Source organism: Streptomyces sp. NBC_01013 (assembly GCF_045162765.1).
Lineage (GTDB): Bacteria > Actinomycetota > Actinomycetes > Streptomycetales > Streptomycetaceae > Streptomyces.
In genome coordinates, this window is record NZ_CP108687.1 from 4,302,065 (window position 1) to 4,359,297 (window position 57,233).

General features: G+C 72.2%; 52 protein-coding genes (2 of these 52 running past the window's edge). 27 read left to right on the top strand and 25 right to left on the bottom strand.

Annotated features, from left to right (window positions below):
* From OG538_RS18640 to OG538_RS18650, 3 genes are all read right to left on the bottom strand, one after another.
* Positions 1-1,160 carry the start of a DNA repair ATPase gene (locus OG538_RS18640; protein WP_406094995.1) on the bottom strand. 3,802 nt of this gene lie to the left of the window's left edge, so only the first 1,160 of its 4,962 coding nucleotides appear in the window; its start codon is at positions 1,158-1,160; its stop codon lies off the left edge, out of view.
* 236 nt (positions 1,161-1,396) lie between these two features.
* Positions 1,397-3,496 carry a flotillin family protein gene (locus OG538_RS18645; protein WP_406094997.1) on the bottom strand — a complete coding sequence of 700 codons (2,100 nt, stop codon included), beginning with the start codon at positions 3,494-3,496 and terminating at the stop codon, positions 1,397-1,399.
* A gap of 105 nt (positions 3,497-3,601) precedes the next feature.
* Complete coding sequence (locus OG538_RS18650) at positions 3,602-4,267, bottom strand: hypothetical protein (RefSeq protein ID WP_406094999.1); 666 nt, start codon at positions 4,265-4,267, stop codon at positions 3,602-3,604.
* Positions 4,268-4,571: 304 nt separating this feature from the next.
* Between OG538_RS18650 and OG538_RS18655 the strand changes: the two genes are divergently transcribed.
* Both OG538_RS18655 and OG538_RS18660 read left to right on the top strand, forming a co-directional pair.
* Entirely contained in the window at positions 4,572-5,633 is a 1,062-nt protein-coding gene (locus OG538_RS18655) for a PucR family transcriptional regulator (protein ID WP_406095001.1), read from the top strand.
* Between the two features lie 185 nt (positions 5,634-5,818).
* Positions 5,819-7,363, top strand: a complete 1,545-nt coding sequence (locus tag OG538_RS18660; RefSeq protein ID WP_406095003.1) for an MFS transporter — start codon at positions 5,819-5,821, stop codon at positions 7,361-7,363.
* A 23-nt stretch (positions 7,364-7,386) separates the two neighbouring features.
* Here OG538_RS18660 and OG538_RS18665 read toward each other — a convergent pair whose 3' ends face one another.
* Positions 7,387-7,905, bottom strand: coding sequence for a nitroreductase family deazaflavin-dependent oxidoreductase (locus OG538_RS18665; RefSeq protein WP_406095005.1), 519 nt, complete (start codon positions 7,903-7,905; stop codon positions 7,387-7,389).
* 156 nt (positions 7,906-8,061) lie between these two features.
* Here OG538_RS18665 and OG538_RS18670 point away from each other — a divergent pair, with 156 nt between their 5' ends.
* Both OG538_RS18670 and OG538_RS18675 read left to right on the top strand, forming a co-directional pair.
* A complete protein-coding gene (locus OG538_RS18670; RefSeq protein WP_406095007.1) occupies positions 8,062-8,709 on the top strand; it encodes a class I SAM-dependent methyltransferase in 648 nt (215 codons plus the stop codon).
* Between the two features lie 58 nt (positions 8,710-8,767).
* Entirely contained in the window at positions 8,768-9,319 is a 552-nt protein-coding gene (locus tag OG538_RS18675; protein ID WP_406095009.1) for a MarR family winged helix-turn-helix transcriptional regulator, read from the top strand.
* Between the two features lie 15 nt (positions 9,320-9,334).
* Here the strand turns inward: OG538_RS18675 and OG538_RS18680 are convergent, their stop codons facing one another.
* The 5 genes from OG538_RS18680 to OG538_RS18700 form a co-directional block, all read right to left on the bottom strand.
* Positions 9,335-10,582 (bottom strand): cation:proton antiporter, encoded by a 1,248-nt coding sequence (locus OG538_RS18680; protein WP_406095011.1) that lies wholly within the window; start codon positions 10,580-10,582, stop codon positions 9,335-9,337.
* Positions 10,583-10,584: 2 nt separating this feature from the next.
* Positions 10,585-11,055 (bottom strand): cation:proton antiporter regulatory subunit, encoded by a 471-nt coding sequence (locus tag OG538_RS18685; RefSeq protein ID WP_406095013.1) that lies wholly within the window; start codon positions 11,053-11,055, stop codon positions 10,585-10,587.
* A 174-nt stretch (positions 11,056-11,229) separates the two neighbouring features.
* Positions 11,230-12,672 carry a flotillin family protein gene (locus OG538_RS18690; protein WP_406095015.1) on the bottom strand — a complete coding sequence of 481 codons (1,443 nt, stop codon included), beginning with the start codon at positions 12,670-12,672 and terminating at the stop codon, positions 11,230-11,232.
* A gap of 74 nt (positions 12,673-12,746) precedes the next feature.
* Positions 12,747-13,256, bottom strand: coding sequence for a hypothetical protein (locus OG538_RS18695; RefSeq protein ID WP_406095017.1), 510 nt, complete (start codon positions 13,254-13,256; stop codon positions 12,747-12,749).
* 105 nt (positions 13,257-13,361) lie between these two features.
* Positions 13,362-13,847 carry a peroxiredoxin gene (locus tag OG538_RS18700; RefSeq protein WP_406095019.1) on the bottom strand — a complete coding sequence of 162 codons (486 nt, stop codon included), beginning with the start codon at positions 13,845-13,847 and terminating at the stop codon, positions 13,362-13,364.
* A gap of 111 nt (positions 13,848-13,958) precedes the next feature.
* Here OG538_RS18700 and OG538_RS18705 point away from each other — a divergent pair, with 111 nt between their 5' ends.
* On the top strand, positions 13,959-14,666 hold the full coding sequence (locus OG538_RS18705) for an alpha/beta hydrolase (protein ID WP_406095021.1): 708 nt from the start codon (positions 13,959-13,961) through the stop codon (positions 14,664-14,666).
* Positions 14,667-14,700: 34 nt separating this feature from the next.
* On the opposite strand, the gene OG538_RS18710 is transcribed toward OG538_RS18705, so the two are convergent.
* On the bottom strand, positions 14,701-15,348 hold the full coding sequence (locus OG538_RS18710; RefSeq protein WP_406095023.1) for a TetR/AcrR family transcriptional regulator: 648 nt from the start codon (positions 15,346-15,348) through the stop codon (positions 14,701-14,703).
* A gap of 68 nt (positions 15,349-15,416) precedes the next feature.
* Here OG538_RS18710 and OG538_RS18715 point away from each other — a divergent pair, with 68 nt between their 5' ends.
* Both OG538_RS18715 and OG538_RS18720 read left to right on the top strand, forming a co-directional pair.
* Entirely contained in the window at positions 15,417-16,910 is a 1,494-nt protein-coding gene (locus OG538_RS18715; protein WP_406095024.1) for an MFS transporter, read from the top strand.
* A gap of 105 nt (positions 16,911-17,015) precedes the next feature.
* The gene (locus tag OG538_RS18720) at positions 17,016-18,734 is read left to right on the top strand and encodes a SpoIIE family protein phosphatase (RefSeq protein WP_406095026.1); all 1,719 of its coding nucleotides are present in this window, start codon (positions 17,016-17,018) and stop codon (positions 18,732-18,734) included.
* Between the two features lie 154 nt (positions 18,735-18,888).
* Here OG538_RS18720 and OG538_RS18725 read toward each other — a convergent pair whose 3' ends face one another.
* Positions 18,889-19,737: a GNAT family N-acetyltransferase gene (locus OG538_RS18725; RefSeq protein ID WP_406095028.1), complete on the bottom strand. Its 849-nt coding sequence runs from the start codon at positions 19,735-19,737 to the stop codon at positions 18,889-18,891.
* A 48-nt stretch (positions 19,738-19,785) separates the two neighbouring features.
* Complete coding sequence (locus tag OG538_RS18730) at positions 19,786-21,180, bottom strand: hypothetical protein (RefSeq protein ID WP_406095030.1); 1,395 nt, start codon at positions 21,178-21,180, stop codon at positions 19,786-19,788.
* Between the two features lie 223 nt (positions 21,181-21,403).
* Between OG538_RS18730 and OG538_RS18735 the strand changes: the two genes are divergently transcribed.
* The gene (locus OG538_RS18735) at positions 21,404-22,648 is read left to right on the top strand and encodes a molybdopterin-dependent oxidoreductase (protein WP_406100204.1); all 1,245 of its coding nucleotides are present in this window, start codon (positions 21,404-21,406) and stop codon (positions 22,646-22,648) included.
* A gap of 331 nt (positions 22,649-22,979) precedes the next feature.
* Here the strand turns inward: OG538_RS18735 and OG538_RS18740 are convergent, their stop codons facing one another.
* The 3 genes from OG538_RS18740 to OG538_RS18750 are packed head-to-tail and all read right to left on the bottom strand — an operon-like array spanning position 22,980 to position 25,275.
* Positions 22,980-23,876, bottom strand: coding sequence for a class I SAM-dependent methyltransferase (locus OG538_RS18740; RefSeq protein ID WP_406095032.1), 897 nt, complete (start codon positions 23,874-23,876; stop codon positions 22,980-22,982).
* The gene (locus tag OG538_RS18745) at positions 23,873-24,532 is read right to left on the bottom strand and encodes a DUF2064 domain-containing protein (protein ID WP_406095034.1); all 660 of its coding nucleotides are present in this window, start codon (positions 24,530-24,532) and stop codon (positions 23,873-23,875) included. The genes OG538_RS18740 and OG538_RS18745 overlap by 4 nt, the downstream gene beginning before the upstream one ends.
* Complete coding sequence (locus OG538_RS18750) at positions 24,529-25,275, bottom strand: glycosyltransferase family 2 protein (RefSeq protein ID WP_406095036.1); 747 nt, start codon at positions 25,273-25,275, stop codon at positions 24,529-24,531. Before OG538_RS18750 ends, OG538_RS18745 begins: the two co-directional genes overlap by 4 nt.
* 123 nt (positions 25,276-25,398) lie before the next feature.
* Between OG538_RS18750 and OG538_RS18755 the strand changes: the two genes are divergently transcribed.
* The gene (locus OG538_RS18755; protein WP_406095038.1) at positions 25,399-26,244 is read left to right on the top strand and encodes a response regulator transcription factor; all 846 of its coding nucleotides are present in this window, start codon (positions 25,399-25,401) and stop codon (positions 26,242-26,244) included.
* Positions 26,245-26,252: 8 nt separating this feature from the next.
* Positions 26,253-27,359, top strand: a complete 1,107-nt coding sequence (locus tag OG538_RS18760; RefSeq protein WP_406095040.1) for a sensor histidine kinase — start codon at positions 26,253-26,255, stop codon at positions 27,357-27,359.
* Here OG538_RS18760 and OG538_RS18765 read toward each other — a convergent pair.
* The 5 genes from OG538_RS18765 to OG538_RS18785 form a co-directional block, all read right to left on the bottom strand.
* Positions 27,340-28,425 (bottom strand): NAD-dependent epimerase/dehydratase family protein, encoded by a 1,086-nt coding sequence (locus OG538_RS18765; RefSeq protein ID WP_406095042.1) that lies wholly within the window; start codon positions 28,423-28,425, stop codon positions 27,340-27,342. The genes OG538_RS18760 and OG538_RS18765 overlap by 20 nt on opposite strands.
* A 174-nt stretch (positions 28,426-28,599) precedes the next feature.
* Positions 28,600-29,193, bottom strand: a complete 594-nt coding sequence (locus OG538_RS18770) for a hypothetical protein (protein WP_406095044.1) — start codon at positions 29,191-29,193, stop codon at positions 28,600-28,602.
* Positions 29,190-30,449: an MAB_1171c family putative transporter gene (locus OG538_RS18775; RefSeq protein ID WP_406095046.1), complete on the bottom strand. Its 1,260-nt coding sequence runs from the start codon at positions 30,447-30,449 to the stop codon at positions 29,190-29,192. The genes OG538_RS18770 and OG538_RS18775 overlap by 4 nt, the downstream gene beginning before the upstream one ends.
* A gap of 51 nt (positions 30,450-30,500) precedes the next feature.
* Positions 30,501-31,061 carry a toxin gene (locus OG538_RS18780; RefSeq protein ID WP_406095048.1) on the bottom strand — a complete coding sequence of 187 codons (561 nt, stop codon included), beginning with the start codon at positions 31,059-31,061 and terminating at the stop codon, positions 30,501-30,503.
* Between the two features lie 2 nt (positions 31,062-31,063).
* Positions 31,064-31,510: a hypothetical protein gene (locus OG538_RS18785; RefSeq protein WP_406095050.1), complete on the bottom strand. Its 447-nt coding sequence runs from the start codon at positions 31,508-31,510 to the stop codon at positions 31,064-31,066.
* Between the two features lie 645 nt (positions 31,511-32,155).
* Between OG538_RS18785 and OG538_RS18790 the strand changes: the two genes are divergently transcribed.
* Positions 32,156-32,494: a MerR family transcriptional regulator gene (locus OG538_RS18790; protein ID WP_406095052.1), complete on the top strand. Its 339-nt coding sequence runs from the start codon at positions 32,156-32,158 to the stop codon at positions 32,492-32,494.
* Positions 32,495-32,515: 21 nt separating this feature from the next.
* On the opposite strand, the gene OG538_RS18795 is transcribed toward OG538_RS18790, so the two are convergent.
* On the bottom strand, positions 32,516-33,550 hold the full coding sequence (locus tag OG538_RS18795) for a LacI family DNA-binding transcriptional regulator (RefSeq protein WP_406100206.1): 1,035 nt from the start codon (positions 33,548-33,550) through the stop codon (positions 32,516-32,518).
* A gap of 410 nt (positions 33,551-33,960) precedes the next feature.
* On the opposite strand from OG538_RS18795, the gene OG538_RS18800 reads away from it, so the two are divergent.
* From OG538_RS18800 to OG538_RS18840, 9 genes are all read left to right on the top strand, one after another.
* On the top strand, positions 33,961-35,247 hold the full coding sequence (locus tag OG538_RS18800) for an ABC transporter substrate-binding protein (RefSeq protein WP_406095054.1): 1,287 nt from the start codon (positions 33,961-33,963) through the stop codon (positions 35,245-35,247).
* A 305-nt stretch (positions 35,248-35,552) separates the two neighbouring features.
* Positions 35,553-36,422, top strand: a complete 870-nt coding sequence (locus OG538_RS18805) for a carbohydrate ABC transporter permease (protein WP_406100207.1) — start codon at positions 35,553-35,555, stop codon at positions 36,420-36,422.
* On the top strand, positions 36,419-37,279 hold the full coding sequence (locus OG538_RS18810; protein WP_406095056.1) for a carbohydrate ABC transporter permease: 861 nt from the start codon (positions 36,419-36,421) through the stop codon (positions 37,277-37,279). The genes OG538_RS18805 and OG538_RS18810 overlap by 4 nt, the downstream gene beginning before the upstream one ends.
* A gap of 45 nt (positions 37,280-37,324) precedes the next feature.
* Entirely contained in the window at positions 37,325-38,578 is a 1,254-nt protein-coding gene (locus OG538_RS18815) for a glycosyl hydrolase (RefSeq protein WP_406095058.1), read from the top strand.
* A 67-nt stretch (positions 38,579-38,645) separates the two neighbouring features.
* Complete coding sequence (locus tag OG538_RS18820) at positions 38,646-40,715, top strand: endo-beta-N-acetylglucosaminidase (RefSeq protein WP_406095060.1); 2,070 nt, start codon at positions 38,646-38,648, stop codon at positions 40,713-40,715.
* Between the two features lie 51 nt (positions 40,716-40,766).
* Complete coding sequence (locus tag OG538_RS18825; RefSeq protein ID WP_406095062.1) at positions 40,767-43,796, top strand: alpha-mannosidase; 3,030 nt, start codon at positions 40,767-40,769, stop codon at positions 43,794-43,796.
* A 364-nt stretch (positions 43,797-44,160) separates the two neighbouring features.
* On the top strand, positions 44,161-44,364 hold the full coding sequence (locus tag OG538_RS18830; protein WP_015609674.1) for a cold-shock protein: 204 nt from the start codon (positions 44,161-44,163) through the stop codon (positions 44,362-44,364).
* 422 nt (positions 44,365-44,786) lie between these two features.
* Positions 44,787-46,364, top strand: a complete 1,578-nt coding sequence (locus OG538_RS18835; RefSeq protein ID WP_406095065.1) for a DEAD/DEAH box helicase — start codon at positions 44,787-44,789, stop codon at positions 46,362-46,364.
* Between the two features lie 49 nt (positions 46,365-46,413).
* Entirely contained in the window at positions 46,414-46,725 is a 312-nt protein-coding gene (locus tag OG538_RS18840) for an SCO5918 family protein (protein WP_406095067.1), read from the top strand.
* Between the two features lie 69 nt (positions 46,726-46,794).
* Here the strand turns inward: OG538_RS18840 and crcB (OG538_RS18845) are convergent, their stop codons facing one another.
* The 3 genes from crcB (OG538_RS18845) to crcB (OG538_RS18855) are packed head-to-tail and all read right to left on the bottom strand — an operon-like array spanning position 46,795 to position 47,923.
* The gene (gene crcB, locus OG538_RS18845) at positions 46,795-47,169 is read right to left on the bottom strand and encodes a fluoride efflux transporter CrcB (protein WP_406095069.1); all 375 of its coding nucleotides are present in this window, start codon (positions 47,167-47,169) and stop codon (positions 46,795-46,797) included.
* A complete protein-coding gene (locus tag OG538_RS18850) occupies positions 47,166-47,519 on the bottom strand; it encodes a DUF190 domain-containing protein (RefSeq protein ID WP_406095071.1) in 354 nt (117 codons plus the stop codon). Before OG538_RS18850 ends, crcB (OG538_RS18845) begins: the two co-directional genes overlap by 4 nt.
* Positions 47,516-47,923 (bottom strand): fluoride efflux transporter CrcB, encoded by a 408-nt coding sequence (gene crcB / locus OG538_RS18855; protein WP_406100209.1) that lies wholly within the window; start codon positions 47,921-47,923, stop codon positions 47,516-47,518. The genes OG538_RS18850 and crcB (OG538_RS18855) overlap by 4 nt, the downstream gene beginning before the upstream one ends.
* A gap of 294 nt (positions 47,924-48,217) precedes the next feature.
* Between crcB (OG538_RS18855) and OG538_RS18860 the strand changes: the two genes are divergently transcribed.
* The 7 genes from OG538_RS18860 (at position 48,218) to OG538_RS18890 (ending at position 57,042) form a co-directional block, all read left to right on the top strand.
* A complete protein-coding gene (locus OG538_RS18860; protein WP_406100211.1) occupies positions 48,218-49,516 on the top strand; it encodes an IS4 family transposase in 1,299 nt (432 codons plus the stop codon).
* Positions 49,517-49,675: 159 nt separating this feature from the next.
* Positions 49,676-51,223, top strand: a complete 1,548-nt coding sequence (locus OG538_RS18865) for a hypothetical protein (protein ID WP_406100212.1) — start codon at positions 49,676-49,678, stop codon at positions 51,221-51,223.
* 196 nt (positions 51,224-51,419) lie between these two features.
* Positions 51,420-52,184, top strand: coding sequence for a peptidoglycan recognition protein (locus OG538_RS18870; RefSeq protein WP_406095073.1), 765 nt, complete (start codon positions 51,420-51,422; stop codon positions 52,182-52,184).
* A gap of 57 nt (positions 52,185-52,241) precedes the next feature.
* Entirely contained in the window at positions 52,242-52,835 is a 594-nt protein-coding gene (locus tag OG538_RS18875) for a GNAT family N-acetyltransferase (RefSeq protein ID WP_406095075.1), read from the top strand.
* A 142-nt stretch (positions 52,836-52,977) separates the two neighbouring features.
* Positions 52,978-55,200, top strand: coding sequence for an MMPL family transporter (locus OG538_RS18880; protein WP_406095077.1), 2,223 nt, complete (start codon positions 52,978-52,980; stop codon positions 55,198-55,200).
* A gap of 5 nt (positions 55,201-55,205) precedes the next feature.
* On the top strand, positions 55,206-56,393 hold the full coding sequence (locus tag OG538_RS18885; RefSeq protein WP_406095079.1) for a sensor histidine kinase: 1,188 nt from the start codon (positions 55,206-55,208) through the stop codon (positions 56,391-56,393).
* A 1-nt stretch (position 56,394) separates the two neighbouring features.
* Positions 56,395-57,042 carry a response regulator gene (locus OG538_RS18890; protein WP_406095081.1) on the top strand — a complete coding sequence of 216 codons (648 nt, stop codon included), beginning with the start codon at positions 56,395-56,397 and terminating at the stop codon, positions 57,040-57,042.
* 45 nt (positions 57,043-57,087) lie between these two features.
* On the opposite strand, the gene OG538_RS18895 is transcribed toward OG538_RS18890, so the two are convergent.
* Positions 57,088-57,233, bottom strand: partial view of a PHB depolymerase family esterase gene (locus tag OG538_RS18895; protein ID WP_406095083.1) — the 3' portion only. Its footprint extends 1,162 nt past the window's final position; 146 of the gene's 1,308 nt are visible here — the last part of the coding sequence; the start codon falls outside the window, past its right edge; its stop codon occupies positions 57,088-57,090.

Sequence of the window (57,233 nt, forward strand, 5' to 3'; positions counted from 1 at the left end):
GCGTGACCGCGGCCCTGGAGCGGGGTGGCGACCTCCTGCCGGATCACGTTGTACGGGAGCAGCAGACTGCGTCCGTCGTCCCGCGAACGGAACGCGTACAGCACGTCCTCGCCGTTGGGGGAACGCACGGCACCCTCGAAGACGGGGGCGGCGAGCGGCTGGGCGATGTCGAAGGTCTTGGCGGTGCCGGAGGTCAGGTAGTAGCCGCCGGGGAAGATGATCCCCTGGTCCTCGGGGAGCCGGTGGCAGGCGGGACCGATCCCGTCCAGCCGCTGCACGGTGCCCAGGAGCCGGTTGAGGACGAGATGGCGCCACCCCTCCTCCTTGTACGGCCGTACGCGGAGCAGGAGGAGCGGGCCGGACTCCGCGTATTCGACCTCGGCGTCGGCGAGCGACTGAAGGGGTTCGGTGACCGGCTCGCGGTAGATCCCGTCGGGAGTCTCCGTGTCGTCGCTGGTCTTGAGCGTGAGATGTCCGCCCAGCGTGGAGACGAAGAGCGGCGCACGCCCGGCGCCGGCGGTGCCGCTCGCGCCGACGGCGATGTGCGGGTGCCGGCCGGCGATGTGTGCCTCGCGGCCCGCCACGGTCCAGGTGAAGTCGTGCGACGGCGGGAACACGTGGTCGCGCTCGCCGCGGGCGTCGAGGAACGCGCCGGGCGAACCGCCGGCGTCGAGCGCCCAGCGCAGGACGCGGACGTCCTCGGCGCTCTCGCCGGTACCGAACACGGCGAGGAGCCGCCCGTCGGTCCGGCGCAGCCGCAGGAGGCGGGCGTCGCGGTAGTAGCGGTGGAGGCCGCGGAACTCGCGTACGAAGGCCTCGTCGGTGAGGGGGGCTCCGGTGACGGGTCGCAACTCGGAGCTGTACAGCGCGAGTACGTCGTCGACGGCCGGGTCGTCGGTCCGGCCGGGGCCGCGCTCGAATCCGAACAGGAGCCGTCCGCCGATCGCGACGAGGTCGCGGGGGATGGACGGCTGCGCCGTCCCGACCTGCTCGCTGCCGAGCAGCCGCAGTCCGGTGGAGCCGAACTCCTCGGTCCGGCGGGCGTTGAGCACCTCGGCGCGGCGGGCGAGCTCCGCGGCGTGGGTGCGGAGCCGCCGCCGCAGCACGTCGTAGGCCCCGTCCTCGGGGCCGTCCGGGGGCGGCGGGGTGGCGGTGTCCATGCGGCTCCTTACGGGGCGGGGGGTGGGGCCTGCGGCCGGTGCTCGTCCTCAGCCGCCGGACGGGTGCGGAATCCGGCCCGGGCTCCGGGCGGCGTGCGGGCTCTCCGGGTGTGCTGTCCGTCCTCCGTCGCCGGGCGGGCTTGATGCGGCCGCTGCCGTCGTGAGGCAGCGGGCCCCTTCAAGCCCGCCCCGGGCTTCTTCGGCCCGTCCGGCGATCGAGGGCGACGAGGGACGGGTCACGCCACCGGCGTGCCGTTGCGGGACGGGGACGGGACCGTGCTCACCGGTACGTCCGCCAGGCCCAGGGACCGTGCGTGGTCGAGGAGTTCACGGACCTGGTCCGCGCCCGCACCGGCTTCCGGGGCAGCCATCATCCGCATCAGCAGCGCCGACACCGTCAGGTTCTGTACGTCGCCCGACGAGACCGAACCCAGCACCCGTGTCACGTCGTCCGTGAACGACGACGTGCCGTTCAGCCACGCCCCGCCGAGCGCCTTCGCCGTTTCCGAGTTCTCGACGAAGCCGTCGAGGCTCTTGCCCATGGAGATGGAGGAGACCAGCCGGTCGAAGAAGACCGACTCCCCGCCGACGATGTCGATGTCGGCGTTCTCCAGGCCCGTGGCCAGCACCGTCGCCTGGGCCTCGGCGACCTGGCGCTGGACCTCCAGCCCCGCGAGCCGGATCTCCTTCTCCGCGGCCAGTCGCAGCCGGTACTCCTCGTGCCCGCGCGACGCGTCGTCCAGTGCCGCCATCGCGGCCGCCTTGTCCGTGAGCCCCGCCGCCTCGGCCTTCAGCTTCTCGCCGATCATGGCCGCGTCGGCCGTCGCCTGGGCCTGGGTGCCCTCGGCCGCCGCGAGCGCCTTGAGCCGGGAACCCTCCGCCTCGGCCCTGAGCCGGGCGGAGGTCGCCTCGGCCTCGGCCAGGCCCGTCTTCTCGATGACCTCGGCGGCTGCGTCCCGCACCTGCACGTCCGCCAGTCCGGGAGCCGCCGACTCCGCCTGGACCCCCTCGGCCAGCCGCAGCTTCGCCCGCGCGTCCAGGTCCGCGGTCTTCAGCCGGGCCTCGGCGAGCGTCAGCTGCTCGGCGGCGCGGTGGGTGGCCGCGGCCTCCGCGGCCTCCGCGGCCTTGATGTCCTTGACCAGTTGCTCCTGCGCCTCCGCCTCCGCGGCGATGATCACGGACTTGCGGGTGCGCTCGGACTCCTCGACGGACCGCAGGGTCTTGATGGACTCCTCCTGCTCGGCGACCGTACGGTCCACCGCGATGCGTTCGCGGATCACGTCGGCGACCTCGCGGCGCTCCGCCTCGACCTCCTTCGTCGCGGCGATGCGGTTGAGTTCGGTCTGCCGCTCGCGCCCGATGACCTCGATCAGCCGGTCCTTCTCGATGCGCTCGTTCTCCACGGCGATGACCCGCTCGCGGTTCTTCTGCGCCACCGCGATCTCCCGGGCCTGGTTCTCCCGCTGGATGCCGAGCTGCTCCTCCGTCTTGATGAACGCGGTCTGGGCGCCGAGGCGTTCCTCCTCCTGCACCCGGGCCGTGACGGCCTCCTCGCGGGCCCGCAGCGTCTCCACCTCGCGGCGCTGCTTGATCTCGGCCTCGGCCTGCCGGCGCTCCAGCTCCAGGATGGTCTCCCGGGCGTCGACGTCCTGCCGGGTGATCTCCTTCTGCTCGGTGCGCTGGAACTCGTTGGTCCGCACGTGCTCGATCGCGGTCAGCTCGGTGATCTTCCGGATGCCCTGGGCGTCGAGGATGTTGGCGCCGTCCAGCTGCACCATCGGGGTCTGTTCGAGGAAGTCGATCGCCGCGTCGTCGAGGTGGTAGCCGTTGAGGTCCGTGCCGATGACCCGGATGATCCGGTCCCGGAACTCCTCGCGCTTGGTGTAGAGATCGACGAAGTCCAACTGCTTGCCGACGGTCTTGAGCGCCTCGGAGAACTTCGCGGCGAAGAAGTCCTGGATGGCCACCTTGTCGCTGGCCCGTTCCGTACCGATGGCCTGGGCGACCTTGATGACGTCCTCGACGGTCTTGTTGACCCGGACGAAGAACGTGATGTGGATATCGGCGCGGATGTTGTCCTGACAGATCAGGCCCTCGCGCCCGGTGCGGCGGATCTCGATCGTCTTCACCGAGATGTCCATGGACTCGGCCTTGTGCAGCACCGGCAGGACGACGGCACCGGTGAAGGTCACGTCGACCTTCTTGGTCTTGGAGATGATCAGGGCCTTGCCCTGCTCCACCTTGCGGAAGAGCCGGGTGACGATCAGGAGCAGGGCGATCGCGATGAGCAGGACCACGGCGACGAGCAGGCCGAGGCCCAAGGAGATGGCTTCCATGACAGTCCTTGGCGGCTGGTGGTGCGGAACAAGGGAGAAGTGAGCGGGCCGGGTGGCCCGGGGCAGCACGGCGCGCCGCGTGAGGCGCGGGTTCGGGCGCGGGGATCAGGCGGTGCGGCGGCCGGGCTGCGCGCGGCGGTGCGGACGCGGCAGGGCCGTGGGCGGTCCCGGGTCGAGTGCGCGGTCGTACGGGGAGACCCAGAAGAACTCGCCCGCGTCGTCGTACGCGTACAGCAGCCCCGGGCTCCCCGCCGTGAAGGCGGTGTCGGCCGGTTCCAGCTGACGTACCTGCACGATCGCGGTGGAGCCGTCGGTCGCGGTGACCTCGGCCTGCCCGAAGTCCCTGCCGACCGAGCCCGTACGGATCGTGCAGACCCGGCCCAGGAAGTCCTGGCGCGATGGGGGAGGCTGGTCGGCGAAGAAGCGGCGGAAGTGCCGTACCAGGAGACGCACCACGGCCCAGGCGACCAGCAGTGCTCCGGCGAGGACGCCGAAGGCGAGCGCGGCCCGCACGGTTCCCGTGGTGTCGCTGCGGTGCAGCAGGACCGAACCGGTCAGCGCGGTGAACCAGCCGACGGCCACCACCAAGGAGACCGAGACGGTGACGGGCACGCCGCCGATCCCCGCGAGATCCGTGTCGAGGTCGGCGTCGAAGGAGTGGTGGTCGGCCGCGCCGGCCAGGACGAGCAGCCAGAAGGCGATGACGACGACCAGCGCCGCGGAGAAGAGCATGGCCGGGAAGGACAGCGCCGCGGTCACGAACTCGTGCATCGGTCCCCCCTGCCCGCTGTGCCGGCGGTTCCGCCGGTGCGTGTTGTCGCGGGGTTCGGTGGTGACCCCGCAGCCGCGGTGCCGTCCCAACGGCACCGCGGCAGCCGGGCCTTCCCCCGTCCCCCTGCACCCCCGTGTTTCCCCCGTGGTCCCCCGGTCGGTGCTGACAGGATCGTGTCATCCGCGGCCGGTTGGCCGCATTGCCGGAATACGGCAATCTTTCTCCGTGCTCGATGCCGGGCACCGGCATGCGCGCGTATGCGTTGTGTCAATGGCAGCGACGCGTGAGAAGCGGAGGCGGGGCGTGGCAGAACCGGTGATTCCCGACAGTTTCCTGGAGGGCTACGCCCAGATACTGGACGAGGTCGCCCTGTCCGGCCGCAGGCTCACCCGGGCGGAGCTCGACGCCCGCCGCAGCCTCGGCAGGCAGGCCGCCGAGGCCGGATACCAGCTGCGCGCGCTGGTGCGGATGCATCTGTCCGCGACCCGCACCACCTGGCCGGCCGCCGCCGCCGTGTCCACCGAGAGCGTGCTGGCCGCGGTGGAGCAGACGGTCGACGCGTTCGCCGAGGGTTTCGAGCGGGCCCAGCGCCTCACTGTCCGGCGGGAGGAGGCGGCCCGCCGGGAGTTCATCGACGACCTTCTCTACGGACGCAGCGACCTGGGGCGTCTCGCCGAGCGCGCCACCCGGTTCGGGCTACGGCTCTCCCGGGCCCACGCCGTCGCGGTGGCGACGGGCCCGGAGGCGTACACCGAGACCGACATCGTGCCGCGGCAGGTGGAGTCGGCGCTGCTGGCCCGGTTCAGCGGCCGCAAGATCCTGCTCACGACGAAGGACGGGCGGCTGATCTGCATCGCACCCGGCAGCCAGCCCGATGTCCTGCGGTACTTCGCCAAGCAGTCACACGCGGCGACGGACGGCGGGCGGGTGGCGGTCGGCCGTGCGCACCGGGGGCCCGGCGGCGTGGTCCAGTCGTACGACGAGGCGCTGGACGCGCTCGACCTGGCGGAGCGGATGGGTCTCGACGACCCCGTGCTGTACGCCGCGGATCTGCTGGTCTACCCCGTGCTGACCCGTGACCGGCAGGCGATGGCCGATCTGGTGCGCAGCGAGCTCGGCCCGCTCCAGCAGGCGCGGGGCGGCGCGGAGCCGCTGCTGAAGACGCTCTCCGTGTACTTCGACGCCGGCTGTGTCGCGGCCGAGACCGCCCGGCGGCTGGCGCTGAGCGTGCGGGCGCTCACGTACCGGCTGGAGCGGATCCACCAGCTCACCGGTTCCGATCCGTCCGACCCGATGCACCGCTACACCCTGCAGACCGCGGTGATCGGGGCCCGGCTGCTGGACTGGCCGGCCAAGGAGATCTGAGCCCGGCCTGCCGGACAGCGGCGGCCGGACCGCGTGCCACCGCCTCCCCGCTGCCGGGACGCGGCAGTCTCCGCCGCCCGCGGTGCTCCCCGCATGCGACGACGCCGAGCTCCGTCTAGCGTGATCAGCCGGGGGGTTGCCGGTGTCGGATCACCGGTTCGTGTGCAGCGAGGGAGATCCGCACCATGGCCCGTCATGCGCGTCAGCCAGGGGAACCGGCCGAGGACGGACAGCGCGGGAGGGTGGCCACCGACCCGGCGCCCCCGCCCGCACCCGGCGGGGAACGCGGGCCCTCCCACCGGTGGTGGGTGCTGGGGGTGATCGGGCTGGCGCAGCTGATGGTGGTCCTCGACGCGACGATCGTGAACATCGCGCTGCCCTCCGCCCAGCAGGACCTCGGCTTCACCGACGGGAACCGTCAGTGGATCGTGACGGCCTACGCGCTCGCCTTCGGCTCGCTGCTGCTGCTCGGCGGACGCATCGCCGACCTGGTCGGCCGCCGGGTGGTGTTCCTGACCGGTCTGGTCGGCTTCGCGGTCGCCTCCGCCATCGGCGGCGCAGCCCCGAGCTTCGAGATCCTGGTGCTGGCCCGCGCCCTGCAGGGCATGTTCGGAGCACTCCTCGCCCCGGCCGCGCTCTCGCTCCTCACCACGACGTTCACCGTGCCAAAGGAGCGGGCGAAGGCGTTCGGGATCTACGGCGCCATCGCGGGTGCGGGCGGCGCGGTGGGGCTGCTGCTCGGCGGGGTGCTCACCGAGTACCTGAACTGGCGCTGGTGCCTGTACGTGAACCTGCTCTTCGCCTTCGTCGCCTTCGTCGGCGGCTGGCGGCTGCTCACCGCCGGTGCGCCCGCGGACCGACCGAAACTCGACATCCCCGGGACCCTGCTGGTGTCCGCCGGGCTCTTCTGCATCGTGTTCGGGTTCTCCAACGCCGAGACACATCCGTGGAGTTCGGTGCAGACCTGGGGGTTCCTGCTGGCCGGTGCGGCGCTCCTCGCCGCCTTCGCGTGGTGGCAGACCAGGGCCGTGCATCCGCTCCTGCCGATGCGGGTGGTGCTGGACCGGGACCGCGGGGCGTCCTTCCTCGCGATGTTCATCTCCGGCGGCGGCATGTTCGGTGTGTTCCTGTTCCTCACGTACTACCTGCAGAAGAGCCTGTTCTACTCGCCGGTCTCCACCGGTCTGGCCTTCCTGCCGATGGTCGCCGTCATGATCGTGACGTCCGTGACGACGACGAACGTGCTGGTGCCGCGGTTCGGGGCCAAACCGATCGTGCCGCTCGGCATGGGCATCTCGGCGGCCGCGATGATGTGGCTGACCACGTTGAACCTGAGCAGCAGCTATCTCGCCCATGTGCTGCCACCGCTGATCTGCCTCGGGCTGGGGCTCGGCATGATCTTCGCCACTGCGATGAACCTGGCCACCGCCGGGGTGGGGGCGCGGGACGCCGGGGTTGCCTCCGCGATGGTCAACACCAGCCAGCAGGTGGGCGGTTCCATCGGTACGGCGCTGCTCAACACCCTGGCCACCAGTGCCGCCACCGACTACCTGGTGGGCCGCAGGCCGACCCCGTCCGCCGTCGCCCAGGCCCAGCTGGAGAGCTACTCGACGGCCTACTGGTGGTCGGCGGGCTTCTTCGCCCTCGGCCTGCTCGTCACGGTGATCCTCTACCGCCGGGGCGCGCCCCGCCCCCACCTGGTGGCGGAGGCCGAGCCCGCGCGGGCCTGACGCACGCACCGGACCGCGGGGGCTCAGCGGCCGGGCCCGGTTCCCTCCACCAGCCGTACGAACGGGATCGACTCGCCGACCCGCCGGTAGTCCGCCGCGCTGCCGTCGACCGTGAACCCCATGAACGCGGCGAGCCGGCGGGCGGTCCGCGGGTGGCGGGGCGCGTACCGGGCCATCAGCCCGCCGCCGTCCTCGGCCGGCAGGGCGTGGGCCGTCACCGCGTGGAATCCGCGTCCTGCCTGCACGGTGGCGTGCGGTGTGCGGAGCAGGTTGCGGTACCAGTCCGCGCCCGGGCCGAAACCGGAGGCGACCGTCCAGGTCCGCCGGCCGTCCACGGTCGCGGACTCGACGACCTCGATCACCGTGCGCCGGGGGAGGCCGGTGGTGCGGCCGGTGTGGACGAGGAGCAGCAGACGGCCACGGAACAGCGGCCCGAGACCTGCGCGGAACATATGGACGGGCAGCCGGACGGCAGCGCGTCGCAGTCCGGTCGGCAAGGGCGGGCGCTGCGGTTCGGGCAGGGGTGAGGGTTCAGGTGTCACTGTGCAAACGTTGCACAGTCCAAAGGTGCGTGTCATGGTCTTGCGCCATGGATTCGGGATCGGTTCGACGCCGTTCCGGCCCCGGCGGGTCTTCCGAGCGCCGGGCGAGGCTTGCCGGGAAGCCCTGAGGGCCGTCCAGCCCTTAGTGTCGCGGGCATGGTCGAACACGACGCCCTCGCAGTCACCCGCGTGGCCTACGACGCCGCCGCCCGCACCTACGCGGAGTTGTTCGGCGACGAGTTGCGGAACAGGCCCCTGGACCGCGCGATGCTGGCAGCCTTCGCCGAGCTCGTGCGCGCGCACGGGGAGGGCCGGGTCGCCGATCTGGGGTGCGGGCCCGGCCACATCACCGCCCATCTGGACACGCTGGGCCTCTCGGCGTTCGGCGTCGACGCGTCGTCCGGGATGATCGAATCGGCTCGGCACGCCCATCCTGGCCTGCGGTTCGACGTGGGCTCCATGACCGCGCTCGACATCGACGACGGTGCGCTGGGCGGCGTTCTCTCGCGGTGGTCCGTCATCCACACCCCACCGCCGGAACTTCCCGTCTTCCTGGCCGAGTTCCACCGCGTGTTGGCACCCGGGGGCCACCTTCTGATCGGCTTCTCCGCCAGTGAGGATGCCGCGCACCCGACGCAGGTCTTCGACCACGCGGTCGCGCCTGCCTATCGGTGGTGGCCCGATCACCTCGCCGCGCTGCTGCGTACGGCCGGCCTGGCCGAGGTGGCCCGGATGGTGCGCGAGCCGCAGCCGGACGACCGACGTCAGTTCCGGGAGATCCACCTGCTCGCCCGCAAGGGCTGAGGCCCTCAGGGGCACGTGCCGGATTCGAGTACGACCGTCGCGCACGGTACAAAGAGGCATGGCCGCGCAGGAACAGTCATCCGAGGACCGACCGTCCGCCCCGGGCAGGGACGACGTCGACGCGGTGACGCGCGCGGTGCTCACGGCGTCGCGCCTGCTTGTGGCGGTGTCCGCCCGTTCGCTGGCGACGGTCGAGGACCGGGTGACGCTGCCCCAGTTCCGGCTGCTCGTGGTGCTCGCCACGCACGGGGACGCCAAACTGGTCTCGCTGGCCGAGCGGCTCGGCGTGAACCCGTCGACCGCGATGCGCATGGTGGACCGGCTGATCGCCGCCGGTCTGGCGGAGCGGCAGGTCAACCCGGCCAACCGCCGGGAGACCTCGCTGCGGGTGACCCCCGAGGGGTTCCGGCTGGTGGAGGACGTCACGTCCGCCCGCCGCCGGGAGGTCGAGGCCATCGTCGAGCGCCTCGCGCCCGAGCAGTGCACCGCGCTGATCGAGGCGCTGACGGCGTTCACCGCGGCGGGCGGGGAGCCGACCGTGCCCGGGGACGGCGCCGACGCCTACCCCCTGGGCTGGGCGCCCGACCTCCCCGCCCCCCACGACGGCTGACGGCACCGCGGGAGGTCACTCCGCGGACGCGGTCAGCTCCTCCTTCGGGGCGGCTGTCGCCTGCGCCGGGGGGACGGGGCCGGGCAGGCCGGCCGGGCCGTCGTCCTTGCCGCGCCACTTCTGGATCAGCTCGACCGCCGGCTGGGTCCAGCGCGCGGTGAGCGGTCCGACGATGACGAGGATGAGGACGTACGCGGTGGCGATGGGTCCGATCCGGGGCTCGGTCGCCACGGCCAGACCGGCGATGACGATGGAGAACTCGCCGCGGGCCACGAGCGTGCCGCCCGCCCGCCAGCGTCCGCGCGATCCGATGCCGGCCCGGCGGGCCGCGTACCAGCCGGTGGCGATCTTGGTGAAGACGGTGACGACGGCCAGCAGCGCGGCCGGCAGCAGTACCGGCGGGATCTCCGCGGGGTTGGTGGAGAGCCCGAAGAACACGAAGAACACGGCGGCGAAGAGGTCCCGCAGCGGGGTCAGCAGCTTGCGGGCACCCTCGGCGACCTCTCCGGACAGGGCGATGCCGACGAGGAACGCCCCGACGGCCGCCGACACCTGCAACTGCTGGGCCACACCGGCGACCAGGACGGTCAGCCCGAGCACGACGAGCAGCAGCATCTCCGGATTGTCGGAGGACACGGCCCGGCTGATCAGCCGGCCGTGGCGCAGCGCGAGGTAGAGCACGAACCCGACGGTGCCGAGCGCGATGAGCAGCGCGATGCTGCCTCCGGCGAGACCGACGCCCGCGAGCATCGCGGTGAGCAACGGCAGATAGACGGCCATCGACAGGTCCTCGATGACCAGCACGCCGAGGATGACGGGCGTCTCCCGGTTGCCGAGGCGCCCCAGGTCCGCGAGGACCTTGGCGATCACCCCGGACGAGGAGATCCAGGTGACGCCGGCCAGGGCCACGGCCCCCACCGGCCCCCAGCCGAGCAGCAGGGCAGCGACGGCGCCCGGGGTCGCGTTGAGCACGAAGTCCACGGCGCCGGACGGGTACTGCGTCTTGAGACTGGTGACGAGTTCGGAGGCGCTGTATTCGAGGCCGAGCAGGAGCAGCAGCAGGATGACGCCGATCTCGGCGCCGACGGCGGTGAACTCCTCGCTCGCCCCGAGGGGCAGCAGGCCGCCCTCGCCGAAGGCGAGCCCGGCCAGCAGGTACAGCGGGATGGGGGAGAGGCCTATGCGGCCGGCGAACCGGCCGATGATGCCCAGTCCCAGGATGACGGAGCCGAGCTCCACCAGCAGTGCGGTCGTGTCATGCACGGTCAGCCCTCCGCAATGATCTCGGAGAGCGTGTCGACGCCCTCCCTCGTACCGACGACGACGAGCGTGTCCCCGATGGCGAGCCGGAAGTCGGGCCCGGGCGACGGGTGCGCGCTGTGGGTCCGCAGCACCGCCACGATCGAGGCCCCTGTCCGGGTCCGCGCTCGGGTGTCCCCGAGCAGCCGGCCACCGTACGGGGAACGCGTCCCGAGCGGGATGTGCTCGGTGACCAGGTCGATGCCCTCGGTCCGCACGGCGTCGATCGGCGCCGCGTCGATGAGGTGGGCGAGACCGGTGGCCTCCTGTGGAGTCAGGGGCACGGAGAGTTTGCAGGAATCAGGGTCGTCCTGGTCGTAGAAGCCGATGAACCGCCGGCCGTCGTGGTGGACGACGACCGAGATGTGCTGTCCCGACTCGGTGGTGTAGTCGTACTGCACGCCGACTCCGGGCAGCGTGGTGCGGTGGGTTCCCATGGCTTCCTCCCGAGGAGCGCGGTGTGCTCTGACGTACTTGGCGATCTCTTTAGCTCCGCATTACCTTATCCGGAGGCTTCCGCCGCCTGTCGGGCGACCAGTACCCGCCCCGGACACACACGTGCCCGGCCGGTGATGCGGTACCGGCCGGGCACGTGGGGGCGGGGGCCCGGATCAGTCGCCGATCTCGATCCTGCCGTTCGGCGCCGCGGCGGCGGTGTCCTGCTGGGCGGGGACCTCCGGCTTCGCGTTAGCACCCTTGAGGTTCTGCAGCAGTGCGGCGAGGTCGACGCCCGTGGTGGAGCTGAGGAGCTCCATGCCCTGGGCGACGTTGTCCGCGACGGTGCGCGACAGCTGGCCGGCGCCGTCCGTCGAGATGACGGTCAGCTTGTCGATGGCGCTCAGCGGCTCGGAGGCCCTGGCGACGACCTGCGGGAGCACCTCGACGAGCATCTGGAGCACGGCCGCGTCGCCGTACTGCGCGAAGGCGTCCGCCTTCTTCTGCATGGCCTCGGCCTCGGCGGAACCCCGGGCGGCGATCGCGGCGGCCTCGGCCTCGCCCTCGATGCGCACGGCGTCGGCGAGCGCCGAGCGGTGCAGCTTCTCACCCTGACCGGTCAGGCGCGAGCGCTCGGCGTCCGCCTCGGCCTCCTTGACCTGGGCGATACGGCGGGCCTCCGCCTCCTGCTCGGCCTGGTAGCGCGCGGCGTCGGCGGGCTTGCGGACCTTGGTGTCGAGCTCACGGTCGGTCAGGGCGGCCTGGCGCTGGGCGACCTTCTCCTGCTCCTGGAGGACCTCCTGCTGGCGCGCGGCCTCGGCGAGCGGACCCGCGGCGTTCGCCCTCGCGACCGCCGCCTCCGTCTCGGCCTTGATCTCGGCCTGCTTCAGGTTGAAGGTCCGCTCGGCGATGGCGATCTCCTCGGCGGCCTTCAGCCGGGCCTGCTCCGAGGCGCGGCGGGCGTTCGCCTCGGCGATGTCCGCCTCCTGCTTGGCGCGGGCGGCCTCGGGGCGACCGAGGTCCTCCAGGTAGGAGCCCTCGGTGGTGATGTCCTGGATCTGGAACGCGTCCAGGATCAGGCCCTGACCGGACAGGCTGGCCTCGGCCTCCTCCGCCACCTGACCGGCGAAGGCGGCCCGGTCGCGAATGATGTCCTCGACCGACATCCGGCCGACGATGGCGCGCAGCGCACCGGAGAGGACTTCCTGGGTGAAGCCGACGATGCCGTCCTGCTGCCGAAGGAAGCGCTGGGCGGCGGCCCGGATGGCGTCCTCGCTGCCGCCGACCTTGACGATCGCGACGCCTTCGAGGTGGGACTTCACCCCACGCAGGGTGACGGCGCCCCGCACGGCGACGGGGATGTGCCGGCTGGACAGGTCGAGGGTGAACTTCTGCTGGACGAACGGCACGACGAACACGCCGCCGCCGACGACGACCTTCTGGCCGCTGTTGTCGATGCTGGACCGGCCGGTCACCGGGTCCACGGACTTCTTGCCACGGCGGCCGGTGATGATGAACGCCTGGCTGGGTCCCGCGACCTTGTAGCGGGTGATGACGGCGAGGGTGAGCAGGAAGAGGAGTACGACGACTCCGGCGATGGCGATCAGGACTGGACTCATGAAGGTGTCCCCCTCTGCCTCCCGACGGGGACGGCAGTTGTGGCGAGCGGTGGCGTGCCGGCCGGCGTGCCGGCTCAGCGTTCGACGGGACGGACCGATACCGAGGTGGTCGAGAGCGTGGCCTCGACCCAGATCTCGGTGCCGCGTGCGACCGGCACCGGGCTCTTCGCCGAGAGCTTGACGGGCTGGCCCCCCAGCCGCAGCAGCACCTCCCCGTAGCCATCGGCCGGAATGGCCGTGACCACGGACCCCGACGTGCCGACGAGATCCTCGTCCCGCGGGGTGGCATGGGTCTGATCTCGCATCAGGGCCTGACTGAACTTCCAGGTCAGCCAGGCCGCGACCAGCCCGGCGAGCACCCCGGCAGCGGTGGCGGCGACCGTGCCGACCCCGGTCGTGCCGAGCACGATGGCGCCGCCGAAACCGAGCATCGAGACGAAACCGGCGATCACCGGAAGGGAGACCAGCCCGCTGAAGAGGCCTTCCAGAAAGCTCCCGAAGAGTCCTTCGAGGATTCCGTCGAAGATCAGTGACAGGGCGAGCAGGACGACTCCCGCAATGCCGAGACCGAGAAACAAGGTCACGTGATCACCCCTCCCGGCTGCGGAATCCCCCGAAGATTTCCGTCGAACTGGCTGGATGGTCCCATACATCCCTGACGGCCGGCACTGCCGTGTCCCGGCAGTGTTCTAGCCGTTACCCATGCCGGACAACTGCTGCGCCAGCGTGTCCAGGGACTGGAACGTGGCACCCAGCAGTGCCACGTGCTTCCAGCGGAGCACCCCGTCGGCGTCGAGCAGGAACACCGAGCGGCGCACCCCGATACCGGGCGCCGCCACCCCGAGCGCCCGGGCCGTGACGCGGCCCGGGTCCGCGAGCAGCGGCATGCGCAGTCCATGGCCGCGGGCGAACGCCTCGTGGCTGTCCACATCCTGTGGACTGATTCCCCAGACCTCGGCGTCGAGCCCTTCGAAGGTCTCCATGCCCGAGGAGTACGAGCAGAGCTGCTTGGTGCACACGGCCGTGTTGTCGCCGGGGTAGAAGGCGAGGACGAGAGCCCGGCCGCGCGCGGCGGAGAGCGTGTAGTCGCGGCGTTCGAAGGAGTCCCCCTCCAGGACGCCTCCCGCGAGCGTGAAGTCCGGTACCTGCTGGCCGATTTGGGGCGACGATCCCATGTGATGTCCTTTGACGGTCCGGCAATTGGGGGCGCGGCGCGGTGCGATGGTGCCGCCCGTGCCCGTACAGCATGCTCGGTACGGCTTCGATCACCGCACCCGGAGGTACGTATGACGCCACCACGCCGGCCGGCCGCCGCGGTGCTCCTGCTGCACGGGGGCCGGGAGACCGGTCTCGGGGGGCCGCCGCCCGGCCCGCTCAACCTGCCCTCGGTGCGGATGCGGCCGTTCGCCCGCGGCCTGCGGGCCGCGCTGCCCGGGGACGTGCTGCTGTCGGCGGTCCGGTACGGGCACCGGGGCTGGAACGGGGACAGGGCGGACCCGCTGCACGACGCCGTACGCGCCCTGGACGAGCTGCGGCGTACGGCGGGCGAGGTCCCGGTCGTGCTGCTCGGGCACTCGATGGGCGGACGCGCCGCCCTGGCCGCCGCCGGGCACCCACTGGTCCGGGGCGTGGTCGGCCTTGCACCGTGGTGCCCCCAGGGCGACCCGGTGGCCCAGCTCGCCGGACGGAACGTCGTCCTGGTGCACGGCACCCGCGACCGCGTCACGCATCCGGCGGACTCCCGTGCGCTCACCCAACGGGCCAGGAAGGACGGCGCCAGGACCTGTCTGGTGACCGTGGACGGCGGGGACCACGCGATGCTCCGGCGCGCGACGGCCTGGCACCGTCTGACGACCGCTCTGGTCGCCGGGCTGCTGGACCGCGGGCCGCTTCCGGGACCGGTCGCCGAGGCGCTGCGGCTGCCGCCGGGGGCCACGGCCGACGAGGGGACGGTGGACCTGGACCGGCTGCTAGCGGCCGGCGGGCCGGGGTGATCAGCCGCCGGCGTCCGGCACCACGCCCGGCCTCCTACGCGTCGGGGGCCACGGGCGGGGCGTAGTGGCCCAGGAACATGTCCACCCCGTGGGTGATCAGCCGGTCGGTGGCGTCGTCGTCGATCGTCGTGCCGTACGAGCCGAAGACCAGGTGCGGGAAGACCAGCAGGGCGTACAGCTGGACGATCGCCGTATCCAGGTCGGGGATGACCAGCCGGCCGCGGCCGGCCAGTTCGCGCAGGGCGTCGGCGACGGCGGGGTGGTGGCCCTCGGGGCCGTGGCCCTGCCAGGCCTGCGCGATCTCCGGGAAGCGGTGCAGCTCCGCGGCCACCAGATTGCGCAGGGCGATGACCTCGTCGTTGCCGCGGACGGCCGCGACCCAGGCGCGGGCCGCGTCGACGAACGCGGCCCGCAGGTCGGGGGCGTCGGCGAGGGCGGCGAGCGCCGTCGTGGACGTACCGCCGAGCGGTTCGTCGAGCGCGCCCGCGATCACGGCGGTGAACAGCGCTTCCTTGCTGCCGAAGTGGTTGTAGACGGTCACTTTCGAGACGCCCGCCCCGGCGGCGATGGCATCCATGCCGACGCCGAACCCGTCCCGGAGGAACGCCTCGCGGGCCGCCTTCACGATGGCCTGCCGCTTGGCCTCGGCGCGAGGTCCCGCAGGGCGGGGCTTGATGTCCATGGGTCGATGCTAACAGCGACCTGAACTGAACGGTTGAGTTCATCTGTACTGGACCGTACAGTTCAAGTATGACTCATGACGCTGACTCGAAGACCACCGCACACGGCGCATCGAAGATCACCGCACACGGCGACGTCCGGGGTGACGGCCGTGGTGAGAGCCCTCCCCAGGGACGGCACCGTCCGCCCGGGGTGATGCTCGCGCTCCTGTGCACGGCCCAGTTCATGCTGGTGCTCGACGTCACCGTGGTGAACGTCGCGCTGCCCGACATGGCCGCCGACCTGCACCTCGACCGCACCGCGCTGACCTGGGTGGTCACCGCGTACACCCTCTGCTTCGGCGGGCTGATGCTGCTCGGCGGGCGCCTCGCCGACGCCTTCGGGGCGCGGCGCACCCTCCTCGCGGGCCTGGCCGTCTTCACCGCCGCCTCGCTGGTCTCCGGCCTCGCCGGAAGCGCCGCGACGCTGATCGGCGGCCGGATCGCCCAGGGCGTGGGCGCCGCCCTGCTGTCACCCGCGGCGCTGTCGCTCGTCACCACCTCGTTCCACGGCGCCGCCCGCAACAAGGCGCTCGGGGTGTGGGCCGCGATCGGCGGCACCGGATCGGCCATCGGCGTACTGGTGGGCGGCGCGCTGGCCGGCGGCCCCGGATGGAGCTGGGTGTTCTACGTCAACGTGCCGGTCGGCCTGGCCCTGCTGGCCGCCCTCCCCGCCGTCGTGCCGCCGCGCGCACCACAGGCCTCGACCCGGCTCGACGTGCCCGGCGCGCTGCTCGTCACGGCCGGCACCGGGGCGCTGATCTACGGACTGGTCGAGGCCGGGGACGGCGGCTGGGGCGCGCCCGCCGCCTTGCTGCCGCTCGCTGCCGCCCTCGTCCTGTACGCCGGGTTCGCGGTGGCCGAGCGGGTGTCCCGGGAGCCGCTGATGGACCTGCGGATGTTCACCCGGCGCCCGGTGCTCGCCGGGGCGTTCCTGATGCTGATCGCCACCGGACTGCTGATCGCGTTCTTCTTCCTCGGCTCTGTCTACCTCCAGCACGGCCGCGGCTTCGGGGCGATGCGGACCGGGCTCGTCTTCCTGCCCGTGGCGGTTGCCGTCGGCGCCGGCGCGCACCTGGGCTCGCGGCTCGTCACATCGGTGGGGAGCCGGGCCACCGCGGTCGGCGGGATGGTGATCGCCACCGCCGCCTGCGCCCCGCTGGCCCGGCTCGACGCGGACAGCAGTGTGTACGGGGTGCTGCTGCCGGGTCTCTCGGTGGCCGCCTTCGGCCTCGGGGCCGTGTTCGTCACCGCCACCACGACGGCGCTGGGCATGGTCGCGCACGAGGAGGCGGGGCTCGCGTCCGGAGTGGTGAACACCTTCCACGAGGTGGGCGGTTCGATCGGGGTCGCGGTCGTGTCCACGGTGGCCGCCGCGGGAATCGGCGGCGCCGCGGGCGCGGTGACCGGCTTCGCGGACGCGTTCCGGGTGTGCGCGGTGGCCGCGGGCGGCTGCGCGGCGGTGTCCGCCCTGCTGGTGCCCCGGGGGAAGCCGGAGACCGGGGGCGCCATGCCGGTGCACTGAACCGAGCGGTGCGGCGGATGGTGTGCGGATGCGGGGGCGGGGCGGTCGTCCGACGATGAGGGGCCGGGCGGTCGGGTGGCCCGCGCCCTGCCCCAGGAGGTTGTCTTGCCGGCCGATGCGCACGCCGACGTCCCGTCACCGCTCGACATCGTCGCGCTCGCGGCCGTCCTCGACGGGACCACGGCCGGGGTGGGCGTCATGGACACCCACCTGCGCTATGCGTACGTGAACCCGGCCCTCGAACGGCTCAACGGCCTGCCGGCCGCCGCGCACCTGGGCCGTACGGTCTCCGAGGTGCTTCCCGAGGTCGACGCCCGCGAGGACCTGATGCGCGCGGTCCTCGCCGACGGCCGGGCCCGCGAGATCGCCTCCAGTGGGCGGACCCCCGCCGCGTCCGGCACCGCCATGCGCTACTGGCACGGGGCCTACCACCGGCTGGAGGTGGCCGGCCGGGTCGTGGGTGTCGCCGGGGTCGTGATGGAGGTCATGGCATCCGACGACGACCAGCGCCGGCTCGCCCAGGCGCAGCGCCACCTGAGTCTCCTGGACAGCGCGAGTGCCCGGATCGGCACCACCCTCGACATGGACACCACCTGCGCCGAACTCGTCGACCTCGTCGTCCCGGGGCTCGCGGACCTCGCCACGGTCGAGGTCTTCCCGCCCGACGTGGCCGCGCCGGTGCGACCCGCACCGCCGGGGGTGGTCCGGCTGAGGCGCGCCGCCGTCACGGCGGTGCCGGGGCTGCGCGAACGGGTGGCCGAGTTCGGCGGGCCCGGCGACTACGTCGACTACCAGGAGAGCGCGGCCGTACCGCGCTGCCTGGCCGCCAACCAGCCCGTCGTCGAGAATCTCACCCCCGACGAGCAGCTCGGCCGTTCCGCGCCCTCCCCGGAACGGGTCGCCGCCTACCGGGCCCTCGGGATGCATTCGGCGCTCATCGTGCCGGTCGCCGTACGCAGCGGCCCGATCGGCATCCTCGGTCTCGTCAGGGCCGGGGACTCGCCCGTCTTCACGGATGAGGACGTGGTGGTCGCCCGCGAGCTCGCCGGGCGGGCCGCCGTCGACCTCGACCACGCCCGCCGCTTCGCCCATGAGCACACCATCGCCCTGGAACTGCAGCGTTCCCTGCTCTCCGAGCCGCGTCCGCCGCACCCGCACATCGAGATCGCCACCCGCTACCTGCCGGCCGACCGGAGCGTGCTGGTCGGCGGCGACTGGTTCGACGTCATCCCGCTGCCCGACGGCCGCCACCTCAAGGCGATGGGCGACGTGATGGGACACGGCGTCGAGGCGGCCGTCGCGATGAGCCACTACCGCTCGCTGCTGCGGCTGCTGGCCGACGAGGAGCTGCCGCCGCACCGCATCCTGGAGCAGCTCGACCGGATGGTCGAGCGGTCCGGGCTCGACCGGGCGGCGACCTGTCTGCTCGCCGTGGTCGACCGGTCCGGCGGGGCGTTCGAGGTGGCGAGTGCCGGCCATCTGCCGCCGGTGGTCATCGACCCCGGTCCGGCAGGGACGTGGCTGGCGGATGTGCATGCCGGCCCGCCGCTCGGCACCGGGCTCGGCGGCTACCGGACGACGAGGGTGAGCTGCGGCCCGGGCACGGTGCTGTTCATGTACACCGACGGACTGGTCGAACGGCGCGGCGAGGACATCGATGTGTCCGTCGGCCGGCTCAAGGAGCTGGCCCTGCCCGGGAGCGGCGACCTGGACGAGCTGCTGGACGCGGTGCTCGACCGGTTCGGGCCGGGCGCCGAGGACGACATCGCGGTGATGGCCTCACGGTCCCGGGAGGCCGCCGTCGGCGGCCGTACGACGGACTGATCCCCGCACCGAGCGGGGCGGAGATCGTCTCGGGCGGCGGGGTGGTTCCCCGACCGCCGCAGAACGTCCGGCTGCGCGAGGAGTACGAGCTGCGCCGGGGCCGGGGCCGGCTCCTGGCGAGGCTGCGCGCTCCCGCTCGGCCGGACCCCGGCGCTCACCCCAGTTCGAGGCTGGTGATGCCGAACAGCCCGGCGTGATCGACGTCCGGCGCCGGCCCGGTGTACATGCGGGCCGTCTCGAACGACGGGGTGAGCCCCAGCTCCTCGGCCAGCCGCACGGCCGCCGGATTCACGTCGGGTACGTCCACGGCGACGGGCGTGGACGGATCGGTGGCCGCGAGTGCGCTCACCAGTGACCGGGCGATCTCCGGTGTGGCTGCGTACAGCGGGCCGATCCGCGAGGACGTCCGGCAGGCGCGCAGCACGGCGAGCCCCTGCACCTCGCCCTCCGACAGCGCGACCAGCGCGGTGCGTCCGGGCGTGGTCGTCCAGGCCGCGAGGAAACTGTCCCGCTCCGCGGGGAAGAACCGGCGGTCGTACGCGGTGACCTGGCCGAAGGGCAGCGTGCGGGCGTTCACGAGGGTGACGCCTGCCGGCGGCGGGACGTCGACCGGGACGAGCCCCTCGTACCGCTGGTTCGTCCAGACCGGACGGAAACCGGACTTCCGGTAGTTGGGCTGCTGCTCGACCACTCCGTCCAGTCCGGTGTTCCGCCCGGACAGGCGCGCCGTCCCGGTGGCCCAGACGCGGCTCCCGTACCCCTGTCCGCGCAGCTCCGGACGGGTCAGATAGAAGCCCAGGAAGCCGAAGCCGGCGCCGTAGCGGACCACGGAGACACAGGAGGCGGGCACCCCGTCGAGGCGGCCGATCAGGAAACCGCACGGATCGGCGGCGAAGAACGCCTGACCGTCGGTCAGCCCGGGGTTCCAGCCCTCGGCGTGGGCCCAGTCCGCCATCATCCTGATGTCGTCGGCGCTTGCTGTGGTGATCTCGAATGTCGGCACCCACCACGTCTACCGCGTCGGAGGTCCGCCCACCGCCATTTCACCGTGTCACCACCCGGTCCACAGCAGATGGTTGACCGCCAGGGCCAGGGCCGCCTGGGCGGCGAGCCAACCGCGCCGGGAACCGGTGGGCAGCAGTGCGCCCAGCGGGAGCAGCCACAGGGCGAACGGCTGCCAGATCCGTTCGGTCTCCGCCTTGCTCATTCCGGAGAGGTCGGCGGCCAGCAGGGCGGTCAGGCCTGCCAGCGCGAGGAGGATCAGCCGTCCGTCGGCAGGGGTGGTCCCGGCGCGCAGCCCGCGTACGGCTCCGGGGGCGCGTGCCAGGCCTCGGCGCAGCCCCGCGACCGTGGCCGGTCCGATGATGACCGCCGTGCAGGCGAGGTTGGCCCAGATCCAGTAGCCGTACGGGCGGATGCCGCCCGCCCCCTGGTAATAGCGCTCGACCAGCACGCGGTAGGCGTGCCACCAGTCGAAGCCGGCCACGGTGAAGGCGACGGGCACCACCAGGGCTCCCACCAGGAACAGCGGGAGTGGCCGGGCGGTGCGGGCGAGCACGAGGACGGCCGCCAGCGGCAGGGCGATGAGCGTCAGACCGTAACTGAGGTAGCAGGTCAGCCCGTACAGCAGGCCGGCGCCGAGCGCGGCGGCTGCCGGGGCGCGGACCGTGCGCCGTGCGGCCAGGGCCAGGAGCGCGACGGTCCAGGCCGCCACGGCGGTGAAGTAGGCGTCCGCGGAGGTGCCCGCCCAGACGGCCACCGGGGCGAGGACGAGGAAGGGGGCGGCGCGCCGGGCCGTGTCCTCGTCGGCGAGCGCCCGCAGGGCGACCAGCGCGGCCACCGCCGCGGACCCGCCGACCACGATGCACCAGACGCCGGCCCAGGCCCCGCCGCCCAGCCCGATGCGGTCCAGCAGCACGAAGGTGAGCGTGGCGCCCGGCGGGTGCCCCGCGACATGGGCGGGCCAGTTGCCCGGCGGGCCGATCAGAATGTGACTGTCGAAGGTGCGCAGCGCGGTGCCGATGTCGTCGAACCGGTCGATGACCCGCAGGTACTCGTGCTTGGTGGTGAGCCGTTCGGCGATGCCCCGGCCCCAGCCGTCGATCAGTGCCAGCGAGAAGATCCAGGCGAGCGACGCGGCCCAGCCGGTGAACAGGAGCGCCCGCCAGCGCAGCCGGGCGGCGAGCCCCGGCCCGTAGGCGATCACTGCCACGGCGGCGGCCGGTGCGGCCGCCGTGCCGGGGCCGATGTGCGGGTACCAGGTCGCCAGCAGCGGCGCCCAGTGGACGGCCAGGGTGTGGTCGGCGTTCTCGATCGCCCGGCCGATGAGCGCCGCCGCGGTGACCAGCGCGGCTGCCCCGGCGACGGCGATCAGATCACCGGGGGTGCCCGTGCGCGGGGCGACGGGGTCCTCGGTACGGGGCGCGGTGCGGTCCTCGGTCTTCACCCCGGCACGGTATGCGCGGGAGGTGCCCGCCGAGGTGTGTCGCCCGCGCGCGTCACCGAACCGTCAGATCCGGCCCCGCGGAGGCACCGGAGAGACCCGGCACCGGAGTGACGTCAGACTTTCGTCAGGAGTCGTACCCCCGCCCACCGTGAACCGCGGGCATAGCGTCGGCGCCATGGGCGAACGACAAGACAGCGGGCCCCCCGGCCCCGTTTCCGCACGCATGGCCGCGGCCCTCGAACGGACCCCGTCCGCACCCGGTTTCTGGCGCAGCCCGGTGCGCGGCGTGCGGTTCACGGCGGTGCTCGGGCTGGTCCTGCTCGCCGGGATCACCCTGCTGTTCGTGACCGGACTGCTGTCGTACGCCGCGTACAACCCGGACCTCGCCCCGGTCAACGACAAGACCCCGGACAAGGGGCTCCTCGGCTTCTACCTCTTCTCCTGGCCGACCGGGCCGCACTGGCTGTACCGCCTGACGCAGGGGCTTCACGTCACCGGCGGCATCGTGCTCGTGCCCGTCCTGCTGGCGAAGCTCTGGTCGGTCGTCCCGAAGCTCTTCGCGCTGCCGCCGGCCCGGTCCGTGGGACACGCGCTGGAGCGATTGTCGTTGCTGCTGCTGGTGGGCGGAGTGCTGTTCGAGTTCGTCACCGGACTGCTCAACATCCAGCTGGAGTACCTCTTCCCGGGTTCCTTCTACTCGCTGCACTTCTACGGGGCGTGGGTGTTCTTCGCCGCCTTCCTCGCCCATGTGGGGCTGCGCCTGCCGACGGCGGTCCGGGTGCTGCGGGAGGGCGGGCTGAGCGGGAACACGGCGGACGACCCGCTCGCGTCGCCGCGCCCCGCCGAGCCGACCCTCTCCCGCCGCGGTGCGCTGGCCATGGTGGGTGCCGGTTCGCTGGTCCTGTTCGTCACATCGGCGGGCCGCAGCTTCGACGGCCCGCTGCGGGAACTGGCCGCGCTGACCCCTCACGGGGCCGCCGAACCGGGCACCGGCCCCGACGGCTTCCAGATCAACAAGACCGCCGCGGCCGTCGGCATCACCCCGGCGGACACGGGCGAGGGCTGGCGGCTCACCGTCAGCGGTCCGGCCGGGGACCTGCGCTTCACCCGGGCGCAGCTGCTGGCCATGGATCAGTTCAGCGCCGCGCTGCCGATTGCCTGCGTGGAGGGCTGGTCGACCGCGGACCAGTGGTGGCGGGGCGTGCGGCTGCGGGACCTGGCGGCGCTCGTCGGCTACCCGCACGCGCCGCCGGGGGTGCTCGTGGAGTCGGTGCAGCGGCGGGGCGCGTTCCGCCGGGCGGCGCTGCGGGACAACCAGGTGCGCGACCCGCGCTCCCTGCTGGCCCTCCAGGTCAACGGCGAGGACCTGTCGCCGGACCATGGATACCCGGCCCGGATCATCGTCCCGGCGGCGCCCGGAGTGCTCAACACCAAATGGGTGGACCGGCTGACCTTCGGAGAGCTGTGACGAACAGGATGAGTCCCCGGCAGATCTTCCGGCGCTGGTACGGGGAGGGGCCGCTGCACCTGCTCCTGCTGGCCGCCTCGTTCGCGCTTGCCGGGTATGCGGGCGTACGACTGCTGGCGGGGGACGCCGTCGGGGTCGTTCTCTGGTTCGTCGGCGCTGCCCTGATCCACGATCTGGTGCTGGTGCCCCTGTACGCGAGCGCGGACCTGGCTCTGCGCGGGGTGATGCGCGGGCCCCGGTCCCGGCTCGTCAACTTCGTGCGGGTGCCGGCCTTCCTCTCCGCCGTCCTGCTGCTCGTCTGGTTTCCGCTGATCACCCGTCAGGCGGAGCGCTACGCACCGGCGAGCGGGCACTCCCCCGATGTGTTCCTGGGGAACTGGCTGCTGATCACGGCGGCGCTGTTCGCCGTGTCGGCGCTCTGGCTGGCGGTCAGGACGTTCAGGGGCCGTCGCAGCACGACGAAGGGCCGTCCGCCCGCTTCCCATTGACCGACGCGCTGCCACCCCCGCCGCCCGGCATGGCGGAGCAGGGCGGGCGTCCCCAGGCGCGCCCACGGGAAGGGCTCCCCCGCCGCCGGCCGGGCGCCGTGCGGGGAGGGGCCGGTGCGGCGTCCGTCGTCCAGGTGGACCCTGACCCGCTCGTCGATGTCCTGTGCCACGGTCTCGGCGATGAGCAGCCCGCCCGGAGCGAGCAGGCCGGCCGCCCGGTCCAGGAGCCGGCGCGGATCCCCGCCGATGCCGATGTTGCCGTCGAGCAGCAGCACGGTGCCCCAGCGACCCTCGCCGGGCAGCGGTTCGAAGACGGAGCGCCGCAGCGCCGAACCGCCCGTGCGCAGGGTCCGGGCGACCGCTGCCTCGCTGACGTCGATGCCGAGGGCGCGGTGTCCCCGGGCGGCCAGTTCGGCGACCAGCCGGCCAGGGCCGCAGCCGATGTCCAGGACGGGCCCCTCGCAGCGGCGCAGCGCCGACCGGTCCGCCGCGTCGGCGCCCGCGCACCAGCGCTCCACGTCGAGCGGCAGCAGCCAGCCGTCGGTGCGGCGGAGGAAGAGGGGACCGTGGCCGTTGCGCAGGGCGTCGGCGTACGGATCGGTGCCCCACGGCGCGGTGTCCGGGCCGGCGGTCGTGGTGCGCTGCGAGGCGGCCGCGCTCGGGCCGGGAGGCGCGGAGGCGCGCTGCGGGGCCGTGGAGTCCGGGCCGGCGGTCGTGGTGCGCTGTGGGGCGGCCGTCATCGGACCGCCGCCCCGGTCAGCCGCGCCAGGGTGGCGGCGAACCGGCCGTGCGGCGCGCCGGCGGCGACCTCCGCCGCGTCCGCCGCGGTGTCCACGTCCCGCAGCCGCACCAGGTCGCGGACGCGGAGCCCGGCGGCGATCAGGCGCGCACGCTGCACAGCACCCGTGTCCGGCACGGACATCGGCACCCCGCGCAGCAGTCCCGGGTCGGGCGCGGCCAGGCCCAGTGCCCAGAAGCCGCCGTCCTCGGCCGGTCCGAACCAGGCGTCGCAGTCGTCCCACGCGGTGTCCGAGAGCGCGGGCGCCAGCGCGGCAGCGTCGGCCTGCGGGGTGTCCATGCCGATCAGCACCGTCGGTCCTGCGCAGGCGCCGAACGCCGCCGCGAGCCGCTCGTCGAGGCCGCCGCCGCACTGCGGGACCACCTCGATGCCCGCCGGCAGCCAGGGGCCGGGGGCCCCGGCCAGGACGACGGCGCGCCGCCGCGCGGGCAGGGTCAGGACGGTCTCCAGGGTGTCGGCGAGCGCCGCCTCGGCGAGACGCGCAGCCTCGGCGGGGCTGAACGGCGGGGTGAGCCGGGTCTTGACCTGCCCGGGCACCGGTTCCTTCGCGATGACCAGCAGCGTCGCCGGGCCGGTGGGCCGCTTGCCGGCGCTCATCGCGACACCCGGGGCCGCGCGGTGGACGTACCGGCCGGCGGCGGTGGTGTGCGCAGCACCCCGCGCATGTCGCGGACCGCCTGCCAGGTCCCCCGCCAGGTGCCGGTCACCTTGGACTTCCCGGTACGGGACAGGTAGGGCACATCCGTCTCGGCGACCCGAAGGCCCGAGTCGGAGGCGCGGACCACCATCTCCAGGGGGTATCCGCTGCGCCGGTCGGTGAGGCCGAGGGCCAGCAGTTCGTCCCGGCGCCCGGCCCGCATCGGGCCGAGGTCGCGCAGCCGCAGCCCGGTGCGGCGGCGCAGCATCCGGGACAGTGCCAGATTGCCCAGCCGGGCGTGGAGCGGCCAGGCGCCGCGCCCCTGCGGCCGGCGCCTGCCGAGCAGCAGATCGGTCTCGCCCGCGGTGAGGCGCCCGACGAAGGCGGGCAGCAGCCCGGGGTCGAGGGAGCCGTCGCAGTCGCAGAAGCAGACGAACTCCGCTTCGGCGGCCAGGAGTCCGGCATGGCAGGCCGCACCGAAGCCGCGCCGCGGCTCGTGCACCACGGTGGCGCCCAGCGAGCGGGCGAGTTCCGCCGAACCGTCCGTCGAGCCGTTGTCGACGACGATGGCGCGCCAGCCGTCCGGGATCGCGCCCAGCACACCGGGCAGGGCCGCGGCCTCGTCCAGACAGGGCAGGACCACGTCGGCCACGGGGGCGGGCCGGGGACGGTGGGGGGCGTTCGCCGGGGAGGTGTCGGTCACGCCGCTCACCCTACGGAGCAGAAACGGGCATTTTGGACTTGAGGTTCTTACGAAACGTGGACGTCGCACGGGTGGGCGTCCCGTGGCGCCCGGAGCGGGACACCCGGGTGCCATGGTGGGGGGATGCAGACCATCCCGGACACCCCCGGCGCGGGCCCCCGGCCAGGACCGGACCCGGCCCCGTGCGCGCGCGGCGGCCGGGTGCTGGTCGTGGACGACGATCCGACGGTCGCCGAGGTCGTGGCGGGCTATCTGGGCGGGGCGGGCTACGAGGTCGAGCGCGCCTGCGACGGCCCCGCCGCGCTCGAACGGTTCGTGGCCCACCGGCCCGACCTGGTCGTCCTGGACCTGATGCTGCCGGGCATGGACGGCTTCGAGGTGTGCCGCCGGATGCGTGCGCACGGACCGGTTCCGGTGATCATGCTGAGCGCCCGCGGTGACGAGGACGACCGTGTCCTGGGCCTGGAGACCGGGGCGGACGACTACGTCACGAAGCCGTTCAGCCCGCGCGAACTGGTCCTGAGGGTCAACTCCGTACTGCGGCGCGCGGCGGGTGCCGCAGGGGCCGGTGCGCACGGCGGCCCGGTGGAACTGCTGACGGGCGCGGGGCTCGAACTGGACCCGTCCGCGCGCCGGGCGACGCGGGCCGGGCGCACGCTGGCGCTCACCCTGCGCGAGTTCGACCTGCTCGCCTTCTTCCTGCGTCATCCGGGCCGGGCCTTCACCCGGGAGGAGCTGATGCGGGAGGTGTGGGGCTGGGACTTCGGCGACCTGTCGACGGTGACGGTCCACGTCCGCCGCGTCCGCGGCAAGATCGAGACGGACCCGGCCCGGCCGGAACTGATCCGTACGGTCTGGGGCGTGGGCTACCGCCTGGACCTCCCGGCCGGGGCGCACCCGCCGGACGGGCCGTCCGTACCGCCCCTCCCGGGCTTCCCGCCCCCTCCTGCCCCCACCCCCGGAGCCTGAGCAGCGTCATGGCCGACTTCCTCCTCATCGCCCTCTTCGCCTTCCTCGGCGCGGCCGCCGCCGGACTGCTCGGGGCGCTCGCCCTGCGGTTGTTCCGGCACCGCTCGCTCGTCGTGTCGCTGTCCGTGGTGGCCGCCGTCGCCGTGACCGCGATGCTGGCGGGAACGCTCGCCGTGGCCTGGGCGATGTTCCTGTCGCCGCACGACCTCAGCGTGGTCACCACGGTCGTCGCGATGGCCGCCGCAGTCTCCCTGGCCACGGCGATGCTGCTCGGCCGGTGGATCGCGGCCAGGAGCCACGATCTCACCCTGGCCGCGCGTTCGTTCGGCGACGGCGGCACGTTCGCGGCCCCTGCCGGGCAGCCCACCGCCGAACTCGCCGCCCTCACCCGCGAACTGGCCGCCACCAGCGCCAAGCTCGACGTCTCGCGCGAGCGCGAACGCGCGCTGGAGACCTCGCGCCGCGAACTCGTCGCCTGGATCTCGCACGATCTGCGCACCCCGCTCGCCGGCCTGCGGGCCATGTCCGAGGCGTTGGAGGACGGGATGGCCGCCGACTCGGGCCGCTATCTGCGTCAGATACGCACCGAGGTGGAACGGATGAACGACATGGTCGGCGACCTCTTCGAACTCTCCCGCATCCATGCCGGTTCGCTGGCCCTCGCCGTCGCCCGGACCTCCGTGTACGACCTGGTCGGGGACGCCCTCGCCGGTGCGCATCCGCTCGCCCGCGAGCACGGGGTACGGCTGGTGGGCGACGGGATCGAGGCCGTGCCGGTGGAGGTCGACAGCAAGGAGATGAGCCGGGTCCTGGGCAATCTGCTGATCAACGCGATCCGCCGTACCCCTGCCGACGGCACGGTCGCGGTGGCCGCGCACCGTGACGGCGACGGGGTCGTCCTCTCCGTGACCGACGGCTGCGGCGGCATTCCGGATGAGGACCTGCCCCGGGTGTTCGACACCGGCTGGCGCGGCAGCGACGCCCGGACCCCACCCGCCGGAGCGGGGCTCGGGCTCGCGATCGTGCGTGGCATCGTCGAGGCGCATGCGGGCCGGGCGGCGGTGCGCAACGTGCGGGGCGGCTGCTGCTTCGAGGTCACCCTGCCGGTGGCCTGACCCGCTCCCTGGACGGCATGCCGCGCAGCGGCTCCGACGCGAACGCGGCCATCCCCTCGGCGAAGCCCACCGCCGGCTTCCAGCCCAGTTCAGTGCGCAGCCGCCCGGAGTCGGCGGTGACATGGCGTACGTCCCCGAGCCGGTACTCCCCGGTCACGACCGGGGACGGGCCGCCGTACGCCGAGGCGAGGGCCGCGGCCATCCCGCCGATGGTGTGCGGCTCCCCGCTGCCCGTGTTGTACGCGGTGAAACTGCCGGGCTCCCGCCCCGCGAGGGCCGCCAGTGTCACCGCGTTCGCCGACGCCACGTCCCGCACGTGGACGAAGTCGCGCCGCTGTCCGCCGTCCTCGAAGACGCGGGGTGACGCGCCACGGTCCAGTGCCGAACGGAAGAAGGAGGCGACCCCGGCGTACGGGGTGTCGCGCGGCATGCCCGGCCCGTACACGTTGTGGTAGCGCAGCGACACCGCGCGCCCGCCGGTGGCGCGGGCCCAGGACGAGGCGAGGTGTTCCTGGGCGAGCTTGGTGGCGGCGTAGACGTTGCGCGGGTCCGCGGGCGCGTCCTCGGAGACGAGACCGGGCGTCAGTTCCGTACCGCAGGCAGGGCAGTGCGGTTCGAAGTGTCCGGCCGCCAGATCGCTCTCGCGCCGGGGGCCCGGCCGCACGGTGCCGTGGCGGGGGCAGTCGTAGCGGCCCTCGCCGTAGACGACCATGGAGCCGGCGAGCACCAGGTCCCTCACGCCCGCTCCGGTCATCGCGGCGAGCAGCACCGCCGTGCCGAGGTCGTTGCAGCCGACGTACGCGGGCGCGTCCGCGAAGTCCTTCCCCAGGCCGACCATGGCCGCCTGGTGGCACACCGCGTCGATGCCGTCCAGCGCCGCGTCGACCGCGGCCCGGTCGCGTACGTCCCCCACGATCGTCCCGTCACCACCTGCGGGGGTGGGGGCCCCGCCGTGCGCCGACGCGAGATACGCGTCGAGCACCACCGCCTCGTGTCCGGCCGTTGTGAGGGCCCTGACGATCTCCGAACCGATGAACCCGGCGCCGCCGGTGACGAGTACGCGCATGACGGCAACGCTAGGGCGCGACGGGTGGCCCGAACGGTTCCCTCGTCGGCACGTCACGGGACCGTAAGGGCTCGCATCGACCGACGAGCAGCGAGGCCGGCCCCGCGTGCCGGTTCTCCGCGCACCCCCGGACCCGCCTGCGGCACCGGGCGATCGGACCGCGGCAGCGGGAGATCAGACGAACAGGAACGCACCCGCCGTCGCCGCGCCCAGCGCCGTCCCTGCTGTCACCTGGCCCACCGTGTGGTAGCCGAGCGCCACGCGCGACCAGCACACGGCGGCCGTCATCGCGTACCCGAGCAGCCACCACGGCGAGTGCACCGCGGCGAGCAGCGCGACCACGGCGGAGGCGACGGAGGCGTCCACCGAGATCTTCCAGACCGTGTTGACGGCCAGCAGGACGACGGTCATCACCCAGAGCCCGAGCATCGCGGCCAGGATGCCGGAGGGGGCGCCACCCAGCACCATGACCGCCGAACCGATGCCGATGGAGCCGAGGATGACGAGGAAGATCGGGGCCCGCTTGGTCCGGTCGACGACATGGCGGTCGCCCCAGGTGCCGCGCCCGCGCTCCCACTCGATGTAGCCGGCCGGGACGAGTCCGGCGCACAGGGCGCCGAGGAGTCCCCAGAGGAGCCCGGTCCAGTGGCCCGCCGCCGCGAGGCCGATGGCGAGCATGCCGGCCAGCAGGAGGTTGCGGGGCTGGAGGACGTCGGTCACGGTGCGCGCGGTGGACGTACCGGTGTCGTGGGTGGTGCTCGTGCTCATGCCTGCTGCTCCTGGACCGCTGCGGTGGATGCGAGGACCCGCCGGGCCTGTTCGGGTGCGATCTCGCGGTACGCGGCCGCCACCCGGACCAGCCGGGCGACCTCGCCGTCCTGGTCGGTGGCGTGCTGGGTGCCGACGGCGGCCGCGGCACCCGCCGGCGCCCCCGCGCTCCGGGCCGCGAGTGCCGCCTTGATCCAGTAGGCGTCTGCCAGCGGTCCGGCCTGCTCCCGGTCGGTGGTCCCCTCCGCGGCGGCGGCCTCGGCGGCGGGCAGCAGCGCGTCGGGGACGTAGTGGCGCAGCTTCTCCACCGCGTCCGCGATGTCCGCGGCCCACCGGTCGACGCGCAGGTCGGCCGGGGTGCCGAAGCGGGTCAGCTCGCGCAGCAGCGGGGCCGGCGGGTCGAAGGGCTGGTCGGGGAAGGCCGCCATCAGCTCGTACCAGAGGCCGTGCAACTGCGTCTGTGCCCGCCAGAGCTTCGCCCGGCGGCGGACGTTGCTCAGCGCGGGGATGGAGGCGCCGATCGCGAAGAACGCGAACAGCGCCACCTGCGCGGCCTCGGTGATCTCGTCGAACTTCAGGGCGAAGGCCTCGCCGGGCTGGTCGATGACGCTGATCCAGAGGAAGAGTGTCCGGCTGACGGTGTAGCCGACGCCGATGAACATCGCGAGCGTCATCATCCCGAGGCCCACTCGCAGATGGCGGCGCTCGGCGCTCGCGGTGGCGAGCGCCCACTGGTAGGCGCAGACGGCGGAGGCGGCGCCGAGGTAGAGGTAGAACACGCTCATGTAGAGCGTCGCGCCCCACTGCCCGGCGTGGTCGGCGACGAAGCGGTCCGAGGGCGTGGAGCGGTCGACGACGGTGAAGAACAGCACCGTCAGCAGCACGAGCGTGGCCACGGACGCCTTCGCCGCGACCTGCTGGATCAGCCGCGCGAACCGTACGTGGCGCGGCACGGCCCCGGCATCGGCGTACTGGCCGTAGATCGCGACGATGTAGCTGAGAATGGCCAGAATCGCGACCGTCGCCGTGTAGTGCTTGATGAGTACCGAGAGGTCGGTGACCGGGCTGTCGTTGAGCCCGATGCGCACCGCACGGGTCTTGGTCCACAACGCGGCGGCGAACCCGGCGTAACAGCCCCACAGGGCCCGGCGGCGGCGGTCCTCCTCGTCGCCCCACAGGGCGGCCGGCATGCGCCACACGGCGACGGCGGTCATCAGCCCGGCTATCAGATAGCCGGCGAGGTCGAGCGGGGTCACGGGGGGAGTCCTTGCGGGTGGGGGATCGAGGGGTGCGGTGCTGGTCCGGTGCTAGGTGCGGCGGAAGAGGCCGCGTCGGCGGTGGGCCACCGGCCGCGAGAGCGAGTTGGCGAGCCGCCCCACCATGTCATCGCTCGTCACGTCCCTCGCCATGCGGGGGATGAGCGAGGCACCCAATTCGGCCATGCGTTCGTCGTGGGTGTCGTACTGCGCGCGGGCCTGCACGGCGTCCGGGCGCTCCAGCGCGTCCGGACCCACGACCCGGGCGATCAGGGAGGTGTCGAAGACGGGAAGGAGCTGCCGCAGCTGCTCCGCGTCCAGCGAGGTGCCGTGGTCGAACCACTCGTGGCACAGCTCGTGCAGGATGACGTGCTGGGTCTGGTACGCGGTCGGGCGACGGCGATAGAGCACGAAGCTGGTCCCGCCGGTCTTCAGCCGCAGCCCGCAGGCAGCGTTGACGCGGGCCAGCCGGTCGGGCATCTCGTGCAGCACGATGGTGCGGCCGCGGGCCGCTTCCATGTTCGCCACCAGCCCCTCCACGGTGAAGGGGGAGGGGAGCGGGAGCCCGGCCAGCCCGGCCTCGCACTCCTTCCGCAGTTCGCGCATGGACACGTCTAGCCCCGTGGTTCGCCGTCGGCCGGCGGCTTGCGGTCCTTGGCGTCCTGGAGCAGGGCGAGCGCGAACCGCAGCAGCTCCGGCGGCAGTCCGTCCTCGTCCAGTCCCCGCCCGGCGACCCCGCTGATCTCGCCGGTACGCCGCTTCGCGAGGAACTGCAGCCCCGCGACGACGTCGTCGACGACCTCGGACTCCTCCTTGAAGAAGCGCCAGTCCACGCCGAAGCCGAGGCCGAGCGCCTTGAGGATCTCCTCGGACGGCTGGGTCACCTTGCCGGCGAGGATGTTGGAGAAGTAGCTGTGGGAGAGGGATCCGCCGCGCTCCCTGACCAGGTCGGCGAAGACCCGCCCCGAGACCTTGCGGCCGGGGAAGGTCTTCTCGACCATGTACTCGACCTTCTGCCGCAGTGTTCGCAGCTCCGGCGCGCGTTCCTCGCCGCTGTCCATCCGGCCCCCACGTTCACGTCCACCGCCCGGGCGACTGTCCGGCTCCGCGCGGTGCTCGATTCGGTCAACGGGCTCGTACTGTAACGAACCGCGACCCGGCGTCCGACGCCCGGGAGCGGGCGGCACTCCGATGGGGGACGAAGGGGAGCAACTTGCTCCGGTGTCCGGAACGGGCTTGCGCAAACACTCTACGTCACTGTTAACTCGAAAAAACATGGGCAGGGGACCGCGAGGGGAGTCCCTTGCCCGTGAAGACGCCCGCGCCACCCCGCCTCGTACGCGAAGGCCCGGTGCGCACATGGGTGTAGCCCTTCACGACGGGGGATGCGTGAAGGGCTACGCCTGCATTATGGCCCCTGGTCAGGCAGTCATCAACTGACCGGCCGGTCAGCCTTCTTGCGAGCCCCTCGGCAGGCCTCTCCGGGCCGTGCCCGAACGAGGTGCCCACAGCGGGCCGACGGACGCCGGGACCGGACCCGGCAGGACAAATTCCCCTCGTCCGGGCCGCGCCCGGAGGCCGCCCCGCGGCAGATTATTTCCCCCGCCCGGCAAGGGAAATCTGTCGCGATTATGCTAGAGACGATGGCTCGCAGCATGAGAGTTTCTCGTCCCGTCAACGAAGTCAGCGATACGCGGCAGGTGCACATGCCCCCCGAATCCCCTCCGCATGCCACCGACCGCCTCGACGACGACGACTACCCCGCCTACACCATGGGCCGTGCCGCGGAGATGATCGGCGCCACGCCGGGATTCCTGCGTGCGATCGGCGAGGCCCGGCTGATCACCCCTCTGCGGTCGGAGGGCGGACACCGCCGCTACTCCCGCTACCAGCTGCGCGTCGCGGCACGTGCCCGTGAACTCGTCGACGGCGGAACGCCGATCGAGGCCGCCTGCCGCATCGTGATCCTGGAGGACCAGCTCGAAGAGGCCCTCCGGCTGAACGAGGAGCTGCGCCGGCCCGCCCCGGGCCACGACACGGCCTGAGAGGGCCGCGGGCCCCCTGCCTCAGCGCGCGTCGCCCCCGCCTGCCCGTGTGAGCGCCGTGCTGCCCCGCTCGATCAGCCGGGGCAGCGGCACCTGGACCGTGCGCGCCGCGCCGCCGTCGAGCAGCGCCGTCAGCTCGCGCGCGGCGAGGCGGCCGAACGCGACCGTGTCCCGGGACAGCGCGGTGAGCCACGGCGCGGTGAGCCGGCACAGTGCCGAGTCCTCCCACGAGACGACCGAGACATCGCCCGGGACCTGGAGACCGAGGCCCGCGGTCACCGCCACCCCGGCCGCGGCCATCACGTCGTTGTCGTAGATGAGGGCGGTCGGCGGGTGGGTCTGTTCCAGTACCCGGCGGGTCACGGCCGCGCCCTCGGTGTCGGAGTAGTCGGTGGTCACCGAGTGGGCCTCGGTCAGACCGCGCCGGTCGGCTTCGACGCGCAGGGACCTGATGCGCCGGTCGGTGTGCGCGAGCGAGGGCAGGCCGGCGATGTGCACGATGCGCCGGTGACCCAGTTCGTGCAGCCGTCCGACGATGGCCGCCATGGCCCCCGCGTCGTCGGCGCGCACCTGTGACAGACCCGGGTGGGGGCCGGTGTCGCTGCCGGGGAGCGCCCCGATGACGACGCCGTGCAGGCCCAGTTCGTCCAGCAGGCCGACGCGGGGGTCTTCGGTGCGGGGGTCGACGACGAGCACCCCGTCGACCCGGTGCTCGGCCCACCACCGCCGGTAGACGGCGCACTCGGCCGCCACGTCCTCCACCACCTGGAACAGCAGGCCGAGTTGACGCTCGGCCAGGACCTCCTGGATGCCGGAGATCAGTTGGAGGAAGAACGAGTCCACGCCCAGGTTGGCCGCAGGCCGTGCCACCACGAGCCCCACGGTGGCCGACCCCTCGCCCGACAGCGCACGGGCGGCAGTGCTCGGGCGCCAGCCCAACTGCTCGGCCACGCGCCGGACTCGGTCGCGGGTGATCTCCGAGACGCCGGGCCGGTCGTTGAGCGCGAAGGAGACGGCGCTCTCCGACACCCCGGCCCGCTGGGCGATGTCCTTCATCGTCGGCCGACGCGCCGGTGTGCGTCTGGCCGTCGAAGTGTCCCCGGCCGGCGGCCGCTTCGGTGTCACCCGGTGCCTCTTTCCCCTGCGTTCCCTGTGGCGCTCGTCGGACGTCGGGTTCGCTCGCCCCCGGGGGCATCGTAGGCGTTCCCGCACCATTGGTCGAGTGATGTGCCGTGGTGACTAAAGCGCTTGAGCTGAAGGTACCTAAAGCGCATTAGTCACAGATCTTGAATGGAGCCCATCACGGCCTTGACCTGCATGTATGCCACTGAGTGTTACTCATGTTCGGTGAATCTGTTGACTTTCGGCCAATCGCATTGCAGGGTCTGCTGGGCGAACGCAGCCGACGGGTCAGCGCCCACGGTTCGGCGTCCGCACGCCTGGTCCGAGCAAAGGAGCCGTTCACCGTGCGCATCTCCCGCAGGGCAGTCGTCACTGCCGCCGTCCTCGCCACCGTCCTGCCGTTGAGCGCGTGTGGCGGTGAGTCCGGTTCGGGCTCGTCCGACGCCTCCGGCAAGGTCGCGGGCAAGATCACTTTCCAGACCTGGAACCTGCAGGCGAACTTCAAGGACTACTTCAACGGTGTGATCGCGGACTTCGAGAAGAAGTACCCGGGCACCGAGGTCAAGTGGGTGGACCGGCCCGGCGAGGGTTACGCGGACAAGATCAGCGCTGACGCGGCGGGCGGCACCCTGCCGGACGTCGTCAACGTGTCGCCGGACCTGGTGGCCCCGCTGGCCAAGGCGGGCATCGCACTGGACCTCGACAAGGCGGCGCCGCAGTACCGCAAGGAGTACCTGGACGGTGCCTGGAAGGCTCATCGGATACCGGGCACCGAGGGCACGTACGCCTTCCCCTGGTACCTCAACACCGGGCCGATGTTCTACAACAAGCGCCTCCTCAAGGACGCGGGGCTGGACCCGCAGAAGCCCCCGACCACCTACGACGAGGTCTTCGCGGACGGTCTGAAGCTGGCCCGGCAGAGCAAGGGCAAGGTCGCCACGCTCGCCAACGTGCCCACCATCGAGGACTTCGGCCGCTACGGCGGACAGCTGATGAACAAGGAAGGCACGGGCTTCGCCTTCAACGACGCCAAGGGCGTCCAGCTCCTCACGCACTACAAGGAGTTGTACGACGCCAAGGCGCTCGACCCGCAGGCGCTGACCGCGACCCCCGAGTCGTCCGGCCACAAGTTCCTCACCGAGTCCGTGGCGATGAACCCCGGCAGTGCGCTGGACCTGGCCAACTTCAAGAAGCAGGCCCCGGGCCTCTACAAGAACATCGGGATCACCGACCAGGTCAGCAGCACCGGCAAGGCCAACATGTACGTCATGGGCGTCATGGTGAACGCGCAGACCAAGCAGAAGCCCGCCGCCGTGGCCTTCGCCCACTACGTGACCGACGCGACGCGGCAGATGGACTTCGCCAAGCAGGTCGCCATCTTCCCCAGCACCGCCGGCTCCCTCGACGACCCGTACTTCACCAAGGAGGACGGCACGGACGAGACCCGTGTGCGGGTCGCCGCCGCGAAGTCACTGAAGACGGCCGTCAACTACACGCCGGTGCTGTTCAGCGAGCAGATGAAGACGGAACTGCGTAACCAGATCGCCAAGGCGCTGCAAGGAAAGCAGAGCCCCAAGGAAGCTCTTGACAACGCTGTCAAGGCCTGTGACCGGCTGTTGCAGCAGAGCTGAGCCCCCTGGGTGCTCCCGGTCGGCTCGTGCCGGGCTCGCGAGGCCCGGCACGTACACCTGCGGCGTCGTCGTCGGTCACCCATGCCGCGCGGGGGCTCCCTCCTCCGTCCCGCAGCCGCACGCACCGGACCCCGCTCCCTGATCCGGCCCGACTCAGAAGAAAGGACCCAGTGAACTCCCCCACCCCCGCGAAGTCCCGGACCGAGGCCGCCCGCACCGGAGCCCCGGTCAGTGCGCCGGGCCGCGGCGCGGCGGGAGCGGCGGTCCGGGGCACCCGCCCCGGCGACCGCCGGCCCGCCGGCCGGATCAGCCGCCATCTGCCCCTCAGCCCCTGGCTGTTCGCCGCGCCCGGACTCATCGTGGTCGGCGCCTTCAGCCTCTTCCCGTTCTTCAGCACACTGGTCAACGCCTTCACGGACCGGCGGACCCTGGTCCCGGGCGAGTTCGTCGGCCTGGCGAACTTCCGGGAGCTCCTGCACGACGAGATGTTCTGGATCGGGCTGCGCAACAGCGCGCTGTACGTCCTCGGGGTCGTGCCCGCACTCGTCATCCTGCCGCTGCTGCTGGCGATGCTCGTCCAGCGGCACATCCCCGGCATCTCCTTCTTCCGCTCCGCCTTCTACACGCCGGTCGTCGCCTCCATCGTCGTCGTCGGACTGATCTGGGTCTGGATGCTCGACGACCGCGGGCTGATCAACTCGCTCCTGGAGGCCGTGGGCATCGGGAAGGTCGGCTTCCTCAGCGACCAGTGGCTGCTGCTCGGCAGCGCGATGACGGTCACGGTCTGGAAGGGCCTCGGCTACTACATGATCATTTACCTGGCGGCGCTGGCGAACGTACCGCGGGAGCTGCACGAGGCGGCGTCCGTGGACGGCGCCGGAGTCGTACGCCGCTTCTTCACCGTCACCGTGCCCGCCATCCGCTCCACCATGGTGCTGGTCGCGGCACTGTCCTCGGTCTCGGCCTTCAAGGTCTTCTCCGAGGTCTATCTGATGGCCGGCCCCTCCGGCGGGCCCGCGGGCGAGGACACCACCCTGGTGATGCTCGTCCAGCGGGTGGGCACCGGACTGACCGGGCGGGTCGGGTACGCCTCCGCCATCTCGGTCGTCATCTTCGTGGTCACCGTCGGCCTGATGCTGCTGGTGCTCCGCGCCGACCGCAAGGAGGACGCGTGAGCATCCTGAAGACCACCGACGCCGAAGGACGCCGGGTCCCGGCCTGGCAGCTGGTCCTGCGCTACGTGCTGCTGCTCGCGGTGCTCGTCCTGACCGTAGGACCGTTCCTGTGGCAGCTCTCGACCTCGCTGAAGGGTCCGAACGAGGACATCTTCAGCTCGCCGCCGACGTTCCTCCCCGGCGATCCGACCCTGGACAACTACAGCAGGGTCGCCGACACCATCCCGGTGTGGGACTACGCCTTCAACTCGCTGAAGGTCGCCGCCGCCAACGTGGTGACCAACTGCGTGGGCGCCGCGCTGGCCGGCTACGCGCTGGCCCGGCTGCGCTACCGGGGCCGCAGGGCCGCGACGCTGGCGTTCATCCTCGCCATGCTCGTACCGGTGGAGGGCATCATCATCGCCCAGTTCACCACCATGCGTGACCTGGGCCTGAACAACACCCTGCTCGGCGTGCTGCTGCCCGGATCCATCGGGGCGATGAACGTCCTGCTGATGCGCAACGCCTTCCTGAACCTCCCCGAGGAGGTGGAGGAAGCGGCGTTCGTGGACGGGGCCAACGTCTGGCAGCGCTTCCTGCGGATCGCGCTGCCGTCGGTCAAGGGCACCCTCGCCGTCGTCGCGATCTTCGCCTTCATGGGCTCGTGGGACGACTTCCTGTGGCCGCTGATCGTCCTCAGCGACCCGGAGAACTTCACTCTGACCATCGGGCTGAACTACCTGCACGGCACGTTCGCGAACGACGAACGGCTCGTCGCCGCGGGCACGATCATCGCCGTCCTCCCGCTCATCGTGCTGTTCGCCGGTCTGCAGCGCTTCTTCTTCCGGGGAGTCGGCGAAGGCGCCGTCAAGGGCTGACCGATCCCCGCCCCCCCGCACCACAGAACCAGGACCGTGTTCCGTATGAGCTCCTTCCCCTTGCGCTTCGGCGCCAACTACACGCCCAGCGAAGGCTGGTTCCACCACTGGCTGGACTTCGACCTCGACTCCGTACGCGCCGACCTGGACTCGATCGCGGGTCTCGGCCTCGACCACATCCGGGTCTTCCCGCTCTGGCCCCTCTTCCAGCCCAACCGCACCCTGATCCGCCCGCGCGCGGTCGAGCAGCTCGTCCAGCTCGCCGACGCCGCCGCCGAACGCGGGCTCGACGTCAGCGTGGACGGGCTCCAGGGGCATCTGTCGAGCTTCGACTTCCTGCCCGCCTGGACGGGCACCTGGCACCGGCGCAACCTCTTCACCGACCCCGACGTGGTGTCCGGCCAGGCCGAGTACCTGCGCACGCTCGCCGCCGCCCTCGCCGACCGGCCCCACTTCATCGGGATGACGCTCGGCAACGAGATCAACCAGTTCTCCGGGGATCCGCATCCCGACCCGGACCGCATCACCCCCGAGCAGGCGGGCACCTGGCTGACCCGGATGCTCGACGCCTGCGAGGAGGGGGCACCCGGCAGACTCCATCTGCACGCCGAGTACGACGCCGCCTGGTACCAGGACGACCACGCCTTCACCCCCGCGCACGCGGCCCGGACCGGGGCCGTCACCGCCGTGCACTCCTGGGTCTTCAACGGCACCGCCCAGCGCCACGGCCGCACCGGCACGGCCACCGAGCACCACGCCGCCTACCTGATCGAACTCTCCAAGGCCTGGGCGCTCGATGCGCACCGGCCGGTCTGGCTCCAGGAGGTCGGAGCCCCCGCCCCCCTGATCCCGGCCGAGCACGCCGCCGCCTTCACGGAGGCGACCGTGGAGAACGCCCTGGACTGCGAGGACGTGTGGGGCGTCACCTGGTGGTGCTCGCACGACGTGTCCCGCTCGCTGGCCGACTTCCCCGAACTCGAATACAGCCTGGGCCTGTTGACCAACGACCGGCAGGTCAAGCCGGCCGGCCGGACCATCGCCCGGATCGTCGAGGAGCACCGCGGCCGAACCCGTCGGCCCGCTCCCCGGACCACGGCCGTCATCGTCGACGCCGGCGACGACACGACCGCACCGCGCCGCTCGGTGTGCGCCCCCGGCGGGGCCGTCTTCGAGGCCTTCGCCAGGCTCACCGCGGACGGGGTCCGTCCGACGGCCGTCCTCGCGAGCAAGGCGGACGACGCGGAGCACCTGGCCGCCCGCTCCATCACCGAGGTCGTCGCACCGGACCAGGTCCGGTGACCACACCCCCGCACACCACCACCTCGCACAGCACCGGAATCGCCTCTCACACGATACGGAGCACGCCATGAACCAGCCCTCCTCGCGCCCCTCCGCGCCCACCCGCCGCACCGTCGTCCTCGCGGGCGCCGGAACGGCCGCCGCCCTCCTGACCCCGGCCCTCACCGGATCGGCGGAGGCGTCCACCGCCCCCTCGGCGAAGGCCGCGTCCCAGCCGTTCGCCTCCTACTGGTTCCCCGACTCCGTGCCGGACGGCACCCCGGGCGAGGGCGTCACCTGGCGGAGCCTGAAGGCCTGGCGCGCCGAGGCCGACCCCGACCTGCCGTTCAACACCGCGACCGTCCCGCTCGCCGCCCGCTTCACCCCGGTCCCGGTGAACACCACCGCCCGCACCGACCAGGCGCGCATCTCCTCGCTGGTCGCCTTCGGGAACACCGCGGGAAACCCGTCGCAGGGCTCCGCCACCGCCGACCACTACGCCCTGAGCCACTGGGCGTACATCGACGAACTCGTCTTCTGGGGCGGCTCGGCGGGGGAGGGTCTGGTCCTCGCACCCAACGCCCCGGTCGTGGACGCGGCGCACCGCCACGGCGTCCCGGTCCTCGGCACCGTGTTCCTGCCGCCCGTGCACCACGGCGGCGAACTGCGATGGACGCGCGACCTCGTACAGCGTGACGGAACGGGTCGGTTCCCGCTGGCCGCGAAGCTCGTGGAAGTGGCCGTCGCGCACGGCTTCGACGGCTGGTTCATCAACGCGGAGACCGAGGGCGGGGACGCCGCGCTCGGCTCCGAGATGCTCGCCTTCGTCACCGACCTGCGGGCGCGCAGCGACGCCGCCGGCCTGCGCGTCACGTGGTACGACGCGATGACGGTACGGGGCGAGGTCGGCTGGCAGGGGGAGCTGAACGCCGAGAACACGGCGCTGTTCGAGGAAGCGGACTCGATGTTCGTGGACTTCCGCTGGACACCGCGGACACTCACCGCCTCCGGTGCGAACGCCGAGGCCGTGGACCGGAGCCGCTACGACCTGTGGGCGGGCGTCGACGTGGAGTCGAGCGGCTGGAACAAGGCCGTCGACTGGGACGCGATCATCCCCGCCGACGGGCCGCACACCCTCTCGTACGGCTTCTACCGGCCGGAGTGGACCCGCAGTCAGCTCCCCCAGGGCCGCACCCCCGCGCAGTTCCACGCCGCCGACCAGCGGTTCTGGACCGGATGGTCCCTCGACCCGTCCCGGCCGGACCGCACGGACACCTGGCGCGCCCCCGCCACGGCGGTGGCCGACCGCTCCACCGTCGGCCACCTGCCGTTCGCCACCACCTTCAACACGGGTCACGGCCTGCGCTGGTACGAGAACGGCCGGGTGGCCTCGGCCGCCGAGTGGAACCATCTCGGGCTCCAGGACCGGCTGCCGGGCCGCCGCTGGGTCGTCCGTACCGACGGCAGGACCCCGTCCGTCGCGTTCGACTTCGACGACGCCTGGCGCGGTGGCAGCAGTCTTCTGGTCGACGGCGACCTCGACGCCCCGGCCACCGTCGAGCTGTACGGCACCCGCCTGCCGCTCTCCCGGCGCACCGTCGTCGAGCTCACCCACCGGACGGACCCGGGATCAGGCCCGGTCACCGTCGAACTGGCCGTCGCACTGCACGAACCCGACCGGCCGGGTGACCCGATCGCGTACACCTATGTCCCGGCGGGCGAACTGCGGGCGGGCGGCACCGGCTGGGCCACCGCCACCCTCCGGCTGAGCTCCCTGGCAGGGACCGTCCGCGCCCTGGGAGTACGGCTCACGGCGGCCGGCCCGGTGCGCTGGCGGCTCGGCGCCCTGGCCGTCCGCGACGCGGTGGAGGTCCCGTCCGCGCCGGCCGGTCTGCGCATCACCGGCGCGGCCTCGGGCGCCGACGGCACCGGTCTGCGCCTGCGCTGGCAGCGGGCGGCCGGCAACCCGCGCCACTACGAGCTGCACCGGATCCTCCCCGACGGCACCCGGCGCTTCCTCGGCGGCACGTCCGGCACCGCCTTCTTCGTTCCGGACATCCAGCGGGAACCGGGCGAAAAGGCCGCCCGTTTCCAGGTGAGGGCCGTTGGCGAGCTCTACACGACATCCGGCGCCGCCACCACCACGCACCGCTGGTAAGCACCGCAAGCACCCCCCCGCCCGCACCCACCTCACAACGGAGCCACCCTCATGCACGACGACCGCAGCCTGGTCGAAGCCCGTCTGAAGCGCGTCCTCGACGAGCGCATCCGGCCGGCCGTATACCCGGAATCCGTCCCGCTGGACGTCGCCGTATGGAACGCGCCCGGTGAGCCCGTGCCCGTCGCGGAAGGCCTGACCGGTGCGACCGGGCCGATCGCGGTCGGCGACCGGTGGGGCGCTCCGTGGGGCACCTGCTGGTTCCGGGTCTCCGGGACGGTCCCCGAGGCGTGGGCGGGCCGTACCGTCGAGGCGCTGCTCGACCTCGGCTTCGACGAGAACATGCCGGGCTTCCAGTGCGAGGGCCTGGTCTACCGCCCCGACGGCACCCCGGTGAAGGGCCTCAACCCGCGCAACCAGTGGGTGCGCGTGGGCGCTCCGGCGGCCGGCGGCGAGGAGGTGGTGCTGCACATCGAGGCGGCGTCCAACCCCGTCATCCTCGACTACCACCCATTCCTGCCGACCCAGCTCGGTGACAAGGAGACCGCGGGTGACGAGCCGCAGTACACGCTCGCCCGGATGGACCTCGCCGTCTTCGACGAGCACGTCTGGAACCTCGTCCAGGACCTGGAGGTGCTGGGCGAGCTGATGCAGGAGCTGCCTGTCGACGGTGCCCGGCGCTGGGACATCCTGCGCGCCATCGGCCGCGCCCTGGACGCGGTCGACCTCCAGGACGTGAACGGCACCGCGGCCGCCGCCCGCGAGCAGCTCACCGAGGTGCTCGCGACGCCCGCCCAGCCGTCCGCGCACCGCATCAGCGCCGTCGGCCACGCGCACATCGACTCCGCCTGGCTGTGGCCGCTGCGCGAGACGGTCCGCAAGGTCGCGCGTACGACGTCCAACATGACCGCGCTCCTGGAGGACGAGCCCGACTTCGTCTTCGCGATGTCGCAGGCCCAGCAGTTCGCCTGGATCAAGGAGCACCGCCCCGAGGTCTACGCCAAGGTCAAGAAGGCCGTGGCCGAGGGCCGGTTCGTGCCGTCAGGCGGCATGTGGGTCGAGTCCGACACGAACATGCCCGGCTCCGAGGCGATGGCCCGCCAGTTCGTGCACGGCAAGCGCTTCTTCCTCGACGAGTTCGGCATCGAGAACGACGAGGCCTGGCTGCCCGACACCTTCGGTTTCGCGGCCGGCCTGCCGCAGATCATCAAGGCCGCGGGCTCCAAGTGGCTGCTCACGCAGAAGATCTCGTGGAGCCAGACCAACAAGTTCCCGCACCACACCTTCCAGTGGGAGGGCATCGACGGCACCCGGATCTTCACGCACTTCCCGCCCGTCGACACGTACAACTGCTCGATGAAGGGCAGCGAGATCGCCCACGCGGCGAAGAACTTCAAGGACAAGGGCGTCGCCCAGCACTCCCTCGCCCCGACCGGCTGGGGCGACGGCGGTGGTGGCACCACCCGCGAGATGATCGCCAAGGCCGCCAGGATGCGCAGCCTCGAAGGCTCCGCGACGGTGACGTGGGAGACCCCCACCGACTTCTTCACCAAGGCGGAGGCGGAGTACCCGAACGCACCGGTGTGGGTCGGCGAGCTCTACCTGGAGCTGCACCGCGCCACGCTCACCAGCCAGGCGAAGACGAAGCAGGGGAACCGCCGCAGCGAACACCTGCTGCGGGAGGCCGAGCTGTGGGCCGCCACCGCGGCGGTGCGGACCGGCTCGGTCTACCCGTACGAGCAGTTGGACCGGATCTGGAAGACGGTGCTGCTGCACCAGTTCCACGACATCCTGCCCGGCTCGTCGATCGCCTGGGTGCACCGCGAGGCGGAGAAGACGTACGCGGCCGTCGCCGAGGAGCTGAACGGCGTCATCGACGCCGCGCAGCGGGCACTGGCCGGTGACCCCGCGCCGGGGGAGGTCCTCGTCTTCAACTCCGCCCCGCACGCGCGCGGCGGAGTCGCCGCCGGTGCGGCGGCTGCCGTTTCGGCCGGCAGCGTCCAGGCGGCCGCCCCGCGCGAAGGCGGGGGATACGTGCTGGACAACGGGCTGCTCCGGGTGGAGATCGACGCCCGCGGACTGGTCGTCTCGGCGTACGACATCGGTGCCGAGCGCGAGACCGTCGCGCCGGGCCGGGCCGCGAACCTGCTGCAGATCCACCCCGACTTCCCGAACATGTGGGACGCCTGGGACGTGGACGAGTTCTACCGCAACACCGTCACGGACCTGACGGACCTCGACGAGCTCACCCCCGTCGAGGCCGGGGGCGCCGCGTGCGTACGGATCGTCCGCAGTTTCGGCGACTCGAAGGTCACCCAGCTGCTGACCCTCGCACCGGGCGCCAAGCGGCTCGACATCGACACCGAGGTCGACTGGCACGAGACGGAGAAGTTCCTCAAGGCGGCGTTCCCCCTGGACATCCACGCCGAGCGGTACGCCTCCGAGACGCAGTTCGGGCACTTCTACCGGGCCACCCACACCAACACCAGCTGGGAGGCCGCCAAGTTCGAGGCCTGCAACCACCGCTTCGTCCACCTGGAGGAGCCGGGCTGGGGCGTGGCGCTCGTCAACGACTCGACGTACGGCCACGACGTGACCCGTACCGTCCGTGACTCCGACGCCGGCACGACCACCACCGTGCGGGTCTCGCTGCTGCGCGCCCCGAGGTTCCCCGACCCGGAGACCGACCAGGGCGTCCACCGCTTCCGGCACGCCCTGGTCCCCGGTGCGGCGATCGGTGACGCGGTCCGCGAGGGCTTCCGCATCAACCTGCCCGAGCGCCGGGTCAGTGGTGCCGGGGAGGTGTCCCCGCTGGTGGGCGTCGACAACGAGGCGGTCGTCGTGAGCGCGGTCAAGCTGGCGGACGATGCGAGCGGCGACCTCGTGGTGCGCCTCTACGAGTCCACGGGCGGACGCGCCAGGGTCCGTCTGGCCACCGGCTTCGAAGCCGCCGGCGTCTCGGTGTGCGACCTGTTGGAGCGGCCGCTGACCGATGCGGCCGCGCCTCAACTCAGCGAGAGCGCAGTGCAGTTGGCGCTGCGGCCGTTCGAGCTGATCACGCTGAGGTTCGCGCGCGGCTGACCTCTTCGCTCTCCCCCCGCCCCCGGGCCGGGGGGAGAGCGAGGCGCCGGCCCCGAGGCGTCGTAGCACGGAGCGACGAATATCTGTAGCCGCAAGCATAGAATTCTGTGCAATGTGCGGTGAAGGTTTATGACGCGCCGGGCGGAGTGTAATTACTTGCCGCGCCCGCTCGCATTCATTGTGCTACTGTAGATCTCAGTTGCAGTTGTGGTTCCCAAAGACTCCAAGTGCTCTCCTCGGCTAAATGGGCCGGTGGGTGCGCTTTTGTATTTTCCGGCTCATTATCCGGATGGGGTAATCATCGCGGCGACGCGGGACTGGCACAGTGCCAGCCCCCGGGCTCTGCCCCAGAAGGAGATAAAACATGGCTACTGGCACCGTCAAGTGGTTCAACGCGGAAAAGGGCTTCGGCTTCATCGAGCAGGATGGTGGCGGCGCTGACGTCTTCGCCCACTACTCGAACATCGCCGCCAGCGGCTTCCGTGAGCTGCAGGAGGGCCAGAAGGTGAACTTCGACGTCACGCAGGGCCAGAAGGGCCCGCAGGCGGAGAACATCACCCCCGCGTGAATCTGATGACACCGGCGCTTACGCGCTGAGTGCGCATCCACAGCTGGGGCCCGCACCTTGGGTGCGGGCCCCAGCTCGTTGCTTTTCCGGGTCCGCCCCCGTGCACGCCGTGCCGGTACCACCGCCACGAGCCGCCGGGGAAGCGCACAGGACCCACGCTCTTCACCATGCGGCGGACGATCCGCCATGGCTCCCGGACCACCGGTCCGCCGGAGCCCCGTGACGTGACCCGCAGGCCCGTTCGGTAGGCCGGCTCGTTCCGTCATTGCGAAGCGCCGGACCCGGTTCACCCGGGCCCGTATCGGCTCAAGACCGGCTGCCGGGCTTCGTTCACGTATGCCAACGGCCCGTTCTTGCGATTCTTGTGCCGCTCGTCGCCGCAATGAATTCCTCGATACGCGCCATATCGAGGAAGGTTCCGTATGAACCGCGACCGCACAGCCCGCTCCAATGACCGTTTCTCCCGTACCCGCAGCGGTGGAGCCTCCACTTCCGGCGGCTCCCGCTCGGGCGGCGGCTTCCGCTCGCAGGCCCCGGGCCGCCAGGGTGGCGGACAGGGACGCTTCGGCGCCCCGGCGCAGCGCTCCGGTGGCGGCTACGGCCGCCGGCCCGCCGCCAAGCAGGGCGAGTTCGCCCTGCCGACGACCATCACCCCGGGACTGCCCGCCGTCGAGGCCTTCGCTGATCTGGACATGCCCGCTCCGCTCCTGTCGGCGCTCGCGAACGAGGGCGTCACCGTGCCCTTCCCGATCCAGGCGGCCACGCTCCCGAACTCGCTCGCCGGCCGTGACGTGCTCGGCCGCGGCCGCACCGGCTCCGGCAAGACGCTCGCCTTCGGCCTGGCCCTGCTGGCCCGCATCGAGGGACGGCGCGCCGACTCCCGCCGCCCGCTGGCCCTGGTCCTCGTCCCCACCCGGGAACTGGCCCAGCAGGTCACCGACGCTCTCACCCCGTACGCCCGCTCGCTGAAGCTGCGGATGGCCACCGTCGTCGGCGGCATGTCGATCGGCCGGCAGTCCGCGGCGCTGCGCGGCGGCTCCGAGGTCGTCGTCGCCACCCCCGGCCGGCTCAAGGACCTGATCGAGCGCGGCGACTGCACCCTGGACCGGGTCTCCATCACCGTTCTGGACGAGGCCGACCAGATGGCCGACATGGGCTTCATGCCGCAGGTCACCGAGCTGCTCGACCAGGTGCAGCCGGAGGGCCAGCGGATGCTGTTCTCGGCCACCCTGGACCGTAACGTCGACCTGCTGGTCCGCCGCTACCTGCACGACCCGGTCGTCCACTCGGTCGACCCGGCCGCCGGTGCGGTGACCACGATGGAGCACCACGTGCTCTACGTCCGCGGCGCCGACAAGTACGCCACGACGACGGAGATCGCTGCCCGCGACGGCCGGGTGATCATGTTCCTCGACACCAAGCACGCCGTGGACAAGCTCACCGACCACCTGCTCAGCAGCGGGGTACGGGCGGCGGCGCTGCACGGTGGGAAGTCCCAGCCGCAGCGCACCCGGACCCTGACGCGGTTCAAGACCGGACACGTCACGGTGCTGGTCGCCACGAACGTCGCGGCCCGCGGCATCCACGTCGACAACCTCGACCTCGTCGTCAACGTCGACCCGCCGAGCGACCACAAGGACTACCTGCACCGCGGCGGCCGCACCGCCCGGGCCGGTGAGTCCGGCAGTGTCGTCACGCTGGTGCTGCCCAACCAGCGCCGCGAGATGACGCGCCTGATGTCCGACGCCGGGATCACCCCGCAGATCGCCGAGGTCCGCTCCGGCGAGGCCGAGCTCAGCCGGATCACCGGTGCGCAGGCGCCCTCGGGCATCCCCGTCACCATCACCTCGCCCGCATCCGAGCGCCCCAAGGGCGGCTCCTCCTCCCGCGGCCGGCGCAGCCGCCCGGCTCAGGCGCGCCGCTCCTCGTCGTCCGCGTCGTCGTCCCAGCCGCGGAGCGGTGGCGCGCCGCGCCGCGCCACCGGCGACCGCGCCGCCTGACCGACACCCGCGTTCCCGCCCTTCCGCTCCCCGAACCCGTTGAGGCACTATGCGCTGCGTCATCGCCCGTTTCCCGTTCGACCTGTTCAAGCACGAGGTCGAGGAATCGATGAAGGGCATCAAGCCCGAACCCGTCACCGGGGAATCGGTGATCATCAGTCGTCGTGTGTACCCGGTCAAGCAGGTGGGTGAGGTCATCACCCGGCAGGACCGCCGCGACTTCTCGGCCGGTGAGGTGACCAGGGCGCTCTCGCGTCTCGGTTTCACCTGCCGGCCCGTCCCGGCCCCCGCCGCGCCGGTGGCGCTCAGTCCCCTGGAAGCGGCGTCGGCCGCACTGGGGACGCCCGGTCAGGACGCCTGAGCCGCACCCGTCGCACCCGAGGCCCGGTCTCCCCGCGAGGGGGGGCCGGGCCTCGGCGCGTGCGCGGTGTCAGGTCCAGAGCGCCTCGGCGAGCGTGACCCCGGCGAACGCCGCGCCGAGACCCGCGACCACGCTCGCCCCCGCGTTGGCCGCCGCGTAGAACCGCGCCCCGCCCTCGGCCAGCCGCAGCGTCTCGTAACTGAACGTCGAGTACGTGGTCAGCGCTCCGCAGAGCCCCGTCCCGATCAGCAGCTGCAGGTGCGAGGACGCGGCGCCGGCCGCCACCGCGCCGGTCAGCAGGCCCAGCACCAGACAGCCGCTCACGTTCACCGTGAAGGTCCCCCACGGGAAGACGGTGTCGTGCCTGGTCTGCACCGCCCGGTCGGTCAGATACCGCAGCGGGGCACCGACGGCCGCTCCGACGATCACCAGCAGCCAGTTCACCCGCGCTCCCCGGAATCCCGCTCCGGGTGGACGATCTCGCAGGTGTCCAGCGTGACGGGGCCGTCGCCGGTCAGTTCGGCGATCCGTGGCAGGAACGCGCGGACCTTCGCCTCCGTGTCCACGATCACCACCGCCACCGGCAGGTCCTCGCTGAGCGACAGCAGCCGCTGGGTGTGGATCATCGAGGAGGCACCGAAGCCCTCGACGCCCCGGAACACACTGGCTCCCGCCAGTCCCGCCGCGTGCGCGCGGTGCACGATCTCCGTGAAGACCGGGCGGTGGTGCCAGGTGTCGGACTCGCCGACCAGGACGGTCAGCCGCAGGCCCGGCTCGGTGCTCGGCGTCGTCATGGCTGCCTCCACGCGAGTGCGCGGCGCGTCAGCCACACCGCGCTCCACACCGCCGCGAGGGCCGCGAGCAGTGTCAGTCCCAGATAGGCGAGACCGGTACGGGCCCGGCCTCCGGCGACGAGGCGTTCGATGTCCACGGCGTACGTGGAGAACGTGGTGAACCCGCCCAGCACCCCGGTGCCGAAGAACGGCCGCACCAGACGGTGTGCCGTCCACGCTTCGCTGATCACCACCATGAACACGCCGATCACCGCGCAGCCGACGACGTTCACCACGAGGGTCGTCCAGGGGAAGCCGCCCGTCGGGGTGGGCCACAGGAGCGCCGCCCCGTAGCGGGCGGAAGCGCCCGTCGCGCCGCCGAGCGCAACCACCGCGACGGCGGCGGTCTGCGGGTTGCGGGACATCGTGGCCACACGTCTCCTGGTCGGCGGATGCGCTCTCCTCAGAATATCGCCCGGGTGCTGCAGGGACGTGGCGGCCCGGGGGCAGCCCTTAGGGCAAGGCCGTGAAGTTAGGGCTCGGGGGACGCCAACGTGTGGGGTCTGATCTGGTGCGATCCGGGACGTGAGAAGCGGAGCCCCGGTAGAACTGGCAGTCGACCAAGACAGCCGTTCACAGCACCGGAGGCTCCGCTGTCCGATCAGTGTGTCATCACGCGTGAAATCACGGTAGCCAAGGGCCTGTTCGCTCCTGGGCATCTGGGGGAACTCACCCGGATCGTCCCGTTCGAGATGGTCGATGCGGCCCTTGTCGAAACGGGTGCGGTCCAGCAGCGGCTGCGGAAGATTCCTGCCCGGGTGGTGGTCTACCTGCTGCTGGCCGCGGCCCTTTTCGACGACTGCGGCTACCTGGCAGTCTGGCGCAAGCTCACCGCCTCGCTGGAGGCGATACCGGTCGCGAAGGTCACCGGCACAGCGCTCTGGAACGCCCGGACCCGCCTGGGGGCGCGTCCCATGCAGGCCCTGTTCGACCTGTTGCGCGGGCCCGCGACAGCGATCCGTACCACCGGCGCCCATTTCAAGGGCCTGCTGACCGTCGCGATCGACGGCACCTGCCTCGACGTCCCCGACAGCCCACTGCACCGGGCCCGTCTGGGCGGGATCACCAACCAGTACGGGACCTCCGGCTACCCGCAGATCTGCCTGACCGCGCTGGTGGCCTGCGGCACCCGCGCGGTCCTGGACGCTGCCTTCGGCCCCCGCTCCAGCGGCGAGACCGCCTACGCCAAGCAACTGGCCCGCTCCCTGCACGCGGGAATGATCGTCCTTCTCGACCGGGGCTTCTCCGGCAATCCGTTCCTGACCGCCGTCGCCGGCACCGAGGCCGCCTTCCTGGCCCGTATCTCGGCCGCCCGCAAGCCCCCGGTCCTGGCCCGCTTCGACGACGGCTCCCACCTCTCCCGCTTCGGCGGTCTCGAAGTCCGCATCATCGAGTGCGAGATCACCATCATTACCAGCCAGGGCCGCACGACCGGCCTCTACCGGCTGGCCACCAACCTCCTCGACCACCACCGATACCCGGCATCCAACCTGGTCAGCCTCTATCACGAGCGATGGGAAGTGGAATCCGCCTACTTCGCGATCAAGAAGTCGATGCTGGGCCGACGAGTCCTGCGCTCTCAGACCTGGGCAGGCATCACCCAAGAGGTCTATGCCCTCCTGAGCGCATACCAGGCCCTGCGGATCGCGATCGCCGACGCCACCGGGACCACACCCGGAGCAGACCCCGACCGGGGAAGTTTCAGCGTCGCACTACGATGCGCCCGCGATCAGATCGTCCGAGCCGCAGGCATCATCGCCGACTCCGTCATCGACCTCGCCGGAACGATCGGCCGAGCCGTCCTGGACCACCTCATGCCCGCCCGCCGCCTCCGCGTCAGCCCCCGAGCGGTGAAACGACCCATATCCCGATACGCATACAAAAGCCTCAGAGTCGACCGGCACACCTACACAGCGACCCTCAACATCAAGATCTTGACGCCAACGACCAAGCCTTAACTTCACGGCCTTGGCCCTTAGGGTTGCCGGGTGTATGCCAACGGGGAGTTGCAGAAGGCAGCGGCGGGGGATGTCGGGCGGGGCGGTATCCCCCAGCAGCGGGGCGGGGCTCAGGGCCGGGAGGCGGAGGTCCGGCAGCCGTGGTGGCGGCGCAACCTGGTGCCGGTCGTCGCCGTGGCCGTCGTGATCCCGCTCTACGCCGTGTGGGCGGCCGTCCTGGCCACCGGCGGTGGTGACCTCGCCGCGCAGCTGGCCTGGTCGGGGTTCACCGCCCGCCACCCGGGCTCGGCCTACAACCTCTCCTGGTACGGGGGGATGCACACGGCCAACTACAGCGTCTTCTCCTCGTACGTGATGGCCTTCTTCGGCGTCCGGACGGTGACCGTGGCCGCCGGGATCGCGGGCACCTGGCTCATGGCCCTCCTCTTCGTGCGCAGGGGGGAGCGGCACGCGCTCCTTCCCGCGCTCCTCGCCGCGCTCGCGCTGTGGTGCAACGTCGCATCGGGGCGTACGACCTTCGCCCTCGGTGTCGCCGTCGGGCTCGTCGCCTGTCTGTACGTCCACCGCTCGGTGACCGCCCTGGTGGCCGGGGCGCTGGCGACGATGGCCAGTCCGGTCGCGGGGCTGTTCCTCGTGGTCGTGGGGGCGGCGTACCTCCTGGACCGGCAGTGGCGGAAGGGGGCGGTGCTGATGGCGCCCTTCTTCGCCGTCGTGGGCGCCACCACGGTGCTCTTCCCGTTCCAGGGCGAACAGCCCATGCACGCCAACAGGCTGTGGATGCCGATCGTCATCTGTGCCGTCCTCGCGGTCCTCGCGCCGGTGGGGCGGGAATGGCGTCTGCTGCGGTACGGCGCGGTGGTGTACGCCGTCGGGGTTCTCCTCACCTTCCTCATCGCCTCCCCGATCGGTACGAACGTGGAGCGGCTGCTCGGTCTGGTCGCGGTGCCCGTGCTGTTCATGGCGATCCTCGCGCTCGTCCGGGAGAAGGCGTGGGTGCGCACGGCCGTGATGGCGGTGGCCCTCGTGCTGTCCGCCAACTGGCTGGCCGACAAGACGGTCGACGACCTCCACGTGTCCACCGCGGTGCCGTCCTGGGCGTCCCGCACGAAGGGTGTGGTCGCCGAGCTCGACCGCCTCGACGCGCGTCTGGGCCGCGTGGAGGTCGTCCCGGCCCGCAATCACCGCGAGGCGGCCGCGCTCGCCCCGCACGTGAACATGGCGCGCGGCTGGAACCGCCAGCTCGACGTCGAACGGGGGCGGCTCTTCTACGACGGGGCGCTGTCCCCCACCGCCTACCGGGCGTGGCTGGACCACTGGGCCGTGGGCTACGTGGTGCTGCACCACGGGCAGCCGGACGGCCCCGCCGAGGCCGAGGCGGCGCTGATCAGGGCCGGTCAGCCCTGGCTGGAGCGGGTGTGGCAGGACGCCGGGTGGACGATCTACCGGGTGCGGGACGCGAGGCCGCTGGTGGAGGCCCCGGCCGAGGTCGTACGGGGCGACGACGCCGAGCTTGTGGTGCGGATGCCCGAGGCGGGCTCGGTGACCGTCCGCCTCGCCCATTCGCCGTGGCTGCGGGTGAGCGGCGTCGACGGTGCCACCGGGGGCTGCCTGCGGCAGGACGGTGAGTGGACGCGGCTGACCGTGCCGAGGGGCGGGACGTACCGGCTGGACTCGGCGTACCGGCTGCCGCGCGGCGGGGGCTGCTGAGGCGGCGTCCCGGGCGCCGCGCGGCACGGACTGCTGAGGAGGGCGTACGGGCGGCCGCGGCGGGGACGCGTGCCCAAGCGGCGCACCGGCCGTGGTCAGTGCCGGCACCCTCGTGTGGCGCGCGGTCCGGACCAGCGGTTTCACCCGATTGGCCACCCTGTCTGCGCACCGGGCGGACAGGCCGCAGGGTGGTCCCATGTGGCTCCGTCACCGACTCTGGCCGGCCGCCGCGGTCCTCCCGCTCACCCTCCTGGTGCTGCGGGACGCCCCGGTGCGCCTCGTGCTGCCCGCGCCGAAGGCCGCGGTGCACGAGCGGGCGCACGGGGTGCCGCAGCCGACGATCGTCACGCGGGCGGGATGGCACGCGAACGAGGGCATGGTGCGGGAGCACGCGGTCTACACGGGCGCGGTGCGGGCCGTCTTCGTCCACCACACGGGGGAGTCCAACACTTACGACTGCGCGGACGTGCCGCGGATGCTGCGGGCGGTCGAGGAGGCCCACATCAAGGGCAACGGCTGGGACGACATCGGCTACAACTTCCTCGTCGACCGGTGCGGGACGATCTACGAGGGCCGGGCCGGCGGCATCACGCGTCAGGTCCGCGGGGCCCACACGACCGGCTTCAACGCCGACAGCGTGGGCATAGCGGTGCTGGGCAACTACGGCCGCGGGGCCCGGGTACCGAAGGCCATCGTCCGGGCTCTCGCCGAGGTGGCCGCGTGGAAGCTGCGGCCGGGGGCCGATCCGCGCGGCACGGTGCGGCTGGTCTCGACGAACGACGCGAGCAGGTACCCGAAGGGCAAGGCGGCCGTGCTGCACGTGATTTCGGGCCACCGCGACGCGTACCAGACCAACTGCCCCGGCGAGGCGCTGTACGCGGAACTGCCCGCGATACGGGCGGCGGCGGCGGCCCTGCGCCAGGCGCGGACCGGCACGGAGGACGCGGAGCCACCGCGCTGAGTTTCGTACTAGTACATAACACTTCTCTGCCTAGTTCAAATGGGCTAGCATTCCGGCATGTCTGCCACGACCCCGCTTCCCGTGACCCTGACCGGCCGCCACGTCCGTGTCGAGCCGCTGTCCCCGGACCACCTCGACGACCTCTTCGCCGCCGGTGGCGGTGACGACGAGGTCTGGCGCTGGCAGGGCGGGCCGACCCCGCACACCCGGGAAGAGCTCGGCGAGAAGCTCACCGAGCTGCTCGCTGCCGCGCGGCGCGGGACCTACGTCCCGTTCGCCGTGATCCACCGTGCGAGCGGTCGGGCGGTCGGCTGGACCACGTTCATGGACGTCGAAGTGGCCGACGAGCGCCTGGAGATCGGCTGGACGTGGTACGGCCGCGCCCACTGGCGCTCGGCGGTCAACACCGAGACGAAGCTGCTTCTGATCGGCCACGCCTTCGACGAACTGGGCATGGGCCGAGTGCAGTTGAAGACGGACCACCTCAACGTCCGCTCGCAGAACGCCATCGCCCGGCTCGGAGCGCGGCGCGAGGGCGTACTGCGGCGCCACCGCCGCCGTCCCGACGGCACCTGGCGCGACTCGGTCTACTTCTCGCTGCTCGCCGACGAGTGGCCCGAGGCGAGGGCCCGCCTGGAAGCCCGTCTCTGACCGTCTGCCGAGCGGTGCACGGTCCGTCTCCGGCACCCGTGACGGGGGGTAGACCCCCGGGCCCGTGTCCACCGCCCGGTGGACACGGGGTTCCACCGGGCGGGGCTGCCGGGCGAAGGGCCCGGCGAACCAGCATGGACGCATGAGAATTCGACCTGTACGCATGGCCCGTTGGAGCGCCCGGCATCCGTGGCGCGCGATCGTCGGCTGGTTCGTCTTCGTGCTGCTGTGCCTCGGCGCGGGGATCGCCGCCGGCAACAACCCCGCCACCACCGAGGACTTCTGGGTCGGTGAGGCGGGGCACGCCGAGTCGATGGCCACCGACGGCGGCCTCCAGCGCCGGCCCACCGAACACGTCCTGATCCGCGCCAGGTCGGGCCCCCTGGACACCGAACAGGCCACCGCCGCGGCCCGCGACCTCACCGCCCGGATGGACGCGCTGCCCGAGGTGGACAGCGTGGCACCGCCCGTCCGCTCGAAGGACGGCACGGCCCTGCGGGTGGCCGTGGTCATGAACGGCGCCGAACTCGACGCCAGGAAGAACGTCGTCCCGCTCCTTGAGCGGACCGCTCAGGTGGCCGCCGCCCACCCGGGCCTCGTCGTGGAGGAGACCGGATCGCCCGCCATCAGCAAGGGCGTCAACGACCAGCGCGGCGAGGACCTCGCCCTGTCCGAGCGCCTCTCCCTGCCGGTGACGCTCGTCATCCTGCTGGTCGTGTTCGGCTCCGTCGTCATGGCCGGCGTGCCGCTGCTGCTGGCACTCTCCTCGATCGCCGCGACGATGGGCCTGGCCATGCTGGCCTCGCACCTGATGCCCGACCCCGGAGTCGGAACCAACATGATCCTGCTCATGGGACTCGCGGTCGGCGTCGACTACACCCTCTTCTACCTCAAGCGCGAACGCGAGGAACGGGCCCGGGCAGCCGGCCGGCTCGGCCCCGAGGCGCTCGTGGAACTCGCCGCCGCGACGGCGGGCCGGGCCGTCGTCGTCTCCGGCCTCGCGGTGATCGTGTGTACCGCCACGCTCTACCTGGCCACCGACGTCATCTTCTCCTCGCTGGCCACCGGCACCGTCCTCGTCGTCGCCGTGGCCGTCCTCAGCTCGCTCACCGTGCTGCCCGCCCTGCTCGTGAAGCTCGGCCACCGCACCGAACGCCGCGCCGCGAAGAAGGCCGCCCGGCGGGCGAAGCGCGGTGCTCCGGTCCGTACGAAGGCCGCGAAGCCCGACAACGGCCGGATCTTCGGCGCCCTCCTGCGCCCCGCGCAGCGCCACCCCGCGATCACCCTGTGCGCATCGGTCCTGGTCATGCTCGCCGTGGCGGCGCCGGCGCTGGGCCTCAAGCTCGTCGATCCCGGCCGGGACACCTTCTCCCGCGACATCCCGGCCATGCGGGTCTACGACCGGTTGACCACCGCGTTCCCCGAACTCCTGGTCAAGCACGAGGTGGTGGCCCGGAGCTCCCCGGCACAGGCCCCCGAGGTGAGGAAGGCCCTGAGCGAACTCGGCCGGACCGCCCAGGCTGACCCGCTCTACGCCCGCACCGCCCAGCCCGTCGTGCGGACCTCCGCCGACGGCCGGATCAGCGTGCTGGAACTGGCGGTGCCGCACCCGGCGCCCTCCGACGAGGCGATCACGTCGCTCGACCACCTGCGTCACCGCTACATCCCGGCCACCGTCGGTGAGTTGGCGGCGGTGGACACGGCGGTCAGCGGTGACGTGGCCCGGGGGCAGGACTATGTGCACCACGAGAGGAGCAAGCTGCCGCTGGTGATCGGATTCCTGCTGCTGCTCACCTTCCTGACGACCGCCGTGGCCTTCCGCTCCACCGTCATCGGCCTGCTCGGAGTCGTACTGAACCTGCTCTCCGCGGCCGCCGCGCTCGGTGCACTCGTCCTGGTCTTCCAGGGCACCTGGGCACAGGGCCTCCTGGACTTCGACTCCCTCGGCGCCATCGCGTCCAGGGTGCCGCTCTTCCTCTTCGTGCTCCTCTTCGGTCTGTCGATGGACTACCAGGTCTTCGTCGTCAGCCGCATCAAGGAGGCGATGGAGCACGGAAAGACGGCCCGCGAGGCGGTGACCGACGGCATCGCCCGCTCGGCCAAGGTGGTGACGAGCGCGGCGCTGGTCATGGTCACCATCTTCGCGGCCTTCGTCTTCCTGCACCTCACCGAGATGAAGCAGATGGGCTTCTGCCTGGCGGTGGCGGTCCTGCTGGACGCCGTGGTCATCCGGATGATGATCCTGCCGTCCGCCCTGCTCCTCCTCGGCGAGCGCGCCTGGCGGCCGCTGCGCCCGTCGCGCCGCAAGCGCGCCGGCGGCGCCCCGTCCGCCCCGGCCGGCCGGACCGTCCCCCACGTAGGCTGACGGCCATGCTTCAACGGCCCCAACGCGGTGACCCCGTCTGGGTATGGGTGCTCCACGGGTGGGCGATCACCGCCTGGGGGCTGATCGCCCTGGTCACCCTGATCACGATGCTGGGCGGCGCCCCGACGGACCGCAAACTCGGGATCCTCGCGCTGACGGCCGTGCTCGCCCTCTGCTACGCACAGGTGCGCAGGCCCCCCGGCGACCGGCTGCCGGGGGGATACGGATACCTCGGTGTCCTCGTCGTCGTGCTGGGGCTGCTCTCGTACCTCGGTGACGGCTACGGCGTCTTCTACGCCGTGACGCTCTCGCAGTTCGTCGTCTTCGCGGACAGCCCCCGGGGCGTGATCCTGTGCAGCGGCCTCGGTGCCCTGGCGATCACCGTCGGCGGCAGCCTCCGCGAGGGCGGGCAGGCGGAGGCGTTCCTGGGCAACACCCTCTCCTCCCTCGGCGTCTGGGCGGTGGCCGTGGGCATGGCGCTGCTGACACCCAGGGCGCTGGCGCAGCGTGACGAACGTGCGGCGCTGCGCGCCGAGTTGAAGGACACCCAGCTGGAGCTGGCGGAGGTCTACCAGCGCCAGGGCGCGGCAGAGGAACGAGAGCGTCTCGCCCGGGAGATCCACGACACCCTCGCCCAGGGCTTCGCCTCCATCATCGTGCTCGCCGAGGCGGCCCGGTCGCAGCTGGCCGTGGACGTCCACCGCAGCGCCCAGCAGCTCCAGTCCATCGAGCAGACGGCCCGGGAGAACCTCGCCGAGGCTCGGGTCCTGGTCGGCGCCGCCCCCAGCAGTGGCGTGGCCCCCGGGTCGCTCGCCGCCACCCTCCGCCGCACCCTGGCCCGCTTCACCGAGGACACCGGCCTCGACGTGACGGCGGACCTCGCGGACATCGTCTGCGACCAGCCGACCCGGATCGCCCTTCTGCGCTGCACACAGGAATCCCTGGCCAACGTCCGCAAGCATGCGGCGGCGAGCACGGTCGGCGTGGTCCTGACGCAGGGGGCCGACGCCGTCGAGCTGGAGATCACCGACGACGGTCGCGGGTTCGCCGTCGAGGACTCCCGGGGCTCCGGCCTGGACGGCATGCGCAAACGGCTCGCCGAGTTCGGCGGCGGCCTGACCGTCACCAGCTCGCTCGGTGACGGCACCCGAATCCTCGCGACCATCCCGCTCGCCCTCGACGGTCAGGTGTGACATGACAGCGACCACTGAGATCCCGCTGCGGATCATCCTTGCCGACGACCACACGGTGATGCGCGCCGGACTTGTCGCGCTGCTGTCCTCGGAACCCACGGTCGAGATCGTGGGCGAGGCGGGCGACGGCCGCGAGGCAGTGCGCCTCGTCGAACGACTCCGCCCCGATGTGGCGCTGCTGGACCTGCGGATGCCGGTCCTGGACGGGGTGGGCGCCACCCTGGAGATCGTCGCGGGTGAGGCCCGTACCCGGGTGCTGATCCTGACCACGTACGACACCGACGCGGACATCGAGCGGGGCGTCGAGGCGGGCGCCACCGGCTACCTCCTCAAGGACGCCACCCGCGAGCAGTTGGTGGAGGCGATCCACTCGGCGTCGCGGGGCGAGACGGTCCTGGCCCCTCGGGTGGCGCAGCGCCTGGTGGCCAGGATGCGCCGGCCCGAGCCCGTCACCCTGACCGCCCGCGAGTCCGAGGTGCTCCAGGCGGTCGCGGACGGCCTGTCGAACGTGGAGATCGGCCGCCGGCTGTTCATCGGCGAAGCCACGGTGAAGACCCATATGCTGCGGATCTTCGCCAAGCTCGACGTCAATGACCGCACGCGTGCGGTGGTGGTCGCGATGAACGCGGGTCTGCTGCAGGGGCGTTAGGGCGGGTCCGGGGCGGACTGGGCCCACCCCGGACCGGCCCCGTGGTCAGCCGGTGGCGCAGGCCGCCCCGCCGATCGTGAACGCGGTGGGTTTCCCGGTGTTCCCCGAGTGGGTCGCCTGGAAGCCGATCTGGACGGTGGCACCCGGTGCGACGGTCGAGTTGTACGGGAGACCGGTGGCGGTCACCGCGC

Coding starts and splice junctions, on each gene's coding strand:
- OG538_RS18645 (WP_406094997.1), bottom strand. CDS start 3,496: ATGGAAGCCATCTCCTTGGGCCTCGGCCTGCTCGTCGCCGTGGTCCTG.
- OG538_RS18650 (WP_406094999.1), bottom strand. CDS start 4,267: ATGCACGAGTTCGTGACCGCGGCGCTGTCCTTCCCGGCCATGCTCTTC.
- OG538_RS18660 (WP_406095003.1), top strand. CDS start 5,819: ATGGCCCGTCATGCGCGTCAGCCAGGGGAACCGGCCGAGGACGGACAG.
- OG538_RS18670 (WP_406095007.1), top strand. CDS start 8,062: ATGGTCGAACACGACGCCCTCGCAGTCACCCGCGTGGCCTACGACGCC.
- OG538_RS18675 (WP_406095009.1), top strand. CDS start 8,768: ATGGCCGCGCAGGAACAGTCATCCGAGGACCGACCGTCCGCCCCGGGC.
- OG538_RS18685 (WP_406095013.1), bottom strand. CDS start 11,055: ATGGGAACCCACCGCACCACGCTGCCCGGAGTCGGCGTGCAGTACGAC.
- OG538_RS18690 (WP_406095015.1), bottom strand. CDS start 12,672: ATGAGTCCAGTCCTGATCGCCATCGCCGGAGTCGTCGTACTCCTCTTC.
- OG538_RS18700 (WP_406095019.1), bottom strand. CDS start 13,847: ATGGGATCGTCGCCCCAAATCGGCCAGCAGGTACCGGACTTCACGCTC.
- OG538_RS18705 (WP_406095021.1), top strand. CDS start 13,959: ATGACGCCACCACGCCGGCCGGCCGCCGCGGTGCTCCTGCTGCACGGG.
- OG538_RS18710 (WP_406095023.1), bottom strand. CDS start 15,348: ATGGACATCAAGCCCCGCCCTGCGGGACCTCGCGCCGAGGCCAAGCGG.
- OG538_RS18715 (WP_406095024.1), top strand. CDS start 15,417: ATGACTCATGACGCTGACTCGAAGACCACCGCACACGGCGCATCGAAG.
- OG538_RS18735 (WP_406100204.1), top strand. CDS start 21,404: ATGGCCGCGGCCCTCGAACGGACCCCGTCCGCACCCGGTTTCTGGCGC.
- OG538_RS18740 (WP_406095032.1), bottom strand. CDS start 23,876: ATGACGGCCGCCCCACAGCGCACCACGACCGCCGGCCCGGACTCCACG.
- OG538_RS18745 (WP_406095034.1), bottom strand. CDS start 24,532: ATGAGCGCCGGCAAGCGGCCCACCGGCCCGGCGACGCTGCTGGTCATC.
- OG538_RS18755 (WP_406095038.1), top strand. CDS start 25,399: ATGCAGACCATCCCGGACACCCCCGGCGCGGGCCCCCGGCCAGGACCG.
- OG538_RS18760 (WP_406095040.1), top strand. CDS start 26,253: ATGGCCGACTTCCTCCTCATCGCCCTCTTCGCCTTCCTCGGCGCGGCC.
- OG538_RS18765 (WP_406095042.1), bottom strand. CDS start 28,425: ATGCGCGTACTCGTCACCGGCGGCGCCGGGTTCATCGGTTCGGAGATC.
- OG538_RS18770 (WP_406095044.1), bottom strand. CDS start 29,193: ATGAGCACGAGCACCACCCACGACACCGGTACGTCCACCGCGCGCACC.
- OG538_RS18785 (WP_406095050.1), bottom strand. CDS start 31,510: ATGGACAGCGGCGAGGAACGCGCGCCGGAGCTGCGAACACTGCGGCAG.
- OG538_RS18790 (WP_406095052.1), top strand. CDS start 32,156: ATGCCCCCCGAATCCCCTCCGCATGCCACCGACCGCCTCGACGACGAC.
- OG538_RS18795 (WP_406100206.1), bottom strand. CDS start 33,550: ATGAAGGACATCGCCCAGCGGGCCGGGGTGTCGGAGAGCGCCGTCTCC.
- OG538_RS18815 (WP_406095058.1), top strand. CDS start 37,325: ATGAGCTCCTTCCCCTTGCGCTTCGGCGCCAACTACACGCCCAGCGAA.
- OG538_RS18820 (WP_406095060.1), top strand. CDS start 38,646: ATGAACCAGCCCTCCTCGCGCCCCTCCGCGCCCACCCGCCGCACCGTC.
- OG538_RS18825 (WP_406095062.1), top strand. CDS start 40,767: ATGCACGACGACCGCAGCCTGGTCGAAGCCCGTCTGAAGCGCGTCCTC.
- OG538_RS18830 (WP_015609674.1), top strand. CDS start 44,161: ATGGCTACTGGCACCGTCAAGTGGTTCAACGCGGAAAAGGGCTTCGGC.
- OG538_RS18835 (WP_406095065.1), top strand. CDS start 44,787: ATGAACCGCGACCGCACAGCCCGCTCCAATGACCGTTTCTCCCGTACC.
- OG538_RS18840 (WP_406095067.1), top strand. CDS start 46,414: ATGCGCTGCGTCATCGCCCGTTTCCCGTTCGACCTGTTCAAGCACGAG.
- OG538_RS18850 (WP_406095071.1), bottom strand. CDS start 47,519: ATGACGACGCCGAGCACCGAGCCGGGCCTGCGGCTGACCGTCCTGGTC.
- crcB (WP_406100209.1), bottom strand. CDS start 47,923: ATGTCCCGCAACCCGCAGACCGCCGCCGTCGCGGTGGTTGCGCTCGGC.
- OG538_RS18870 (WP_406095073.1), top strand. CDS start 51,420: ATGTGGCTCCGTCACCGACTCTGGCCGGCCGCCGCGGTCCTCCCGCTC.
- OG538_RS18875 (WP_406095075.1), top strand. CDS start 52,242: ATGTCTGCCACGACCCCGCTTCCCGTGACCCTGACCGGCCGCCACGTC.
- OG538_RS18880 (WP_406095077.1), top strand. CDS start 52,978: ATGAGAATTCGACCTGTACGCATGGCCCGTTGGAGCGCCCGGCATCCG.
- OG538_RS18885 (WP_406095079.1), top strand. CDS start 55,206: ATGCTTCAACGGCCCCAACGCGGTGACCCCGTCTGGGTATGGGTGCTC.
- OG538_RS18890 (WP_406095081.1), top strand. CDS start 56,395: ATGACAGCGACCACTGAGATCCCGCTGCGGATCATCCTTGCCGACGAC.